The 57,671-nt window shown below is 46.8% G+C and carries 58 protein-coding genes; 41 read left to right on the top strand and 17 right to left on the bottom strand.

From position 1 onward, the window contains the following. Nucleotides 1–213 precede the first annotated feature (213 nt). The 10 genes from ACOJUR_RS00340 (at nucleotide 214) to atpC (ending at nucleotide 7,593) form a co-directional block, all read left to right on the top strand. Nucleotides 214–417, top strand: a complete 204-nt coding sequence (locus tag ACOJUR_RS00340) for a hypothetical protein (RefSeq protein ID WP_238413575.1) — start codon at nucleotides 214–216, stop codon at nucleotides 415–417. Further along, the gene (locus ACOJUR_RS00335; RefSeq protein ID WP_238413574.1) at nucleotides 414–818 is read left to right on the top strand and encodes a hypothetical protein; all 405 of its coding nucleotides are present in this window, start codon (nucleotides 414–416) and stop codon (nucleotides 816–818) included. Before ACOJUR_RS00340 ends, ACOJUR_RS00335 begins: the two co-directional genes overlap by 4 nt. 4 nt (nucleotides 819–822) lie before the next feature. Then, a complete protein-coding gene (atpB, locus tag ACOJUR_RS00330; RefSeq protein ID WP_072874483.1) occupies nucleotides 823–1,584 on the top strand; it encodes a F0F1 ATP synthase subunit A in 762 nt (253 codons plus the stop codon). Between the two features lie 133 nt (nucleotides 1,585–1,717). Continuing rightward, the gene (gene atpE, locus ACOJUR_RS00325) at nucleotides 1,718–1,954 is read left to right on the top strand and encodes an ATP synthase F0 subunit C (protein WP_072874435.1); all 237 of its coding nucleotides are present in this window, start codon (nucleotides 1,718–1,720) and stop codon (nucleotides 1,952–1,954) included. A gap of 105 nt (nucleotides 1,955–2,059) precedes the next feature. Further along, nucleotides 2,060–2,545, top strand: coding sequence for a F0F1 ATP synthase subunit B (gene atpF / locus ACOJUR_RS00320; protein WP_072874436.1), 486 nt, complete (start codon nucleotides 2,060–2,062; stop codon nucleotides 2,543–2,545). Further along, the gene (atpH, locus tag ACOJUR_RS00315) at nucleotides 2,539–3,087 is read left to right on the top strand and encodes an ATP synthase F1 subunit delta (RefSeq protein WP_072874437.1); all 549 of its coding nucleotides are present in this window, start codon (nucleotides 2,539–2,541) and stop codon (nucleotides 3,085–3,087) included. The genes atpF and atpH overlap by 7 nt, the downstream gene beginning before the upstream one ends. 34 nt (nucleotides 3,088–3,121) lie before the next feature. After that, complete coding sequence (atpA, locus tag ACOJUR_RS00310) at nucleotides 3,122–4,630, top strand: F0F1 ATP synthase subunit alpha (protein WP_072874438.1); 1,509 nt, start codon at nucleotides 3,122–3,124, stop codon at nucleotides 4,628–4,630. Nucleotides 4,631–4,672: 42 nt separating this feature from the next. Next, complete coding sequence (atpG, locus tag ACOJUR_RS00305) at nucleotides 4,673–5,557, top strand: ATP synthase F1 subunit gamma (RefSeq protein WP_420948962.1); 885 nt, start codon at nucleotides 4,673–4,675, stop codon at nucleotides 5,555–5,557. A gap of 108 nt (nucleotides 5,558–5,665) precedes the next feature. Next, nucleotides 5,666–7,072 (top strand): F0F1 ATP synthase subunit beta, encoded by a 1,407-nt coding sequence (gene atpD, locus ACOJUR_RS00300; protein ID WP_072874440.1) that lies wholly within the window; start codon nucleotides 5,666–5,668, stop codon nucleotides 7,070–7,072. 92 nt (nucleotides 7,073–7,164) lie between these two features. Beyond that, complete coding sequence (atpC, locus tag ACOJUR_RS00295) at nucleotides 7,165–7,593, top strand: ATP synthase F1 subunit epsilon (RefSeq protein ID WP_238413767.1); 429 nt, start codon at nucleotides 7,165–7,167, stop codon at nucleotides 7,591–7,593. Between the two features lie 67 nt (nucleotides 7,594–7,660). Here the strand turns inward: atpC and ACOJUR_RS00290 are convergent, their stop codons facing one another. Next, a complete protein-coding gene (locus tag ACOJUR_RS00290) occupies nucleotides 7,661–9,124 on the bottom strand; it encodes a class I SAM-dependent methyltransferase (RefSeq protein ID WP_420948961.1) in 1,464 nt (487 codons plus the stop codon). A 334-nt stretch (nucleotides 9,125–9,458) separates the two neighbouring features. Between ACOJUR_RS00290 and ACOJUR_RS00285 the strand changes: the two genes are divergently transcribed. From ACOJUR_RS00285 to murA, 14 genes are all read left to right on the top strand, one after another. Continuing rightward, nucleotides 9,459–9,827 carry an NADH-quinone oxidoreductase subunit A gene (locus ACOJUR_RS00285; RefSeq protein ID WP_072874443.1) on the top strand — a complete coding sequence of 123 codons (369 nt, stop codon included), beginning with the start codon at nucleotides 9,459–9,461 and terminating at the stop codon, nucleotides 9,825–9,827. Beyond that, nucleotides 9,818–10,360 carry a NuoB/complex I 20 kDa subunit family protein gene (locus ACOJUR_RS00280; RefSeq protein WP_238413573.1) on the top strand — a complete coding sequence of 181 codons (543 nt, stop codon included), beginning with the start codon at nucleotides 9,818–9,820 and terminating at the stop codon, nucleotides 10,358–10,360. Before ACOJUR_RS00285 ends, ACOJUR_RS00280 begins: the two co-directional genes overlap by 10 nt. Next, nucleotides 10,357–10,911, top strand: coding sequence for an NADH-quinone oxidoreductase subunit C (locus tag ACOJUR_RS00275; protein ID WP_203114815.1), 555 nt, complete (start codon nucleotides 10,357–10,359; stop codon nucleotides 10,909–10,911). The genes ACOJUR_RS00280 and ACOJUR_RS00275 overlap by 4 nt, the downstream gene beginning before the upstream one ends. Then, on the top strand, nucleotides 10,895–12,028 hold the full coding sequence (locus ACOJUR_RS00270) for an NADH-quinone oxidoreductase subunit D (protein ID WP_420948960.1): 1,134 nt from the start codon (nucleotides 10,895–10,897) through the stop codon (nucleotides 12,026–12,028). The genes ACOJUR_RS00275 and ACOJUR_RS00270 overlap by 17 nt, the downstream gene beginning before the upstream one ends. 56 nt (nucleotides 12,029–12,084) lie before the next feature. Further along, complete coding sequence (nuoH, locus tag ACOJUR_RS00265; RefSeq protein ID WP_203115641.1) at nucleotides 12,085–13,032, top strand: NADH-quinone oxidoreductase subunit NuoH; 948 nt, start codon at nucleotides 12,085–12,087, stop codon at nucleotides 13,030–13,032. Nucleotides 13,033–13,113: 81 nt separating this feature from the next. Next, nucleotides 13,114–13,572 (top strand): NuoI/complex I 23 kDa subunit family protein, encoded by a 459-nt coding sequence (locus tag ACOJUR_RS00260; RefSeq protein WP_072874445.1) that lies wholly within the window; start codon nucleotides 13,114–13,116, stop codon nucleotides 13,570–13,572. Further along, the gene (locus ACOJUR_RS00255) at nucleotides 13,572–14,102 is read left to right on the top strand and encodes an NADH-quinone oxidoreductase subunit J (protein ID WP_420948959.1); all 531 of its coding nucleotides are present in this window, start codon (nucleotides 13,572–13,574) and stop codon (nucleotides 14,100–14,102) included. The genes ACOJUR_RS00260 and ACOJUR_RS00255 overlap by 1 nt, the downstream gene beginning before the upstream one ends. A gap of 5 nt (nucleotides 14,103–14,107) precedes the next feature. After that, the gene (nuoK, locus tag ACOJUR_RS00250; protein ID WP_129583598.1) at nucleotides 14,108–14,419 is read left to right on the top strand and encodes an NADH-quinone oxidoreductase subunit NuoK; all 312 of its coding nucleotides are present in this window, start codon (nucleotides 14,108–14,110) and stop codon (nucleotides 14,417–14,419) included. 59 nt (nucleotides 14,420–14,478) lie between these two features. Beyond that, nucleotides 14,479–16,377, top strand: coding sequence for an NADH-quinone oxidoreductase subunit L (gene nuoL, locus ACOJUR_RS00245; RefSeq protein ID WP_306953293.1), 1,899 nt, complete (start codon nucleotides 14,479–14,481; stop codon nucleotides 16,375–16,377). 3 nt (nucleotides 16,378–16,380) lie between these two features. Continuing rightward, nucleotides 16,381–17,913 carry a complex I subunit 4 family protein gene (locus tag ACOJUR_RS00240; protein WP_420948958.1) on the top strand — a complete coding sequence of 511 codons (1,533 nt, stop codon included), beginning with the start codon at nucleotides 16,381–16,383 and terminating at the stop codon, nucleotides 17,911–17,913. Between the two features lie 3 nt (nucleotides 17,914–17,916). Next, nucleotides 17,917–19,398 (top strand): NADH-quinone oxidoreductase subunit N, encoded by a 1,482-nt coding sequence (locus ACOJUR_RS00235; protein WP_420948957.1) that lies wholly within the window; start codon nucleotides 17,917–17,919, stop codon nucleotides 19,396–19,398. Nucleotides 19,399–19,408: 10 nt separating this feature from the next. After that, nucleotides 19,409–19,669 carry a DUF1146 family protein gene (locus tag ACOJUR_RS00230; protein WP_072874451.1) on the top strand — a complete coding sequence of 87 codons (261 nt, stop codon included), beginning with the start codon at nucleotides 19,409–19,411 and terminating at the stop codon, nucleotides 19,667–19,669. Nucleotides 19,670–19,859: 190 nt separating this feature from the next. Then, the gene (locus ACOJUR_RS00225; RefSeq protein WP_420948956.1) at nucleotides 19,860–20,765 is read left to right on the top strand and encodes a YwmB family TATA-box binding protein; all 906 of its coding nucleotides are present in this window, start codon (nucleotides 19,860–19,862) and stop codon (nucleotides 20,763–20,765) included. Nucleotides 20,766–20,825: 60 nt separating this feature from the next. Beyond that, entirely contained in the window at nucleotides 20,826–22,124 is a 1,299-nt protein-coding gene (murA, locus tag ACOJUR_RS00220; protein ID WP_072874453.1) for a UDP-N-acetylglucosamine 1-carboxyvinyltransferase, read from the top strand. Between the two features lie 97 nt (nucleotides 22,125–22,221). Here murA and ACOJUR_RS00215 read toward each other — a convergent pair whose 3' ends face one another. Further along, on the bottom strand, nucleotides 22,222–23,340 hold the full coding sequence (locus ACOJUR_RS00215; protein WP_203114808.1) for a two-component system sensor histidine kinase NtrB: 1,119 nt from the start codon (nucleotides 23,338–23,340) through the stop codon (nucleotides 22,222–22,224). A gap of 5 nt (nucleotides 23,341–23,345) precedes the next feature. Next, on the bottom strand, nucleotides 23,346–24,065 hold the full coding sequence (locus ACOJUR_RS00210; RefSeq protein WP_072874455.1) for a cobalamin B12-binding domain-containing protein: 720 nt from the start codon (nucleotides 24,063–24,065) through the stop codon (nucleotides 23,346–23,348). A 205-nt stretch (nucleotides 24,066–24,270) separates the two neighbouring features. On the opposite strand from ACOJUR_RS00210, the gene ACOJUR_RS00205 reads away from it, so the two are divergent. The 7 genes from ACOJUR_RS00205 (at nucleotide 24,271) to ACOJUR_RS00175 (ending at nucleotide 30,790) form a co-directional block, all read left to right on the top strand. After that, nucleotides 24,271–25,320: a SpoIID/LytB domain-containing protein gene (locus ACOJUR_RS00205; RefSeq protein WP_420948955.1), complete on the top strand. Its 1,050-nt coding sequence runs from the start codon at nucleotides 24,271–24,273 to the stop codon at nucleotides 25,318–25,320. A 125-nt stretch (nucleotides 25,321–25,445) separates the two neighbouring features. Next, nucleotides 25,446–26,147, top strand: coding sequence for a M23 family metallopeptidase (locus ACOJUR_RS00200; RefSeq protein ID WP_072874457.1), 702 nt, complete (start codon nucleotides 25,446–25,448; stop codon nucleotides 26,145–26,147). A gap of 287 nt (nucleotides 26,148–26,434) precedes the next feature. Further along, on the top strand, nucleotides 26,435–26,746 hold the full coding sequence (gene spoIIID, locus ACOJUR_RS00195) for a sporulation transcriptional regulator SpoIIID (RefSeq protein ID WP_072874458.1): 312 nt from the start codon (nucleotides 26,435–26,437) through the stop codon (nucleotides 26,744–26,746). 96 nt (nucleotides 26,747–26,842) lie between these two features. Continuing rightward, nucleotides 26,843–27,877 carry a rod shape-determining protein gene (gene mreB, locus ACOJUR_RS00190; protein ID WP_072874459.1) on the top strand — a complete coding sequence of 345 codons (1,035 nt, stop codon included), beginning with the start codon at nucleotides 26,843–26,845 and terminating at the stop codon, nucleotides 27,875–27,877. 91 nt (nucleotides 27,878–27,968) lie between these two features. Then, the gene (locus tag ACOJUR_RS00185; protein WP_420948954.1) at nucleotides 27,969–29,171 is read left to right on the top strand and encodes a flagellar basal body rod C-terminal domain-containing protein; all 1,203 of its coding nucleotides are present in this window, start codon (nucleotides 27,969–27,971) and stop codon (nucleotides 29,169–29,171) included. A 46-nt stretch (nucleotides 29,172–29,217) separates the two neighbouring features. Beyond that, entirely contained in the window at nucleotides 29,218–29,994 is a 777-nt protein-coding gene (locus tag ACOJUR_RS00180; RefSeq protein ID WP_072874461.1) for a flagellar hook-basal body protein, read from the top strand. Nucleotides 29,995–30,250: 256 nt separating this feature from the next. Continuing rightward, nucleotides 30,251–30,790 (top strand): CDP-alcohol phosphatidyltransferase family protein, encoded by a 540-nt coding sequence (locus tag ACOJUR_RS00175; RefSeq protein ID WP_072874462.1) that lies wholly within the window; start codon nucleotides 30,251–30,253, stop codon nucleotides 30,788–30,790. On the opposite strand, the gene ACOJUR_RS00170 is transcribed toward ACOJUR_RS00175, so the two are convergent. From ACOJUR_RS00170 to ACOJUR_RS00140, 7 genes are all read right to left on the bottom strand, one after another. Then, nucleotides 30,765–30,908, bottom strand: coding sequence for a hypothetical protein (locus ACOJUR_RS00170; protein ID WP_165611989.1), 144 nt, complete (start codon nucleotides 30,906–30,908; stop codon nucleotides 30,765–30,767). The two genes, ACOJUR_RS00175 and ACOJUR_RS00170, sit on opposite strands and share 26 nt — an antisense overlap. Nucleotides 30,909–31,182: 274 nt before the next feature. After that, complete coding sequence (locus tag ACOJUR_RS00165; protein WP_072874463.1) at nucleotides 31,183–31,716, bottom strand: hypothetical protein; 534 nt, start codon at nucleotides 31,714–31,716, stop codon at nucleotides 31,183–31,185. Between the two features lie 36 nt (nucleotides 31,717–31,752). Beyond that, nucleotides 31,753–32,715: a hypothetical protein gene (locus ACOJUR_RS00160; RefSeq protein WP_420948953.1), complete on the bottom strand. Its 963-nt coding sequence runs from the start codon at nucleotides 32,713–32,715 to the stop codon at nucleotides 31,753–31,755. Nucleotides 32,716–32,731: 16 nt separating this feature from the next. After that, the gene (locus ACOJUR_RS00155) at nucleotides 32,732–33,250 is read right to left on the bottom strand and encodes a hypothetical protein (protein WP_420948952.1); all 519 of its coding nucleotides are present in this window, start codon (nucleotides 33,248–33,250) and stop codon (nucleotides 32,732–32,734) included. Beyond that, the gene (locus ACOJUR_RS00150; protein ID WP_072874466.1) at nucleotides 33,247–33,753 is read right to left on the bottom strand and encodes a hypothetical protein; all 507 of its coding nucleotides are present in this window, start codon (nucleotides 33,751–33,753) and stop codon (nucleotides 33,247–33,249) included. The genes ACOJUR_RS00155 and ACOJUR_RS00150 overlap by 4 nt, the downstream gene beginning before the upstream one ends. Nucleotides 33,754–33,774: 21 nt before the next feature. Further along, on the bottom strand, nucleotides 33,775–36,246 hold the full coding sequence (locus ACOJUR_RS00145) for an AMP-dependent synthetase/ligase (protein ID WP_420948951.1): 2,472 nt from the start codon (nucleotides 36,244–36,246) through the stop codon (nucleotides 33,775–33,777). A gap of 214 nt (nucleotides 36,247–36,460) precedes the next feature. After that, a complete protein-coding gene (locus ACOJUR_RS00140) occupies nucleotides 36,461–37,012 on the bottom strand; it encodes a sigma-70 family RNA polymerase sigma factor (RefSeq protein WP_420948950.1) in 552 nt (183 codons plus the stop codon). Nucleotides 37,013–37,302: 290 nt separating this feature from the next. Here ACOJUR_RS00140 and ACOJUR_RS00135 point away from each other — a divergent pair, with 290 nt between their 5' ends. Next, entirely contained in the window at nucleotides 37,303–37,875 is a 573-nt protein-coding gene (locus ACOJUR_RS00135) for a hypothetical protein (protein ID WP_420948949.1), read from the top strand. Nucleotides 37,876–37,892: 17 nt separating this feature from the next. Here ACOJUR_RS00135 and ACOJUR_RS00130 read toward each other — a convergent pair whose 3' ends face one another. Then, nucleotides 37,893–38,558 (bottom strand): IMPACT family protein, encoded by a 666-nt coding sequence (locus tag ACOJUR_RS00130; protein WP_420948948.1) that lies wholly within the window; start codon nucleotides 38,556–38,558, stop codon nucleotides 37,893–37,895. Between the two features lie 856 nt (nucleotides 38,559–39,414). Between ACOJUR_RS00130 and ACOJUR_RS00125 the strand changes: the two genes are divergently transcribed. Next, nucleotides 39,415–42,189: a beta strand repeat-containing protein gene (locus ACOJUR_RS00125; protein WP_420948947.1), complete on the top strand. Its 2,775-nt coding sequence runs from the start codon at nucleotides 39,415–39,417 to the stop codon at nucleotides 42,187–42,189. Between the two features lie 82 nt (nucleotides 42,190–42,271). Here the strand turns inward: ACOJUR_RS00125 and ACOJUR_RS00120 are convergent, their stop codons facing one another. From ACOJUR_RS00120 to ACOJUR_RS00110, 3 genes are all read right to left on the bottom strand, one after another. After that, on the bottom strand, nucleotides 42,272–43,495 hold the full coding sequence (locus ACOJUR_RS00120) for an FtsK/SpoIIIE domain-containing protein (protein WP_420948946.1): 1,224 nt from the start codon (nucleotides 43,493–43,495) through the stop codon (nucleotides 42,272–42,274). Between the two features lie 154 nt (nucleotides 43,496–43,649). Further along, nucleotides 43,650–44,879, bottom strand: coding sequence for a hypothetical protein (locus ACOJUR_RS00115; RefSeq protein WP_420948945.1), 1,230 nt, complete (start codon nucleotides 44,877–44,879; stop codon nucleotides 43,650–43,652). A 118-nt stretch (nucleotides 44,880–44,997) separates the two neighbouring features. Beyond that, complete coding sequence (locus ACOJUR_RS00110) at nucleotides 44,998–45,240, bottom strand: hypothetical protein (RefSeq protein ID WP_420948941.1); 243 nt, start codon at nucleotides 45,238–45,240, stop codon at nucleotides 44,998–45,000. A gap of 366 nt (nucleotides 45,241–45,606) precedes the next feature. Here ACOJUR_RS00110 and ACOJUR_RS00105 point away from each other — a divergent pair, with 366 nt between their 5' ends. The 4 genes from ACOJUR_RS00105 to ACOJUR_RS00090 all read left to right on the top strand — a co-directional run bounded on the left by ACOJUR_RS00105 (nucleotide 45,607) and on the right by ACOJUR_RS00090 (nucleotide 50,853). Continuing rightward, nucleotides 45,607–46,389 carry a helix-turn-helix domain-containing protein gene (locus tag ACOJUR_RS00105; RefSeq protein ID WP_420948940.1) on the top strand — a complete coding sequence of 261 codons (783 nt, stop codon included), beginning with the start codon at nucleotides 45,607–45,609 and terminating at the stop codon, nucleotides 46,387–46,389. 272 nt (nucleotides 46,390–46,661) lie between these two features. Further along, the gene (locus ACOJUR_RS00100) at nucleotides 46,662–47,531 is read left to right on the top strand and encodes a tyrosine-type recombinase/integrase (RefSeq protein WP_420948939.1); all 870 of its coding nucleotides are present in this window, start codon (nucleotides 46,662–46,664) and stop codon (nucleotides 47,529–47,531) included. Between the two features lie 12 nt (nucleotides 47,532–47,543). Then, nucleotides 47,544–48,248, top strand: coding sequence for a hypothetical protein (locus tag ACOJUR_RS00095; RefSeq protein WP_420948938.1), 705 nt, complete (start codon nucleotides 47,544–47,546; stop codon nucleotides 48,246–48,248). A 241-nt stretch (nucleotides 48,249–48,489) separates the two neighbouring features. Then, complete coding sequence (locus ACOJUR_RS00090; RefSeq protein WP_420948944.1) at nucleotides 48,490–50,853, top strand: beta strand repeat-containing protein; 2,364 nt, start codon at nucleotides 48,490–48,492, stop codon at nucleotides 50,851–50,853. Between the two features lie 92 nt (nucleotides 50,854–50,945). On the opposite strand, the gene ACOJUR_RS00085 is transcribed toward ACOJUR_RS00090, so the two are convergent. The 3 genes from ACOJUR_RS00085 to ACOJUR_RS00075 form a co-directional block, all read right to left on the bottom strand. Next, nucleotides 50,946–52,166, bottom strand: coding sequence for an FtsK/SpoIIIE domain-containing protein (locus tag ACOJUR_RS00085; protein ID WP_420948943.1), 1,221 nt, complete (start codon nucleotides 52,164–52,166; stop codon nucleotides 50,946–50,948). Between the two features lie 154 nt (nucleotides 52,167–52,320). Further along, nucleotides 52,321–53,544: a hypothetical protein gene (locus ACOJUR_RS00080; protein ID WP_420948942.1), complete on the bottom strand. Its 1,224-nt coding sequence runs from the start codon at nucleotides 53,542–53,544 to the stop codon at nucleotides 52,321–52,323. Nucleotides 53,545–53,662: 118 nt separating this feature from the next. After that, nucleotides 53,663–53,905, bottom strand: coding sequence for a hypothetical protein (locus ACOJUR_RS00075; protein WP_420948941.1), 243 nt, complete (start codon nucleotides 53,903–53,905; stop codon nucleotides 53,663–53,665). A gap of 366 nt (nucleotides 53,906–54,271) precedes the next feature. Here ACOJUR_RS00075 and ACOJUR_RS00070 point away from each other — a divergent pair, with 366 nt between their 5' ends. The 4 genes from ACOJUR_RS00070 to ACOJUR_RS00055 all read left to right on the top strand — a co-directional run. After that, entirely contained in the window at nucleotides 54,272–55,054 is a 783-nt protein-coding gene (locus tag ACOJUR_RS00070; protein ID WP_420948940.1) for a helix-turn-helix domain-containing protein, read from the top strand. A gap of 272 nt (nucleotides 55,055–55,326) precedes the next feature. Further along, entirely contained in the window at nucleotides 55,327–56,196 is an 870-nt protein-coding gene (locus ACOJUR_RS00065) for a tyrosine-type recombinase/integrase (protein ID WP_420948939.1), read from the top strand. Nucleotides 56,197–56,208: 12 nt separating this feature from the next. Then, a complete protein-coding gene (locus tag ACOJUR_RS00060) occupies nucleotides 56,209–56,913 on the top strand; it encodes a hypothetical protein (RefSeq protein WP_420948938.1) in 705 nt (234 codons plus the stop codon). Between the two features lie 241 nt (nucleotides 56,914–57,154). Beyond that, a partial coding sequence (locus ACOJUR_RS00055) for a hypothetical protein (protein ID WP_420948937.1) occupies nucleotides 57,155–57,671 on the top strand: 517 nt, incomplete at its 3' end.

Below are 57,671 nucleotides of genomic sequence, written 5' to 3'. Positions count from 1 at the left end.
GTAAGGTATTTTATCCCGTATTCGAGGTTACATCAGCTCCCTAATGGGCAGGATGGGAAAAGTATCACTATCTTCCTGGCCCGGACTAAACCGCGCTAGACTGCGATTCTTATCAGTTTCGCCTCTCTTTTCATATCTACGTGGGTGGTGTACAAATTCGAAAACGACCGGCGTTCTAATCGGCGGCGAGAAAAGTCAAGACGAGAGCCTAGCATGTGGAAAACGTTTGCAGTTTATTCCGGTGCTACCATGCAACTCGCGGTGAGCGTCATCGTTTTTGGTTACTTGGGCCATCGCCTGGCAGTTGAAATTCATCAGATGTGGTTGACGTTTGGCGGCGTGCTGCTTGGAGTGGCGGTTGGCGTTTCGGGACTGGCGTTCCTCATCAAAAAGTTGTTAGGGGATGAGTCGCCGTGAAGCGGGATGGATTGCAAGCGCGACTGAAGGCTATACAATGGACGGGTGTGGCGATTTTTGTCGTAACAGCGCTATTGTGGTTGGTCATTGCGCACTGGCGTGTCTGGATAAACGGCTTGTTGCTCGGAGAATTAGGAGGAGCAGTCGTTGTGCTATCCATGATACGCGGGGGGCAACCGGATGGTCGTTCGTCGGGTGCACCGCTTTTTTTGTCCGGTATGCTAGGCATGGTGATTCGCTTTGCCGCGCTTGTAGTGGTTATGGTGATAGCAGCTAAATGGCGCCATATCTTCAACCCCTACATGGCGTTGGTGGGATTTTTATTCGGATTCGTGCTCATCTTTGCAGGTCTCTACGGGTATGCCAAGAACCAAGATACCACTTCCAGTGAAAGCAGGTGATGAGGTGCCAGCTTTTCCGACGCTCTTTCGACACACGTTTCCAATCAATTTGACAACCATCGCCATGATTTTTCTGACAGGGCTAATTGTCATCATTGTGATGCGTGTTGGCTTGCGCCGGTTGGATATGCGAAATCCTCGCGGACTTCAAAATATGTTGGAATGGGCAGCTGAGTTTGCTGCCAATATGGCGCGTGATACGATGCCGACGGAACAAGCGGTGCGGTTTATTTTACCGCTTGCCTTTACCATGTTGTTCTTCTTATTTGTTGCAAACTGGCTCGGCCTGATTGCGATTGTTGCTGTGCATATTCACCATCCGATTCAGCATTGGGGTATAACGCCGCAGGATTTTGCTCAATCGAAGGGCATTGTAGAACTGTTTGATTCGCCAACAGCCAATATGAGTATGACGCTTGGTCTGGCAGTCATGGTTTGGCTTTTAGCACATGCGCGTGGTCTCAGGCATCCCAAACAATGGCTCATTCATTTTTACAAGCCATCTCCTTTGGCGATTATAGAAGAAATTACAAATCCGCTTACGCACGGCATGCGTCTTTATGGCAATATTTTTGCTGGAGAGGCATTGTTGAATGTGTTGGTTTCGGCGCCGAGACTCTTTGGCTGGGTACCTCTAACGTTGCCGTTAACCATTGTGTGGCTTTTGTATTCAGCGTTTGTTAGCACCATACAGGCATATGTCTTTTCTATTCTGATGTGTCTGTATGTTGGAAATAAATCATTTGAAGGTCATCAGCATCATTAAATCATTATTCAACAGCATCTTTGTACATGCTTCATTGAGTGAAAAACAGGAATCATCAATTACTTATTTCCGCAAAAGAACAGTCTTCTTCTATAGATTGTTTAAAGGACGCGGAGCGAGGAGGAACAAACGAATGGTAAAGGCGATTTTTGATATTGCGGTAGCATTGTTGCTGGGTTTGGCAGCCGTAGGTTCCGGTGTGGGCGACGGTCTGGTTATGAGCAAATATGTAGAAGGTGTATCGAGACAGCCAGAAGCGCGTGGAACAATTTTTGCCAGCGCATTGCTTGGTGTTGCCCTTGTTGAAGCTTTCCCGGTTATTGCGTTGGCTTTCGGTATCATCATGCTTTTCACTCAAGGCGCTCTGTAATCCTTGTGCGGCACAGTGTTCTTTGTGCCCGGTAAAAGATTTTCAAGGCGGCGGCGCAGAGCTTGCCGCCTGGCTGAAGGTCTCACCCAGAAGGGAGTGACGTAAGTGTTTGAATTAGGAACGTTTATAGTTTCCATCATTTCATTTTTAATCGTATTCTGGATTATTTCCAAAGTAGGCTTTAAACCTTTAGCAAATGTGATGGAACAGCGTCGTGTCTATGTAACCTCACAATTGGAAGATGCAGAGAAAAATCGTCATGAAGCAGAACGACTGCTGGAAGAGCAAAGAAAATTACTGGAGCAAACACGCCAAGAAGCTAAAAATATTCTTGATGCTGCTCGGCAGAGAGCGGATGAACAAGCTCGGCAGATGCTCAAAGAAGCTCAGGAAGAAGCTGCTCGCATTCTCGCTGAAGGCAGAGAGTTAATTGAACGCGAACGGGCAGAAGCGATGAATCAGGCGATGCAACGTATGACGGAACTATCAGTTCAGCTTACCAGCAAGTTGCTGCATAGTTACGCCAATGAGCAGGTTCATGCTGAAATGATCAAAGAGGCAGAACAGAAACTAGGTGAGCTCGTATGCTGAACACATCAATTGCCAGACGATACGCGCGAGCTCTTTTTAACCTGGCAATGAAACAACAGCAAGTACAAGCTGTACAAACAAGTTTGCAACAAGTTTCCCAGTTGCTACAAGATTTTAAAGACGCAAGGATACTGATTGAACATCCTTTGCTTTCTCCCGAACAAAAGAAAGCCTTTCTGAAATCCGTATTTGCAACAAATGTGGACGAACTGACCTATCGAGCTCTCTTCGTTCTCTTTGAACATAAACGTTCAGAATACGTTGATTTGTTCTATCAGGAATTTAAAAAAATGGCAGATGAGGCGCAAAATATTGTCGAGATTGAAATTCAGACAGCGCGTCCATTGAAAGAAGAAGAAAAAACCGAGATCGAACAAAAATTAGCTGTTTTGTTGGGAAAATCCGTACGTTCAACAATCTCAGTAATTCCAGATTTACTGGGTGGCTATCGCGCGCGCCTAGGCAATCGTCTTTTAGATGCTACTGTGACAGGGGCTCTTCAACAATTTGCCGCGCAAGCACAGGTGTTACAAAGGGCGTAACGAATTTCAGAGGTCTCGTGAAGGAGTGACCAAATTGAGCATTCGACCTGACGAAATTAGTCGGCTGATACAAAAACAAATTGAAGAATTTCAGTCGGACGTCAAGGTTTATGATACGGGCGTCGTATTGACGGTTGGTGACGGTATTGCCCGCCTTTATGGGTTGGACAACGTTATGGCTGGGGAATTGGTGGAATTTCAGAATGGCACTTACGGCATGGCATTTAACCTTGAAGAAGACAATGTGGGTATTATTGTTTTAGGGTCAGTTGATGGCATTAAAGAAGGCGACGAAGTCCGTAGAACAGGACGGATTGCACAAGTTCCAGTCGGTCCAGAGTTGCTTGGCAGGGTCGTCAATCCTTTAGGACAGCCTTTGGATAACCGCGGTCCAATTGAAGCCAAGCAATTTCGTAATATTGAGTCGCGTGCTCCAGGGGTTATAGATCGTAAATCAGTCCATGAACCGTTGCAGACGGGTATCAAGGCCATTGACGCAATGATACCTATTGGACGTGGTCAGCGCGAGTTGATTATTGGCGATAGACAAACGGGTAAAACGGCAATTGCACTTGATACCATCATTAATCAGAAAGACACAGGTGTGAAATGTATATATGTAGCCATTGGACAGAAACAGTCCACAGTTGCGCAAGTTGTAGAAACGTTGCGTCGACATGGAGCTATGGATTACACCATTGTGGTGGCAGCTAATGCGTCCGATCCCGCTCCGCTCTTGTTTATGGCTCCATATGCTGGTTGCGCCATGGGTGAGTACTTTATGTACAATGGCGAACACGCATTGATTATTTATGATGATCTGACGAAACAGGCAGCAGCCTATCGTGAAATGTCTTTGCTTTTGCGCCGTCCGCCTGGTCGTGAAGCCTACCCTGGTGACGTGTTTTATTTACATTCAAGATTATTGGAACGCGCCGCTAAGTTGAGTGACGAGAAAGGCGCTGGTTCACTGACCGCTCTACCGTTTATTGAAACGCAGGCGGGCGATATTTCAGCCTATATTCCTACGAATGTCATCTCCATTACGGATGGTCAAATATTTTTGGAATCTGATTTGTTCTTCGCAGGACAACGGCCAGCGGTGAATGTGGGAACCTCCGTATCACGTGTCGGCAGTTCAGCCCAAACCAAGGCGATGAAAAAAGTAGCAGGTACGTTGCGTTTGGATTTAGCACAATACCGAGAATTGCAGGCATTTACGCAATTTGGTTCAGATTTGGATAAAGCGACGCTCTCGCGATTGGTTCGTGGTGCCCGTACAACTGAAATTCTTAAACAAGCTCAATATCATCCGCTTTCATTTGAAAAGCAGGTTGTTTCCATTTGGTCTGCGGTCAATGGGTATTTGGATGAAATTGATGTGCAGGCCGTGGGTAAGTTTGAGCAAGAGTGGCTGTCCTTCGTTTCGTCTCAATATCCGCAAATCTACAGCTCAATAGTAGAAACGAAAGATTTGACAGAGGAAACAGTAAACTTGCTGAAAGAAGCGATTCAAAAGTTTAAAGCGACATTTGTTGCTTGATTATCCTGAAGGTGCATCGCTGGATAAAGGTGGTGATTTCGGTTGGCGGAAAATCCAAGAGAGATACGTCGGCGCATCAAAAGCGTGCGAAGTACCGCACAGATAACAAAAGCCTTGGAGATGGTAGCTGCTGCAAAGTTGCGGCGCGTTCAAAGCGCAGTTGCTAATGCGCGTCCATATTTGGCAAAAATGCAAGATATGTTGGAGGGCGTGGCAGCATCAGCAAGATTTGTAAAACATCCATTGCTGGTTTCTCGACCGGTCAAACGAACAGGATATCTTGTCATCACGTCAGACACAGGACGTGCAGGTCCGTATAATGCGCAAATTTTCCGACGTGCTCTGCAGGAGTTTGGACATCGGGATAAATCGACATACAGCATCTTTGCAGTTGGACGAAAGGGCAGAGATTTCTTTCGGAAAACGGGATATCCAATAGATGGCGAAATTACGGGATTGCCGGATTCCCCGGAATATCGTTCGATAGCCAGCTTGGCAGAAAAAGTAGTCCATGCTTACGCTGAAGGCAGATTTGATGAACTTTACTTTATTTATAACGAATTCATCAATCCTGTAACTCAACGACCTATTGTGAAAAAAGTTTTACCGCTAACAAATTTGCACGCGATTCAGGAAACATCACCGGGCAAAATGCAAACACAAAAGAAACCGCAGTATTTATTTGAGCCGGACGAACAGGAAGTATTGTCCAAATTGCTTCCACGTTATGCGGAAACGCTTGTTTATCAGGCGGTTCTTGATGCGAAAGCCTCAGAACATGCCGCCCGTATGGCTGCTATGAAAAATGCGACTGATAACGCGAAAGAAATGATCGAACAATTGACGCTCAGTCTAAATCGTGCTCGTCAGGCTGCGATTACTACCCAGATTGTCGAAGTGGTCAGCGGAGCGCAAGCACTTGAATAGTTCGTCTTGCAAAGTTGTGATAGGTTGGGTGAACTGAAAGGTTCCTCAATGAAGTCGGGTCCCGTCTTCAATGACATATTTAGACCCGCATAGCGAGGAGGGAATGACGTGAATAAAGGACAGGTTGTGCAGGTGCTTGGTCCTGTTGTCGATGTTAGATTTCCAGAAGGACAACTGCCAGCACTGAACAACGCTTTGCGCATAGAAACACAAGGGGAATATCCTATCCATCTAACACTTGAAGTAGCCCTTCACTTAGGCGATAACGTCGTACGTACAGTGGCTATGTCATCCACAGATGGTCTTGTGCGAGGTACAGAAGTAGAAGATACAGGTCGCGCCATTGCGGTTCCTGTAGGAAAAGCTACACTGGGAAGAATTTTCAACGTCTTGGGTGAGGCAATTGACGAAGCAGGCCCCGTAGAGATGAGCGAGACATGGCCGATTCATCGCAATGCGCCTTCCTTTAGTGAATTGAGTACACGTACAGAAATTTTTGAAACAGGTATTAAAGTTGTAGATTTGCTTGCCCCATACATCAAGGGTGGAAAAGTTGGACTCTTTGGCGGTGCCGGTGTTGGTAAAACCGTTTTGATTCAAGAGCTAATTCACAATATTGCTAAAGAGCACGGTGGCTATTCCGTGTTTGCAGGTGTCGGAGAGCGTACACGTGAAGGTAATGATTTGTATCATGAAATGAAAGACTCTGGAGTTATTGATAAAACTAGCATGGTTTTTGGTCAGATGAATGAACCACCAGGTGCTCGCTTGCGGGTAGCATTGGCAGGACTGACCATTGCGGAATATTTCCGCGATGTAGAGGAAAGAGACATTCTCTTCTTTGTGGATAATATTTTCCGTTTCACACAAGCAGGATCTGAAGTATCAGCATTACTTGGACGTATGCCTTCTGCAGTAGGTTACCAGCCAACTCTTGCAACAGAAATGGGACAATTGCAGGAGCGTATTGCTTCTACAGTAAAAGGTTCCATCACGTCAATTCAAGCCGTATATGTACCTGCTGACGACTACACCGATCCGGCGCCAGCTAATACATTTGCCCATCTTGACGCAACAACAAATCTAGATCGAAAAATTTCAGATATGGGTCTTTATCCTGCGGTCGATCCGCTTGCCTCAACATCCCGTGCTTTGACACCAGATATCGTGGGTGAAGAGCATTATCGAGTAGCTCGCGGCGTACAGCAAGTGTTGCAGAGATACAGAGAATTGCAGGACATCATCGCCATCCTTGGAATGGATGAGTTGACAGATGAAGACAAGCTGACCGTGGCCCGTGCGCGCAAGATTCAAAACTTCCTGTCGCAACCATTCTTTGTCGGTGAAGTATTCACGGGTATTCCTGGTAAATATGTGCCTGTGAAGGAGACGGTACGCTCCTTCGGTGAAATTCTCGATGGTAAGCATGATGATATTCCTGAGACTTATTTCCGGTATTGCGGCGTGATCGAAGAAGTTCGCGAAAAAGCGCGTAAAGACGGTGCAGTAGACTAAAATCGGCTAGCCGTAATTCGCGAAACGAGGGGTCTATTTCTCAGTGTTGACGATATAGATCCGCGGTGCGAGGAGGACTGACATTGAGTACGGTGCCGTTACAAATTATTACACCGGACAGGGTTCTTCTGGAACGGGAAGTTTCCATGGTTACAGTAAAAGGCGGTTATGGGGAATTGGGTATATTGCCTCGACATACCCCTTTAGCCACCACCGTCAAACCTTGTTTGGTGAAAATCAAATTAGAAAACGGCGAGGCTAAAATACCTGTCACAGGTGGTTTTTTGGAGGTATTGCCCAACGCTGTGACCATATTGGCTGACGCTGCTGAACTTCCTCATGAAATTGATCCAGATAGAGCTGAGGCATCCAAACAACGTGCATTGGCAAAATTGGCATCAAATCTTGAGACGGAAGAAGAGCGTAAACATGTTGAAGCAGCTCTGCTAAGAGCAGAGTTGCGCTTGGAAGCACTGGATTGGGCGCAAAAACACGGCAATCTTCTGCAAACAGAGAACTGAAATTACACTCGCATAGAAAGAAAAGCGGCTTGCCGGTGAAGGACTATTCTTCACCGGCAAGCCGCTTTTATTCCACTTTTTTGGCTAAGACAAATTGTACAGGATAGTCAACGGTTAATTCTTCTTTCGAATATTTCTCCAAAATTTCTTGCCCTCTGTCAATGAGGTGGTCAAATAGTTTTTGCCTTTCACCCCAGGGTAGCTGTAACATTCGATTAGCATATAAGTCGACAGATTGTATGAGAAACCGGACAACATATTCCGGGTGAGCATACACCGTAGGAGCCATTTGGATAAAGCTCTGCAGGTCAGAGAATCCGACTTGCAAAGCGTTGGGGATCTCCTTTTCTAAAGGCATTGAAGAACTATTCAACGTAGTGCCCGGCAATTTGAAAATCGGCTCAAACCATTCTGTAAAGAAAGGCAGGTCAACTTGGTGATGAATGGGATGGGCACTCGCAAATAGCCCACCCTTTTTAAGAACACGCCGCAACTCGCGAATAGCTTTGTTCCAATTTGTCAAATGAAGACTAGCAAAACCAATCACGAGATCGAACGTATTGTCTGCGTAAGGGAGATGTTCGGCAATTCCGTGAACAAATTGTACCCACGGTTTATGAGCGGTTTTTACTTTGTAATTCGCTTGTGCCAGCAGTCCTGGAGCGGGATCGATACCAAGAACTAATCCTTTCGGGCCTACTGTGTCTGCCAGCCCTGACTCCAAAGTAAAGGAACCACTGCCACAGCCAAACTCCAGTACCTTCATGCCTGGCTCGGGTATGGCCAAATCCAATAATTGTTTACGAATTTTCTTGCCCATTGGGAAAATGACATCAAAAATATTATCGTAATCATTTAATTCACTAAACGACGAAATTCTGAGTAAATTGCTTCGCAAGCTCAAAAAACCAACTTCATCAAGAAAATGTTGAATTTCAAAAAATCTCTGTTTACCCAAATCGGTCAATCGAATATAACGAGTGTTGTTTTTAATAAAAACTTCCACTACACCGAGAACATGCATAAACATTAATTCGTCACGTAAAGTGTAAGTAATCCAAGGACGGTGTAATTTTCCAAAAACAAAGTCAAGCTCTCGCATTTCGCCGTAATAATTGAGTGCTACATAGTTTTCGTAGGCAGTCACATAAGCGTAAGTAGAGACAAATTTATCAAATCCGTGCTGTTCAATAAAAGTAGTCAATGACCAAATCGCTTGTTTCGCAGCATCTTGATGAATAATCGTTGATTTTCCTTGATTGTAGGAATAGTAATACGCTGTGGAGATAGCCGTTTCGTAAAAAGCGTTTTCTGGTAGGCGCGGCGAAACTGGCAGAGTACCAAATACATTGATATCGTAGGATTCGTTCCAATGAAGTAGAGAAAATTCATGAGCTTCATCACGCATGGTTTCGTAAACATCGCTTTCAAAATCAACACCATAGCGTATATAGGCCAGCCAGGGACTGATGACAATGGGCGAGTCGCAAAGTGCGACAATTACATCGCGCAAGTCTTGCAGTGAATACACTTAAAATCCTCCTAGCTGAATGGTCAGCATCTGAAATTCAATCCGTCATGAGTAGATTCAAACAGCGCTGAGAGACAAAAAACAAATTAAGTTCTATATGTGCATACTCTAAAGGATAGTACAATGCAAAACAAGTAACACTATGAATTTATTGGAAGATCATCAGAGTGTTGCGATTAGAGCAAAAATTTTGTGATATTCATGTTATAATTGTGAGCAAATCAGATGTATTCAAGATTTTTGCAGGAGCAACATGGCATGATTATTTACATGATTCACGCAAGGATGGTTGGCTTTCTCAAAGAAAATGAATTCCATAAAGAGGAGGATTGGTGTGGCATCCATTTGGAACTCTGATTTATATTTTGTTATTTTTTTGCTTTTGGGAATCCTCTTGCCAGTTTCATCGCTTTGGGTACTGGGTCCACGCCTGCGGCCACATAAGCCGTCCCAAGCCAAACAAAGCAGTTATGAAAGTGGGGTGGAACCGTTTGGCGATGCGCATGTACGATACCATGCGCGTTACTACCTGTTTGCGCTTTTGTTTGTCGTATTTGATGTCGAGACCGTCTTTTTTTATCCCTGGGCAGTTGCCAGTCATCAGCTGGGTGTTTTTGGACTGATAGAAGCTGTTCTTTTTATTCTCTTCCTGGCTGTTGGTCTCATCTACGCTTGGCGAAAGAAGGTGCTGGAATGGAATTGAATCCACGCATGCAACCGCGTCGTGTTGAATTTGAAGGGTTTTCAGCAGAGGAAAATGCAGAACTCAACCGTGGCGGGATTCTGATAGGCGCTTTGGAGGAAATGAAGGCGTGGGCGCGCAGCAACTCTCTTTGGCCTATGACGTTTGGTTTAGCTTGCTGCGCCATTGAAATGATGGGGGCAGGCGCATCTCATTACGATCTCGATCGTTTTGGTATCATATTTCGAGCCTCGCCCCGTCAGTCGGATGTCATGATAGTGGCAGGTACGGTTACGAAAAAAATGGCGCCGCTGTTGCGCCGGCTTTACGATCAGATGCCAGAACCAAAATGGGTTGTTGCAATGGGTTCTTGTGCGACAGCAGGCGGTCCCTATGTGAAAAGTTACAGTGTGGTCAAAGGTGTCGATCAGGTTGTCCCCGTAGATATTTATATTCCAGGCTGTCCGCCTTCACCGCCCGCTCTCATCTATGGTTTGAATTTACTGCAAAAGAAAATTCGTCGCGATGCTAGAAGGAGTGTGGCGCGCGCGTGAGCGAGTCTAAGCCAGAAAACCAATTGGATAAAAAAGAATCGGCTTCAAAATCTCACGAGGCTGAGGTGGAAGCCAATCCGTTGGCAGATGATTTAGCAGGAGAGTTGGTTCGTCGCTTTGGCGAATCATGTGTCATAAAGTCAGGAATGGCACGGGGAGTGCCAAGCATACAGGTGGATGCTCAACAGTTTGTAACAGTCCACGCCTATCTCAAACAACATCCAGATTGGCAGTTAAACTATCAAAGCTGTTATACAGGTGTAGATTACGGAGAAGAGTTGGAAGTGGTCAGTTACGTGCGTTCTTCATCCCTGCTGCATATGGTTTGCCTTAAAACTCGTGTCTCTAAAGAAAGTCCTCGTTTACCAACATTGACCACCGTACATCCGGGAGCGAATTGGGAAGAACGAGAAATGTTCGATTTATTAGGAATTGAATTTGCAGGTCATCCAGATTTACGCCGCATTATGCTCTGGGAAGGGTACGCAGGTCATCCATTACGTAAAGATTTCGTAGAGCCGCAGGAGGAATCCTATGGTCCATCGACTTGAATCGGCCTTGCAAGCAGGCGAACGCATGGAAGAAATGCTGTTGAACGTAGGTCCGCAACATCCGAGTACGCATGGAGTGTTGCGAATGCTGGTTCGAGCGCGCGGCGAAACCATTGTGGACGCTGAACCGGTGATTGGTTATTTACATCGGGGCACGGAAAAATTAGCAGAAAATTTGCAGTATACACAAATTATTCCCTATACAGACAGACTTGATTATTTGGCTTCTATGCTCAACAATTACGCGTTTTGCCATACCGTAGAAACGGCGTTGGGACTGGAAGTTCCCGAAAGAGCAGAATACTTGCGCGTCATTGTCATGGAACTGCAACGTGTAGCTTCTCATTTGCTTTTTGTAGGTGCCTATTTGCTCGATCTCGGTGCACTTTCTCCCTTTCTTTACGTTTTTCAAGAGCGTGAACGGATCGTGCAGTTATTCAATCGTATTTGCGGTGCTCGTCTCACCTACAATTATATGCGAATTGGCGGTGTCAAGGCCGATGCTCCATCAGGTTGGTTGGAAGATGTCCGAGATTTTTTGCCCTTCATGCGCGAACGAATTGAAATGTACGACCGCCTGATTACTGGCAATGAGATTTTTCTCAATCGTGTACGAGGGATAGGAGTCTTTGATACCAAGACAGCACTTGAGTATGGAATCAGTGGCATCAATCTGCGTTCAACAGGGTTTCGTTGGGATTTGCGCAAGCAACAACCTTATAGCCTTTACGACAGATTTGATTTTCAAATTCCTGTTGGCCAGCATGGCGATTGTTTTGATCGCTATTACTTGCATTTGTTAGAAATGCGTGAATCGTTGCGTATTGTTGAGCAAGCTTTAGAACAAATGCCCAAAGACGGCCCGGTTATTGGTAAGGTTCCTAAAATGATTCGTGTTCCTGCTGGAGAGTATTACACCAGTATTGAAGGGGCGCGTGGCGAAATTGGTTTCTATATTGTGGCGGATGGCAAAGACAAGCCATATCGAATGAAAATCCGCAAGCCTTCCTTTGTGAATTTACAACTTATTCCAGAATTATTGCGCGGACAAAGTCTCTCCAATCTAATAGCGATTCTTGGTGCGGTTGATATCGTGCTTGGGGAGGTGGATGCGTGAGTCAGAATTTCTGGATATGGCAAAACAGTCCACTCAACGGGCAACATCTTTTAACTATGGTTATCGGTGCTGTGATTACACTGATGTTAACGCTAGGTGTAGTAACGTACACCATTTATGCCGAGCGTAAGGTATTAGGCTGGATGCAGGGACGAATAGGTCCCAATCGGGTAGGGCCACTTGGTTTACTTCAATCCATTGCAGATATTTTAAAACTTTTGGTGAAAGAGGACATAGTTCCAGAAAAGGCCGATAGAGCTCTGTTTTTGCTTGCTCCCATCATAGCCTTCGTTCCATCTTTTATGACCCTTGCGGTCATTCCATTTAGTATGCAACATGTTTTTACTGCCGATTTTGGGGCCGGATTATTGTACTACTTAGCGCTTTCCGCGTTGACCATTCATGGTGTCATGCTGGCTGGCTGGGCCTCTAACAACAAATATGCGCTACTCGGCGGTATGCGTAGCGCTGCTCAAATGCTCTCTTACGAAGTGCCGCTTGGTCTGTCGCTTGTCGGAGTAGCCCTTATGGGACATTCGCTGAACTTGAATTCCATCGTTATAGAACAATCGCATACGATTTGGAATATCATTCCTCAAATAGTGGGATTCCTAGTCTTCTTGATTGCCGCCACCGCTGAACTGAACCGTACACCTTTCGATTTGCCAGAAGCGGAATCAGAATTAGTGGCTGGATATCATGTAGAGTACTCCGGATTTCGCTTTGCATTCTTTATGTTAACGGAATATGTCTACGTGTTTGCCATGGGATGTCTGGCCGCCACGGTCTATCTAGGAGGATGGTCTGGACCCTGGTTGCCAGGTTGGCTGTGGTTTGCCATCAAAGTCACAGCGTTTATCTTCTTTCAATTTTGGCTGAGGGCCACTATGCCGCGTATTCGTGTGGATGGGCTGATGAGCTTTAGCTGGAAGTTTCTTCTTCCTGTGGCGATGCTTAATTTAGTAGGCACAGCCGTGATTCAAACCTTAGTTTCTTTGCGCTGATGATACATTTGGGTAGAAATCATCAGACAGCACAGTTTCCAACGAGATCGGACGGAATCCAACTAAAGGAGAGGAAGCGTCTTGTTAGGATTCGTCAAAGGTTTAGGTGTGACGCTTGGTCAATTGCCGAAAAAGAAAGTCACGCTGGAATATCCAGACGTTCAGCCTGAGTGGCCAGATCGTTTTCGAGGAGTACATCGATTTATTCCTGATCTTTGTATTGTCTGCAATCAATGTGCAAGAATCTGTCCCACAGATTGTATCACTCTTAGCGGATCGCGCGATGAAAACAGGAAGATGCACATTGAGACGTTCGACATTAACTTTGAAATTTGCATTCTATGTGATTTGTGTGTGGAAGTTTGTCCTACGGATGCGATTCTCATGTCGGATACTTTTGAATTGGCAGTAGAGTCGCGCAATCATTTGAAGCTTGACATGCAATGGTTGGTGGAGAGTGAAGAAGAATACGAAGAAAAATATCCTGATCGCGCTCCTAAGTTAGAGGCTGTTGATGTTGCAGAAAAGGGTGAGGGTTGATGGTTCATTTTTTTTCGCACGGAGATAGCCTGGCCTTCTATGTATTGGCACTTATCATTTTGCTTTCCGCAATGCTTTTCCTGCAATTTCGTAAAGTTATCTATATGGCTCTGGCTATGGGCGCTATCTTTGTGGGGTGTGCCGCGCTTTTCCTACTTCTTGGTGCAGTTTTTGTAGGTATAGCTCAAGTCATGATTTATGCTGGAGCCATTACGATTCTTATGATGTTTGCCATCATGTTGACCAATCATGAGGCTACTGAATCGGTATCAGCATTTGGCATTCGCAAAGGGCTAGCCGCGCTAGGATCTTTTCTCTTGGCAGTGATTTTGCTGTTCACCATTCGCGCTACGCACTGGCGTCAGTCGCTCGTAGTCAATACGGATACGCAGCACAATGTAGACAAAATAGGAATTATGCTTTTTCGACAATATACAATTCCTTTTGAACTTGTCTCTTTGTTGCTCTTGGCGGCGCTTGTAGGAGCGGTATGGATTGCAAGGCAGACAAAGGAGGAGAAGCAAGATTGACAACCGTGCATATTCCCTTGCCGTCCGTTTTGGCGCTTGCAGCCATTCTCTTTTGCATTGGACTTTATGGTGCCCTTAGCAAACGTAGTCTCATTATTGTGTTGGTTTCGTTGGAACTGATGCTAAGCAGTGTCAACATCAATCTCGTGGCATTTTCTCAACTTGGCGCTTTTCCAAATTTGCGCGGACAAGTGTTCTCTTTGTTTACCATTACGGTAGCGGCGGCAGAAATTGCTGTAGGATTCGCCATCGTGCTTGCATTTTTTCGTTTTCGCAAATCAGCAGACGCGGATGATGCAAACTCGCAAAAGCGTTGACGGCATGTACGCCGGATTTTCATTCTGATATATCAAGCGGATAGGAAGAAGGTGTTTAAATGATAGAACTAGCCCTCATCCTTTGTTTGCTGCCTTTAGTAGCTGCTGTATTCTCTTTTGTCCTGCGCAAGTCATCTGCGTGGTTGCATGCACTTGTGGCAACGTTAGCGATGCTGATTTCTGCGCTGCTTGCACTGATTGTTTTTTTTCATCCATACCATCGTCATGCTATGGAAGCTAGCATTCATTGGCTGGCGCTGAATCACGATTTTATGCTGACAGTCGGTGTGCGTCTCAATGCGCTCAACAATCTGATGCTTGTGATTGTTACACTGGTTTCACTCAACGTAATGCTTTTCTCTTACGGCTATTTAAAAACTGATGAACGAATCGGTATATATTACGCTTATCTCAATTTTTTTGCTTTTTCCATGCTGGCATTGGTCATGTCGGCAAATTTATTGCAACTATATATTTTTTGGGAAATGGTAGGTCTCTGTTCATACTTGTTGGTCGGTTTTTGGTTCTTTAAGAATGAAGCGGCACGTGCAGCCCGTAAATCGTTTGTTGTCACTCGCTTAGGAGATGCAGGTATGCTTGGTGGCATCCTTTTGCTGGCATTGGCTGCCCACTCCTTTAACGATTCAACGCAAGCCCTGCTCGCTGCCAGCGGCAATCTTCACCTTTCCTGGCTTAGCCAACCGCACCTCTTGACGTTGGCAATGTTGCTCATTTTTCTTGGCTGCGTCGGTAAATCAGCACAATTTCCGTTACACGTTTGGTTACCTGACGCCATGGAAGGTCCCACTCCAGTTTCGGCATTGATCCATGCTGCAACAATGGTGGCGGCTGGCGTCTATTTAGTAGCCCGGTTATATCCACTCTTTCAACTTGCTCCCGGTGTATTGGAAACTATAGCTTATATCGGCGCTGGCACAGCTTTACTTGCAGCTTGCATTGCCTTGTCGCAGCGGGATATCAAGCGAGTGATAGCCTATTCCACCATCTCTCAGCTAGGTTACATGATGGCTGCTTTAGGTATTGGCGCCTATGCGGATGGAGTTTTTCATTTATTGACCCACGCATTTTTTAAAGCGTTACTGTTTCTTGCGGCAGGGAGTGTCATACATGCTCTAGCAGGTACGCAGGACTTGTTCCAAATGGGCGGCTTGAGGAAAAAAATGCCCATCACTTTCTACACTTTTTTAGCCGGCGCTCTCGCTTTATCCGGTGTTGTACCGTTTGCTGGCTTTTGGTCAAAAGATGCAATTCTCAGCGCTGCGCTAGCCTCTCGTCACTACATAGTTTATGCGCTTTTGTTAATAGCCGCTTTTTGTACGGCAGTCTATATTTTTCGCCTGATTTTCCTGGCGTTTGCAGGTCAATCCAGACAGCCAGCCTTGACAGAGCATGCGCATGAAGGCGGTTGGGAAATGAAAGCTCCATTGCTTTTTCTGGCTATTTTTGCAACCTTTGCTGGTTTTCTCAATACGCCGCTCAATGATGATGCGCTAACCCGCTATTTAGAACCGGGTATGCCGATGTCTGAATACCAGAATTGGCCCATCTTGTCCATGTTGATCAGCACTCTTGTAGCTTTACTGGGCATTGCCGTAGCGTATCTCGCTTTTCAACGCTGGCAAGCTCAAGGTTCACCTGTACCGCCTGAAAGAGGACGTCCTTGGTGGATTCAAATATCCTATCGCAAATTTTATTTAGACGAAATTTACTATCATACCATTCAACGAGCCGGAAGATTTCTTTCCATGCTGATTGATTTGTTCGATCGCTATTTTCTCCAAGGTCTGGTTCGATTGATAGCGTTACTCTTCTACGGTATTGGCAATGCATTGCGAATGACGCAAGATGGATTGTTGCAATCGTATGGGACAATTGCGCTGGCTGCTCTAGTGGTTTGGTTTGCTATTGCGGTCTTTCGTGCTGGAGGTGTGTTTTAGTCTATGGCCTTCCTGCTTCTGGCGCTTATAACGCCGCTCGTAGCTTCTTTATTGGTCTGGCTTTTGCCGGCTTCATCTCCATCCAACAATGTGCAAGGTCTCAAACAGCCTCATCGCTCGCATGAAGACCATTTTATCTGGATTGGTCGGGTTGCAATGAGTATCAGTTTCCTATGTATGTTTGTTCTTTGGATAAAGATGCGCCTTCTGTCGGATGTCTACCAATTTGCTTTTTCTTTTCGTTGGTTTCAATTTTCGCTTGGATTTCATCAACACTGGACGTTGCGAATCGCTTATGGTTTGGACGGACTAAGTCTGCCACTATTTTCTTTGGCCGTCTTGCTCGGTTGGATCATCTTTTTTGCCGTACGTCCGCCTGGAGAACAAATTCGCGCCTATACAGGATGGATGTTGCTCGCTCTGTTTGCAGTCATGTCCAGTTTTGCGGCAATAGATTTACTCACGTTTATTCTATCCATGGAGTTGACACTGTTAGCAGGTTTTTTCCTGATTTTGCGACAGGGCAAGGAACAACACTGGGATGCCGCCCTGCAGTTTCTCCTTTATCGTGGCCTGGCCAGTGTTTTCATCATTCTGGCGCTCCTAGGTTTGGCTGCTGCAGCAAGTCGCGGAGGATTGTGGCCAGCTTCTTATGCTGTTTTATCGGCGGTGCTTTTTCATCATTCTGTGCCTCATATCGTCTTTTTGGCACTGTTTATAGGTGTTCTTCTGGAAGAGGCGTTTGTACCGCTGCATAGTTGGTTCCCCAATGCTATGCAGGATGCAGGTGCTGGCGTGGCGGTTTTATTAGCTGGCATTTTGACCAAAACAGGACTTTATGCGTTGATTCGATTTGGTGTCGGTATGATGCCGCAGGATGCTAACGATTATCGACTCTTGATAGCCACTGTTGGCATTATCAATTTACTCTATGCTGCGTTTGCTGCTTGGTCAGCCAAAGATTGGCGGCGACTCATCAGTTTTTCTTCCATTTCCCATATGGGGTTAGCGCTCTTTGCAGTGGCTACTTTGCGCCAAACCGGAATGCTCGGAGCATTGTTTCTGCTCGTTTCGTCCGGTCTTGTTAGCGCATTGTTCCTGCTCACTTCCGAGGGGATGTTTAAGCGCTTGCATTCTCTTGAATTCAGCCGTCTAGGGGGGCTTTCAAAATCGATGCCCATCGCTTCGGGGTTTCTCCTTTTTGCTGCTCTGGGAAGTTTGGGCCTGCCCTTGACCAGTAGCTTTGTGGGTGAATTCCAGTCGATTTTTTCCGGGTTTGCCGTTTTGCCAGGCTTTGCTTTTGTAGCTTTACTCGGTCTCTTGCTGAGCGCCATTTACAGCCTCAACGCGATACGCAAAACGACGTTTGGCCCGGTCTTAGACAGCACCCTGATGCAATTGGCTGACTTACGTTGGCTGGAAAGCTGGCCACTAGCTTTGCTTTCCTTATTTTTGCTCTTGCTCGGCATTCTACCCAATCCATTCGCGCAAGTGGCGCTTTCCGCGTTTCATCATCTGCGCGCGTTAGGGGGCTGAAAGATGAGCTTGTATTCACTTTTGCACGCCCATCTAGGTCTCACCATGGGGCCCTTGTCTATTGTAGCTATCTCTGCAGTTTTGGTGATGTTGATTGAACTCCTGCTTCCAACCCGTTTTTTGCAGCTTCCTGTCTGGCTCAGTTTATTGGGACTATTGGTTGCTTTAGTGGACGCGTTCATCCATCTTTCCCAGGTGCCTCAGTATTCGCTGGATACGCTTGTCTCCGACGGGCTGGCTAGCATACTGACTTGTCTCATTTTGCTCTTAAGTCTTTTGCTCTTGCTGTTTCATGTAGATGAACTAAAATCTCAGACTAACCAATTTCCCCGCGAAGGAGCCTATCTATTTCTCTTCGCGACTGCAGGCGCTTTAGCCATGGTCACTGCGGTCGATCTCGTTACGCTCTATGTTGGTCTGGAATTGCTTTCAGTCTCTTCTTATATATTGGTCGCTATGACGCGTAAGCGGTTAGCTCTTGAGGGCGGAATGAAGTATTTGGTGCTTGGTGGTGTCGGGTCGGCTCTGTTTTTATACGGCGCCTCGTTTATCTATGGCATGACAGGGCAAACCAATCTCTATACGATTGCTCGTATGAGCCATCAACTTTGGCTATTGAATCCAGCCATTGTAGTTTTGTCGTTCTTACTCATGCTTTGTGGACTGGGCGTCAAACTATCGCTTGTTCCTTTCCACTATTGGACTCCGGATGCATATGAAGGCGCATCGGCATCCGTGGCTGGCTTTTTGGCTTCCGTATCGAAGAGTGCAACGTTTGCCATGACCTTGCGTGTGCTGCTCTATCTGTTTCTTGGCAGTACGCATGATGTTTTTCCGTATGTAGCTGCTATGGCAGCGTTAACCATGGTGGCGGGAAATTTGTTGGCGTTGGGGCAGAATAAGCTGCGTCGATTGCTGGCTGTCTCCAGTGTAGCTCAAGCTGGCTATTTGCTCATTCCTATCGCTTTGTTAGCGCAAGCCACACCAAATACTTGGCCACTCGTATACAACAGTCTTGTGTTCTATCTCGTTTCGTACTCAATCGTGACCATTGGCGCGTTTGCAGTCTTGTCCATCTTAGAACAGCGTTACGAAGTTCAAGAGATTGCGGATTTATCACGTTTGCCGCGTCAATATCGTTGGCTGCGCGCCGCATTTGCCTGTTTTCTGCTCGGATTTGCTGGTATGCCGCTGACTTCGGGGTTTATGGGAAAACTCTATCTGCTGATTGCCGCTCTTCGTTTGCATGAGCTATGGCTTGGTGTTTTACTCTTTGCTGTAAGCGTGATTTCCTTCTATTATTATCTGAAACCGATTCGCACCATGTACCAGAAACAACTTTTTACAGACAATGGGGAAGGCCAGGCTGTGTCGCGTCAAACGGCTACGCAAACGGTCATTGCGTTCTGTGTTCTGGTGACATTGTTGCTCGGTGTCTGGCCAGGTATTTTATTGCAGGCCTTTAGCCACGTGCAGTGGTACTAGGAGGATTCACATGTATACCCAGTTCAATGAAAGTCATTTACCTTTTCAAATCTCCATAGTATTTCCGCTGATGATCACCCTCTTTTTTTTCTTTGGTCTACTTGTCTCATGGTGGGCGCTGGGCGCCTTGCCATGGGACAAAATTACCCGTCACCCCCTCTCATCGCGATCGCAAATGATTCGTTTTATGTTGGCCTTGGCTGGAGCGTTGCTATGGGACACGTTTGCCGCATTGTTACTCATCATGATGCAGTGGATGCGTACTTTGTAAAGAAGTTTTCCTGCACAATGAAGGCTGGTCATGTTCTGTTCCTCGAGTTATTGGCGTCTGGGATCTTAGCAACTTTTGGCTGACCCGCATAAATCTCGCAATCTGAGCGAATTTTACAGATAGAGTACGTATAAAATCCATTCCCCAAGACCAGACTAGAAACATCGGAAACAGATGGGGGATGGAGAACGTGGCTCGACAAGTGAAGCGAGGACGAAGCAGTAAAAAAAACCGCCGACGCAAACATTGGCTGTGGGGGACAGCGATTGTTTCTGTAGCTGCATTTCTTTGGACGCATCCTTTGATTGCAACCGGAAATAGTTTACAGGTTGCGGCAAAAAATCAAACACATCAGTTGCATATAAACCGTCAAGGTATGGAAGCCCATGATTGGGCAGCTGAAGAAAGCCATTTTTTATCACAGACGATGTCTGCCACTGGTGCTGAACCTGATGAATATTTGCTGAATAGTTGGGACAGCTTAAACCATCAATTTTTAAGCGAAAACGAGGATTTGTCCATTGCACGGGAAATGGTGCAGGAAATGAAACTGCGCAGAGCGAAATTGTATCATACGGCTACTTCTGTAGAACACTATGTATTGGTTGATGCGTTGAGTCCAACCGGAAGCCGAGTGGAATTGGTGGTCACTTCTTTTGCTCCTACGACTTCGGTGGAAGGTACTACAGCCGGAGAATTAGTTGATTCCTCCACCGTACTGGCAGTGACAGAAGAGCATCAAGGTTATACATCACAGGCATTGACTGCGGATGAAGAACAGTTGGCAGAAGCACTTTTGCAGATTGGTGCTAAACCGCAAATTAGCAGTTGTCTGATTGGTCATCTCGATGCTAAAATGGTCGGCGTTCAAGCGAATCAACTGGCTGAGCGAGCGCTGCATGCAGTAGATGCTAAATCTGTGCAGACGTTTCAAAGCGGCTTGGAAACGAGCATCTCAGGATATGCGCCGCGAAATTTGACTTACATTGTATCGCGCGGCCAGCCCATCAACCTGCAGGTAGCTGTTCATTACGATGGATATCAACACGACACGAACGTCCTGGTCGGAACACCCATCATTACGACAACGTATTGATGCAAAATCGTCCTCGTAACGCTTCGTAAGACAATCTTGTCGTGTAACGGGGGTTACGGTATGCCAAAATTAGTGATTGACGGAGGGTATCCGCTCTCAGGCTCCGTAAGGATTGGCGGCGCAAAAAATGCGGTATTGCCCATTTTGGCTGCCAGTCTGCTGGCAGAGTCCGGCGTGAGTCAGATTGAAGACGTACCTCATTTATTAGATGTACGCAATATGATTGAAGTTATCGCATCCCTGGGCGCTAGAGTGGAGAGAAGAGGAACCACTGTGCGCATTCAGGCCAGTCACATACATAGTGTGGAGCCGCCTCAGGATTTGGTCAGGCGTATGCGCGCTTCGTTTGTAGTGGCAGGACCGCTGTTGGCTCGTTTTAAAGAAGCGTCCATCTCACTGCCTGGGGGTTGTAAAATTGGCAACCGCCCAGTAGATTTGCATATTAAAGGTTTTGAAGCCATGGGTGCTACAGCACACACTGAAAATGGCTTTGTCCATCTCCAAGCGCCACGAGAAGGTTTGCGGGGAGCACGCATTTATTTAGACATTCCCAGTGTCGGGGCAACACAGAATATCATGATGGCAGCCGTGCTGGCTAAAGGACAGACGATTATTGAAAATGCCGCCAAAGAACCAGAAAACGTGGATTTGGCCAATTATTTAAACGCGATGGGCGCACGAGTGCGCGGTGCTGGAACAGATATGATTCGTATTGATGGTGTCGACAGCCTGCATGGCGCTGTGCATACCGTCATTCCCGACCGTATTGAGGCAGGTACATTCTTGGTGGCTGGTGCATTACTGGGTACAGGTGTATATGTGGAAAATGCTGTGTCTCAACACATGATGTCGGTGATTGCAAAGCTCGAAGAAGCGGGAGCCCGCTTTGAAGACAAGGTAGACGGTATTCAAGTATGGCCGGCAGAGCGTGGACGGCTTTCCTCTATTGATGTGAAAACGCATTTTTATCCTTCTTATCCCACAGATATGCAGGCGCAAATGGTGGCTGCCCTGTCTGTAGCAGCCGGAACAAGCACGGTGACAGAAACCGTTTTTGAAAACCGCTTTTTGCATGTGGGTGAATTGCAACGTATGGGCGCCAATATTCATGTAGAAGGCCGGACGGCAGTCATTGAAGGTGTAGACCGACTTTCTGGCGCGCTGGTCACTGCCACGGATTTACGGGCGGGAGCGGCCCTTGTGATTGCGGGGCTATTGGCAGAGGGCCAGACTGAAGTATTGGGATTGCATCATATCGATCGCGGCTATGACAATCTGGTCAGCAAATTCCAACAGCTTGGTGGACGTATCAAACGTCTGGAAACTCCTATGGAGGAGAGCGACGCAGAATCTGCGTAATGCCGTACAAGTGCGAGTTTCTACAGATACCTCTACATCGACATGAAATTTTCCGATGTAGAGGTTTTTTCATAGAGTGTATCCTGAGTGGTCTTATTTAGGATAATTCGGGTTTCTTATCTACGGTTGGCAAATAGATACGAAAAACGGTACCATGCCCTGGTGTGCTTTCCACATCAATCGTACCTCCATGCAGTTCGACAATATGATAGCAAGTCGAGAGTCCCAGTCCCGTTCCACTATTTTTGGTGGTGAAAAATGGGCTAAAGAGATGTGTCCTCGTCTGTTCATCCATACCAACGCCATTATCCTCAATGCGAATCTGCACATATCTGCCAAACCGTTCCGCCTCAAACTGAATCATTCCTGTACGCGAGTTTGGTAAGTCGGAAATGGCTTCCATCGCATTATGGAGCATATTCAGCAGGACTTGCTTCATTTGTAAGCGATCCGCATAAATCATCAGGGACGGATCGACCGGTAAAATCACCAGTTCAATCCCTTGCAAGAGCGACTCACTGTGGCATAAAAGTTCCAGCTCAGCGAATAAGTCAGTCACAGGAATGGCTTCTTTCAACGGTGGTGCAGGTTTGGCAGTTTTCAGAAATTCTGTGATGATGCTGTTGACGCGATTGATTTCGCTAATAATGATATCAATATAGGATAATTTGGCGGAGGAAGTCAGATTCGGCGCTAATAACTGCACCAAACCGCGGATGGAAGTTAACGGATTACGAATTTCATGCGCGATACTTGCCGCAATTCTGCCAAGTTCGGCCAATCTGTCATTTTGCGCGTTCGATTGCTGGAGGTTTGCTAAGAGTCGCTCCAATTCTTCTTTACGACGGAGAAGGTCGTAGTTGGTCATGCCCAAACGCTGTGTAAAACGTGTCAGAACCTCAGTGATTTGCTGATAACGTTGACTTTGTTCTATGCAGAGAATAGAGCAATGATTGTCTCGGTTCCACTTTAGATGAATATCAAACAGCATTGCAGGTGATTGAACTGTATTTAAAAGCAGTTCAAACTTTTGAGGTTCAAAGCGACGCTCGGCCAAACGCTGAAATTTCCTCCGACTCTCCACATCAATGAGTGAGAAAAAATTAGCATGCTCGCCAAAGATACGTTTCGCGTCCTCAGATTGATAGAGGATGTCGTAGAACGTGTTTACATAGAAAAATGGGGCTGGTATAGAAAAGTCAGGGCAAACAGCCATAGATATCACTCCGGTTTGATGGGCAAGTAATCCTGTTCCAACCATCCAGCGAGTTCGTGAAGATTTTGCATGAAAAAAAGACGCTGTTTGTTCGGTGCACCTTTCGAGCTTGTATAAGACAGGTGGTGAATCAGTCGGCCGCCCACAATGATTTCTGGTTGATAGGGCAGTCCCTGCAAGGCCTCCAAATAATCTTGTACCTTTTTCAAATGATGAGATTGGGTTACAGACAAAGCTACAATCGATGGCCGCCATTTGGAAATAAAGGCAAGAAAATGGTGTAGAGGACAATGAACGCCTAGATAGTGTGTCTGCAAGCCATGCCTATTAAGCAAAAGAACAGCCAATTTAGCACCCAGTTCATGCGGGTCACCATCCACGCAGGCTACAACCGCTTGACAGTTTTGTTGATCTGGAGGGGTGATGTACTGGGCTTGGTAGCGCATGATAAGATAGTCGCACACACAAGAAGCAATATGCTCATCTACTACAGAGATGGCATTTTCTATCCATAATTCCCCGATATACGTCATCGCTAAAGGGATATAGGTACAGAATATCTCCGTGCTGTGAATTCCGTTCACTAACTGCTGCTCAATAAATTCCCAACTTTTTCGTTCGTCCCCGCTGAGAAGGATATGAGCGAATTGGATAATTTTCATGCGAATACTGTCGGTTAAATCCAGTGATGCTTGAAAAAAACGGTTGTTATGCGTTGCATTCACAATAATTTCTTTCCTTCCAAAACGGGATCGTAGGTGGGATGGGCCAATTCACTCAAAATTCTATGAAAATTATAACGGAGGAAAGAAAGGTTTTGCATATTCTATTAAAAAAAATCATAGATTTCGGAATAGCAAAGTTGAATGCATGAAGTCTAGAAGGTGGGTCTTATCGAGATCGGCCGAAAGAAAGGAATCGATTGCCTTCATGAAGTCGTCTGCGCATACTTCGAGTCATTCCAGCGGCATGCTTACCCAGTTGTTCTCTGGTCTGGCTATAGGGTCGGCTGTTATAGCGGTCATTTTGGGACTGCCCACACTAGCAGCAGAACTGGCTGGAGGGCGCGTTGTGAACGCCAATCATGTGGGGAATCCATTGGACAATCGCGTGCAGGTAAAGTTACAATCTCCTGCTCAACAAAATACTTCCAGCACTATGACTTTAACACAGTATGAAATTGAGGTGCTTTCTGCTGAATTGTCGCCCAATACTCCGCAAGCGGCTGTAGAAGCGGCAGCCATTGCGACACGAACCATGGTGATTCGCGCTCTCATGCCTCTTGGCGGCGGACAATCTAATACCGGTCATGGCCCGTGGGTAGCGCAACTGGAAGACAACGATTTGCCATTGTGGACGCGTCATCAGGTAGAAAATGCATACGGAGAGCAGAGTAGCCTCTTTTTGGCACAGATAAAAGCAGCCATTGAAACGACGGACGGACAAATACTTACTTATCGAGGTCAACCCATTCTGTCCTTTCAAACGCCTGTTACTACTGGCGCCACAGTTCCAGCCAGTCAAGTGCTTGGCCGCTCCATTCCATATCTCGTTCGTGTCAATTGTCCGAGTGATGCGTCTTATCCAGTTCAAAATCGACGTATCAGTATCGCTGGCAGCACTTGGCGGCAGGTTTTCCCTTCAGAACAACCACCTTCAGACATAGCATCGTGGAATGATTGGATTAGAGTGGTCGATCGCGCTCCGTCAGGAGACGTCTTAGAAGTCATGGTAGGCAACAAGCGCCTTACAGGTTCGCAATTTGCGGCGAATCTGGGTATTCCTTCCTGGAACTATGATATTCTGGGCGGTTCCATACGCCAACCCTTGCAAATTGAGGTCAATGGTACAGGTACAGGCATGGGAATGAGTCTACACCAGGCTGCGGTTTGGGCGGCTTCTGGAATGACGGATACACAAATACTCAGTCGTTTTTATCCGGGCAGCCATTTGCAATTGGATAGTACCTGGCTCTCTTGACAGCACCACGGATTCTCATTGAATCCCTTGAAGCAGTTGAATAAGAAAAATTTCTCATTCTGTCAGTTTATCAAGGTATAGAATCAAGAGACTGTGGCGACACTCGTTAAAGAGGTGAGCGCTACATGGATGAGAAAAAACATCCAAATTCATCAGAAAGCAAACGTGACCAGTCTACTGCAGAATCGGAAAATCCTAATATGACTCGTCCGATTCTCAAACGCAGCAAAACACGTCGTTGGATTTACCCAGCTCTCTATTTGGGAGCAGCAGCCGTCATCATTGGCGTTGTCTACGCCAAGACACAATCAGGCGGTGGGGCAACTGCGCCTGTTGTGTCTCCGTCGGTTACGGATACTGGCAATCCGTCTCCGGATACTACTCAAGCAGATACGTTTATCTGGCCAGTAAATGTCGCGCATAAGGTTACGCTGGGCTTTTTCTCTGCTGACGGCACGGCGAAACAACAAGCAGCGGCGCTAGTGCAATATGGCGGATCGTACTATGCGCACAAGGGTGTGGATATTCAGAGTGACACGGGGACTAGTTTTGATGTTTTAGCCGCTCTTGCTGGCAAAGTCACTCTGGTAGAAAACAACCCTCTCTACGGATGGACGGTAGAAGTCACAAGTAATGATGGTTACGTAGAGAAGTATGAATCGTTAGGCAATGTCACCGTGAAAACGGGCGACAATGTGTCGCAAGGAGAAACCATTGGCACAAGCGGAACCTGCCGGTTCGAAGAGAATCAGGGCAACCATCTCTACTTCCAAGTCAATCAAGATGGGAAATTGTTGAATCCGCTCGATTTGTTGCCGAAAGAATAAAATATTAGTCTTCTATCTCTTTCTTCTCCGCCTGCATGTAGGCGGTTTTTTTCTGTCTATTTTTAAGGAAAGAGAGGAGAGGTAAGCAACTGAAGGACAAAAACTATCGTATTTTCGGAAATAATAAATTGATTATTTCCCGTAGAGATATTTTGAGATAGACAGAATAAATAGCGGCATAGATTGAATAATCACAAAAAAGCGAGGAATACGGTGTACATCTCCTCATATAGTGTATCAGACCAGGCACCAAACCAGTCGATCACGGAGGATGGGGAGGCGAGGATGTGCACGATTACATCAAGGAGCGCACGCTCAAAATTGGTGAATACATTCTGGAGACGCGTAACACGGTGCGCACCATTGCTCGTGAATTTGGAGTCTCAAAAAGTACAGTGCACAAAGATTTGACGGAACGTTTGCCGGAAATCAATCCCGACCTCGCAAATCGTGTCAAAGAGATTCTTGAGTATCATAAAGCGATTCGCCATTTGCGCGGGGGTGAAGCCACTAAGCTCAAATACCACAAAGATGACGATCTCGATGAATCTGACGAAAAAGATTACGAAATGCAAAAAGGAGTTCCCGGTGGATTGTAGAAATTAGACCTGAATAATCTAGGATATGCGGGCGCACCATTTGATTAGAATATTAGATTGCGTACGCTCAGTCGAGCCGGGGAGGAAAAGTGCCAGATGCTTTCCAAGGATATTGGGGTTGATTTGGGTACGGCCAATGTGCTGGTACATGTGAAAGGGCAGGGGGTCGTACTGAATGAACCGTCTGTCGTAGCTATCGATCAAGTCACAAAACAGGTGGTGGCTGTTGGCGAAGAGGCGCGTCAGATGCTGGGTCGCACTCCTGGAAACATAGTGGCCATCCGTCCGTTGCGCGAGGGCGTGATTGCTGATTTTGATGTCACTGAAATCATGCTGCGCCATTTTTTGCGAAAGACAATTGGGAAGAGTTCCATGTTGCGTCCCCGATTGATGATATGTGTGCCTGCTGGCATCACTTCCGTAGAGCAGAAGGCTGTGCGGGAGGCTGCGGAAGCGAGTGGAGCCAAGCAGGTAGATTTAATTGAAGAACCGAAAGCTGCTGCTATTGGTGCTGGTCTAAATATTTTTGAACCAAGCGGCAGCATGGTGGTGGATATTGGCGGCGGGACAACGGACGTCGCGGTGCTCTCCCTCGGAGATGTGGTTACTTCCACGTCTCTGCGTGTGGCGGGGGACAAGCTCGATGAAGCCATCATTAAATTTATTCGTCGTGAATTTAATCTTATGATTGGCGAGAGAACTGCCGAAGAATTGAAAAAGGAATTGGCTCACGTCTATCCGGGTTCGGGCAACGAGTCTCGAGAGGTACGCGGTCGCGATATGATGACGGGACTGCCAAAGACGATTGAAGTACATGCGGAACAAATGGAGCAGGCTTTGGCAGAACCAGTTTCGGCTATTATTGCAGCCACTAAATCTGTTTTGGAACGCACGCCGCCTGAATTAGCTGCTGACATTTTTGACAAAGGCATTGTGTTGACCGGTGGCGGAGCGCTGGTCAACGGATTGGACAAGCTCATGAAGAAAGAATTAGAAGTACCCGTGCATATTGCGGAAGATCCTATGCAGTGCGTGGTTTTGGGAACCGGTAAGTATTTGGAGATGCGAGACAATTTGCGTGTCAATAAAGCTGTGTCAGGAGGAAAATCTCGGCGCAGGTCGCGTTGGTAAAAGAAGCTTTGTAAGGCGTCACTCCACTTTGCGTGAATGGTGGCTAGCCTGTAAGAACTGCCGCTTGAGGTTCAGGAAAGCGAGGGATAGCATGATTCGGGCATTGACCACAGCTGCAGCTGGAATGTTGACTGAAGAACGGCTGCAAGCCGCTCTGGCGAATGATTTGGCTAACTTAAACACACCAGGATTTAAAGAAATTTTAGGGTCGGCTCGCGAATATCCAGTAGAAAATCTGTATCAGTCCCAAGATGGGCAATTGATTCAGCCGATTGGGCAGATGGGAACGGGTGTGCTTTTTCAGGAAGGCGTACCGCTCTGGTCGGAAGGTCAATTGAGCAAAACTGACCGTTCGCTGGATGTAGCCATTCAAGACAATACGCCGCCTGGACCTTATGCGGCTGTAAATTCACCTGGTGGACAGGCGGTTTCTGTAGCTGGGCCGGTAACTGTAGGGCCGGGGGGACGGCTGACGGTCAATCAGCAACCCTTGGCGGTTCTTAATGCTAGCGGTAAACCTGTTCCTGGCTGGTACGCCATTAAGAACCCTCAATATACGGGAACGTCGCTCTATGCCGCAGACGGCATGCCAAACTACGATGCTGCTGGTCAACCTTCCTATTTGTTTGCAAACGCTCAAGGTCAGGTTCTGGCTGTTCCTGGAACTTTGCAGGCCGCTGGTTTGGCACTCAGAATAGGTACGAGCAACGATATGGGGCAACATTCGTTTTATGCGGTTGCCTATACTTCGGCAGATGGTCAATCAGGTGTGGTACTGACCCGAGACGGCCATTTCAGTGTCAATACGCAACACGAGTTGGTGGATGCTGCCGGGCATCCTATTTTGCCTGTTGGAAGCAATGGAATGCCGATTGTGGGGGCGCGTATCATCATCAATCCAAACTACACAGGTCAGGCACTGTTTGCTTCGGATGGACAAGCTGTACGGGATGCTGCAGGTCAGTTGTCTTACACAGTCGTCGGACAAAAAGGTCAGTCCGTGACAGGTGCCAAGTTGGGCACAGTCAATGCGGACGTGACTCAGGTCACGCCGCTCGGAGCGACTGAGTTTGAAGTGGGGGGTAGCTTTGCCACAAACACAGCACTTTCCCATTTGCAGCCCGGTACAGGAACCTTGATGCCTGGGTATTTGGAAGGCAGCAATGTCAATGCAACTAACGCGCTCGTACAGATGCAGCAAATTCTCAATCTTTATCAAGCGAATCAGCAAGTTCTCTCTACAGAGAATTCAACACTTGGTGTAGCGGCTGAGGATATCGGTAAGATTCCATAATTCTATCCATTCTTCGATAAAATGTTTGAGAAAGAGGGCTACTTACATGCAATCCATGTGGACGGGTTTAGATGGTGTCAATGCGGCATCCCAATGGTTAAATGCCATTTCAGGCAACATAGCCAATCTGGATTCTGTAGGTTATGCCAGCCAGAACGGTTCTTTCGCCGATACATTGACCCGTCAATTGAGTAGTGCGGCTACGGCTCCTTCGGTTGCCAGCCGGTATACATTGCCTGGATATTGGGGAGGTAGTGGCGCGTACTTTACTCAGCCGGAAATTGATTTTTCCCAAATGCCGCTACAAGCAACGGGGAATACCATGGATGCTGCCATTTCAGGGCCGGGTTTCTTTACCGTTCAGTCATTGAGCGGCCAAACTTTACTCACGAAAGCAGGCAATTTCATCTGGAGTAAACAGCCAAACGGTTCTTTTGCCTTATCGCTACCCGATGGGAGTTTGTTGTTGGACACTCAGCATCAACCCATTATTCAACCGAATTCCGCTGCAAGCATGAGTATAGGTAAAGATGGACAAATCTTTTTCAACGGTAAACCGGGACCCAAGCTCAACATTGTCCAAGTGGCGGTTCCCAGTCAAAGTTTGATTCCGCAAAGCAATGACACATACGCCATTGCGCAAGGCTGGAAAGCCATACCTTCTCCTCAATCGACGGTTCTACAAGGGTATCTAAGCCAGAGTAATGTCAACATTACAAATGAATTGGTCAAGTTGATGCAAGCTCAAGAGCTTTACAGTCTAAACGCTCAAAGTTTAAAGATGTCCAATCAAATGATGGGGATTGCGAATACGATTTTGTAAGCGCCAGATTCACAACCGTTTCATGATGCATCTCCCACATCTGGCGCGTGGTAATCCTTCGTGAGATCGACTCTGCACTGCACAGTGTTCCTAAAGACGCTGTGCAGATTTTTCTTTTGCCATCCATGCTCATTTAAATTGGAGCTGGTAGTCCAGTATAATAAACATTATGGGTAGGGGTTTTGGGGTGGCAGCGTGGGTTGACTGAAGGAATCTATACACTCATAAAATGGCCCAGAAAGCAGGGGGCGAAACATTGTATTTTCCGAATCTATTAACCATCTTGCGGCTTGTTTTAATTCCGGTTTATCTATGGGCGTTCTATGCAACGCCAAGTTCACATAAAGTAGGCGCATTGTGCATTTTGCTTTTGGCTGGTCTCACAGACATACTGGACGGTTATCTGGCACGCAGGTTCCACTGGCAAACCCAAGCAGGACAATTGCTCGATCCGCTTGCAGATAAGCTGATGATGTTGGCTGTGCTGTTCTCGTTGCTGGATACGAATCGTATACCCTGGCTTGTAGCTGGGTTACTCATCTTACGCGATGCCGTCATGATTCTGGGTGCCGCCTACTTTTATTTTCAAGGGAAACGTGCGGTTCCCAGAGCCAACGTGGGTGGGAAAGCGACTACCTTGTTTTATTACATCACCATTTGTTCCGTCATTCTTGCTTGGCCCACCCACGCTGTCACCTATGTCTTGCTCTGGCTAACCGTAATGCTGTCTTACGCGGCCATGTTGGTCTATTTACTGAGAATGGAAATCATCAACGTGAGGCGCCGGGTTTTTTAAGGTTGCGCAAATATCCCATGGCTGCAGCAAAAGCTGCTGCTCGCTCAGGTACACCTTGATGGATCAATTGGTGAGCGGTTTCTTGAATCACTTTGCCCATGTCAGGACGTTGTTGCATGACCCAGTCCCCCGTTTCTCGGCGTTTTCTGCGCTGTTTTCCTTCTCTTCTTGGAAACTGTGACGCATCGCTTAAAAAGGTAGTGAGCGTGCATCTAAAGCCGCCGTAAAACAGTCAGCAACCTGCAGTTATACAACTGGCACTGCCCAAGCGCTGTAGTCTGCATATGCAACAGAACAGACGTCTTGAGGCAGTGCCTATTGCTAAGCCCAAACTACAGGCGCTGATTTTATAGTGCCCATCGTTTTACAAATTATGTTTCATTCACTCAGAATTAGGGCAATAAACTCAAAGCTTGCAGGCGTCGATTGATATTCTGCAAATGTGCCACAGACTGTGCGGTGATTCTGTTCAACATCAAAACCGATCCATCTTCGTTGTCAGCAGTGGCAGCTGACGCTGAAGATACGGAGAGTAAGTTTTGATTTAGACTGCCAATCGTGTTCAAATGTTGACCCACTTCCAGTGTGACGTTATTTAAGGTTCCGAAATTACCCAAAATAGAGAGTTCCTCTTGGCCGATGATAGACAAATGCTGGTTCATGCCATCAATATTCAGCACAGTTTGCTGTTCCGATTGCTCAATTTGTTGCAAAGAAGTCGAGATATTTACCAGTGGAGTCAATGCGTCTGCAGTTTTTTCCACAACCGGAATGGTTGCAGCTATAGATTGGCGTATAGTGGCCATGGTCGTATTCATTTGTCCTTGAATTTGCGTTTGCTCGGCTAAGCTAGCACCAAGCATTCCCAATCCGCAGAGTGCAGCGGCAAACTTGATGATAAACGCCGCATGCCATCCTTTTACCATCGCCTTTCACTCCTCTCTTCGGTTTCTACTCGCGTCTTAACCTAACAGTCCTGAGAGTAGACCGCTTAGACCCGAACCTGTACTTGAACTTGAAGATGCAGATGACCCTGTCGTCTGATTTTCTTGCGAACTTGCTCCTGATGGGCTGCTATTCTGACTGTTGTTGTTTAAACTGCTCATACCCTTACCAAGGCTGCTCAGTAGTCCGCCTGCGCCCTTGCCAAGGCCACCTGTGGAAGCAAGGGATTGACCCAGTGAGGATGTAGCGTTACCGAGTGATGAAACCGTGCCACCCAATGCTTTGCTGACGGGCGCAGTCACTCCGCCAAGGGGTGATTTTTGCAACAGGTTAGGGAGTTGGCTAAGCAATGTATGAAGTTGACCAAACAGGCGAAATTCCGTCAGTGATTGTTGCAGGGCAGCCAGCAGGGTGTTTAACTGCTGATTTAATTCGGCCGATCCGTTCGTAGCAGTTTGCAAAGCTCCTAGTAGTTGTTGCAAACTGTTGGCGTTTTGAGTGAGCGTACCAATCATGCTTCCGCTTGCAAGAGATAAATGTTCAGTCAATTGGTCATTCGTACGTTCTTTGGAGAGAATTTGTTGCATCAGTTGGACACCGTGTTGAGTCAGTTGTTGTTGTGTATTTAAAGCAGCGCTCAATTGTTGTCCGGTGTTCGTTTGTTCCTGGAGAATTTCAACTTGTGTGGGCAAAAGAGACAGTCGCTGATCGACCACACCCACGCGTGATTTTAAATCAGCAGAACGATTCACAATCTGACCTGTGGTTCCATCCAGTTGATGGACAAGTGTAATCAAATTCTTTTGCGCCGCGTCTTTCACTTGGCCGCCGCCGTAAGCAAATCCACCTGCGAAGGTGGCTAAGCAGGCCAGACCAACAGCGCCTTTAAGCAACAACGGTTTGAATGCGGCCAATGCGCCTTTTGTGGGCGTTGCTTCGGAAACACCCTGTGGCAGCAGAGGGGCGGGCTGTGTGCTCATAGAAAAACCTCCTCTATCAAGGAATCATCGATGTTTTAGCGTCCATTTGTTGCAGGTTTTGATTAATCGCCTGTTCACTCGCTGTCATGCTTTGCAGCCGTGCGTTAGCGTCTTCATTCGTAGTTTGTAGTTGCTGCAATACACCAAGTAATAAAGCGGCATTTTTCGAAATCTGTGCTGTCTCTCCATTCGCGCTGCCTACACGGTTAGAAATTTGCTCAATGCTGGTATCAATTTGGCCGACAGTGTTAGCCAACTGGTTGAGCCCAGCATTCATGCTGCCAGTCAAGCTGACAATCGGAGCAAGTTGTTGCTGGAGTGCAGCAGTACTCGTTTCCAACGTCTGCAAGCCGCCAAGTCCTCCTTTTAATTGCACTGACAACGATTTCGCCTTGGCCACTCGTTCTTTCAAGACTATCGCTTTATGAGCCATCTCTTTTTGTAAATGCACATCATAAAAACCATTGACACCGAGCGCCAACAAACCTAAAGGAGCAATAATGCTAGCCAGTTTCGTAATGACAGCACTTTTCATGGCGACACCTCCGGCACTTTTTGGTTCATCGTCTGAGTAGCCGTTTCTATTTGTGATAAATTGCTGGCGTCTTGACCCAGTACTTGGTCGAGTGATGCAACAGATTGTTGCATTTGTTGGGCTGCCTCAGTAATGGCCAACAGATTCGCGTTGACTTTTGCAAGTGTGGCAGCGCTCTCTCCCGTTGGACTCATCATGGCCTGGTTAATCGCGAGTACATCGCTGTTCAGTTGATTAATGCGTACAATATTGTCGTGAATCGCACCCGTTTCAGTGACAGTTGCTTCAATACGCTGTGTCATTTTCTCCGCCGTTTGTACGAGCAGCGGCAAACTTTTGTTTTTGGTCACAATTTCCTGCTCGGCAATTACCAATTGTTGAGTAGAGCGCAAACTGGAATTGAGTCCAAGGTTTAAACGAGTCAGTTGGACAGTGGTCGGCAACATCACGCCAAGCACTGCCAGAATAGCCACTGTCCCACTACCAGCAAGCCATGTTTTCATCAGCGAATCCCTCGCTTTCTCTTAAGGCATTTCGTTCGCCAATTGTTGGCTGTCAGCTTTGGCTGTATTCAACTTGCCGCCCATTTCTTGATTGATCTCGTTCAAACGGGCGGCCGTTTGACTGAGCTCCTGCGTCAATTCGTTCATTTGCGAAAGTGCATGGTTCTGGCTGGAACTGTTAGCAGCTATATTCAGCAAATTGCCGTGAATGGAGTTGGCGTATTGTCCAAAGCTGTTGCTTAAATTGACTTCCTGCAAACTCAGCCCATTCAGACGCTGTAAAGTTTTGTCTTCTTCTCCAATGCCTTGATACAATCCACCGAGTTGCTGATTCATCACTGCAGAAGCTCCCGATAACGTTCCTGCTTTATCCATCTCTTTGACAATCTGCGCGTTGTTCTGGCTGATCCCGTTGTTATGTGTTTGTATTTGAGAGAGCGTGTGGCCAATGTTCAGTTCATCCGACAATTTCTTGACGTTTTGCGGATGCGTAGCAGCTAGCGCAATTCCACTCGCTACAACGAGTGCTCCGAGCGTCCCGCCTCCTATGAAAAGTGCGCGTCGCAATCGGCTTCGAGTGGCTGGTTTGGAGTTTTCTTGCGCCGGCTCTTTATCTTCAATGGCATCTGTTTCTATCCAATGGGCAGTACCGTCAGTTGTGTCGTGATGCTCACTGTCGTCACCGTCCCCCGTCTGGCCGCCGCTGCCAATCAGTAAGACATCTTTGCTGGGGGAATGGTACATTCGTTCAATTTCTTGTTCGTAGCGCATAGTCAAGAGACGTGACTTGACTTTCAAAGTAGGAGTTAATTCTCCGCTTTCCATGGAGAAGGGTTGACGCAATAACAATGCTCGTTTGGGACGCTCGAAGGCGGCAAATGGAGCAACCGCTTTCACAATCTCCGCGTCCAGCCATGCCAGTACATCGGGGCGTTGAAGAAGTGCTGTTGTGTTGCCGTCAGAAACATCGTCAAAACGAGTTTTCAATACCTCAAAGTCTGGTACCAGCAGGCAGGTAACATAAGGCTTGCCGTCGCCAATCAGAACTGCGTCCGAAACTGCTGGACTAAGTGTCAGAGCGTTTTCAATGGGAAACGGAGCGACATTTTTGCCCGTTGCCAGTACCAAGATATTTTTTTTGCGATCCACTATGCGAATATAGCCGTCTATGATTTCGGCGAGATCGCCCGTATGGAGCCATCCTTCTTCGTCAATCGTCTCTTCAGTGGCTTCTGGCTGGCGATAATAGCCCTGCATTACGTTTGGACCGCGCACTAAAAGCTCACCGTCTTCAGCCAATCTTACTTCTACGCCGGGAATAGGTTTGCCCACAAAACCTGGCCGTGCATCTTCAAGCGGATTGACGGCAATAACGGGCGCAGTTTCTGTCATACCGTAACCTTCTACAATAGGAATACCAGCGCGGCTAAAAAATTTCGCAATGTTGCTGGCTAAGCCAGCACCACCAGACACTACAAGGCGAATTTGCCCGCCTAAAGCGCTGCGAATTTTGCTGTAGACCAGTTTATCAACTACTTTATGAGCCAAAGGTGAAGGACGCTCACCCATTCCTTTTTCCAGTAACGGACGCACCGCTTTAGGAGCATGTTCGAGATTTTCCAGAATGCCTGCATACACTTTCTCCAAAAGGCGCGGTACAGTAACCAGAATAGAAGGGCGAATTTCGAGCAAGTTATCACGAATGGTGTCAATGGATTCCGCGTAGGCTATGGATGCACCAAACAGTAACGGCGTAAACAAACCGACTGTTCGTTCGAATATGTGGGACAAAGGGAGATAAGAAAGAGCTTTATCCTCTGGATAGACTGGCACCACACGTGTAATCGCTTTCACATTGCTGATCAAATTTTGGTGAGTCAGCATCACGCCTTTCGGCTGGCCAGATGTGCCTGATGTGTGGACAATGGTGGCCAGCGCGCTGGAGGGGATGTTGGGGAAAATTTCTTGCGGTGGACGTGGTTGCGCAATAGGGCTTTGTGATGCAGCTAAACGTTGTTGACCATGGTTTTGTAACGCTTTTAGAGCGTAGAGTGGAAAGCTTGATGGAAAACGGGTGAGTCCGAGATCTTCCAGCAGTACCGTACCTTCCAGACCTTCAGGAAGATGATTTTCTTCATCCATCAGTTTCTCTAAAAGTTTCCAATGTCCAACGAGCAGAAAACGTGCTTCAGCGTTTTGTAAAATGTACGTCACGGCATCGCGAGGCAACGTAGGATAAATGGGAGCCACAACTGCGCCAATGGCCATGCAGGCGAAATCACAGATAGCCCAATCTGGACTGCTTTCCGCCCAAAGTGCCACTTTATCGCCTTCGCGTACTCCGATTTCCTGCAAGCCGGCAGCGGTAGCAAGAATTTTCTCCCACAACTGCTCATAGGTCAGCGCTACGTATTGGCCGTTAACTTTATGCTGCATGGCTACTCGTTCTCTGTGTGTCTCTACGGATGCTTCCAACATTTCTACCAGATTCAAAACCAATCCCCCCCAGAATGGCAGATGCTGAACTTGGTATAGATATGAAGTCAGGCAAAGATAGTGACAATTCGTCAATAAACGGATTCGCTGTAGATCTTTCTTTTACGGGGGTTATCCACTAAATTTTCAAAACATTTTATCGCATCTTTCAGTGGACGTCTAAACTTGTTGTTTACCGTATGCAAAGTTTCTTTTATTCATATCTGCCTTCTTACAGATTATAAGTTTTCCTTAATTTTTGTACGGCTCTTTTGCGCCATATTTTGCACGTTTCTTTGGAAACTCCATGTTGGCGAGCCAAATCCTGCAAGGACTGATCTTCAAATACAGCGCGCATCGCCTCTTTCTCGCGGGGGCTGAGTCGGGCGTTGTGAATCCATTGTTCCATATCATGGCGAAGTAAAAAACGTTCTGTCGTTTGCTCAGCACTGGGGTCGATTGTCCAATGGAATAGCCATTCTTCGGTCGATCTCGGTTGGCAATGAGCTTCATGTTTCCATTCGCGGCGCATGATGTTGCGCAAATGTCCGTGAATCGAACGATACAGATACGTCAGGAGACTTGCCCCGCCTGTAGACCTGTAGGCTTTAGCCGCCACAAGCAGCGCGTAGCGTGCCTCCTGTACAGCGTCTTCGAGCGAGGTATGGCGATATTTGTTAGCCAATTTCCAGACGAGTTTTTCATACTTTTGCAAGAGAAATTCGGCGCCAGTAGAATCTCCTGCCTGCCAGGCGATTAGTGCGGTTTGTTCGTTATCATCCATACGTTTCTCTCCCATTCCTTGGGAGACCGGTCTCAAGGTGTCTAACGCGTTATCCGTAGCTTAAAACGGCAGTGGCGGAGAGAGCGAATCAGGAGTTGTGTGAAAGTCAGCAAAATATGTTAATCATATTGAAATTTATCCAAATTCAAGATAGCATAATTATATATATATTTATTTAAATTTAATTGTAATTTATTAAGTTTAAAAATGTTTTTTTGGACAAGTCCTGAGTGAAAAGGAAGTCTGACAAGACAGACGCGAATTCAGGGGACATAAGGGGATGATTCCAATTGAATGAGAACAATCATTTGCAGGCACATTCATGGAAGGAAAAGGAAAACACAGAATCGCTTTGTATCTATCATTCCAAGCAAAATGTACCTCATTTAGAAGACTGGATTGACGATGTCATGGGTTTTGTACCTGTTGATGTAGCCAATGTGGGACGTATGACGCGACTGATTCGGCGGATGGAGGAGGATATGTATGTACCTTGGTCCATCCCTTATGCATACCGAAGGGTGGCTGCGTATTACGGTTTGCATTGGCAATCTCTGCGTGAGATTCAAAGAGAAGTCATGCAAAAATCACAGTATGTGCCACTTGTAGCGCGAGCTGGGAAATCAACATTTTGTGCCGTTAAAACCATAGCCAGACCTCTGACGCGCCATGAGGGAGCTACTGGCTATATCGTAGGAAAAGAAGTGAAGACCATCCATAATGTTGAGGAGAAAACAAAAATGTTGGAGTTTACGAATGGGAAAAATTTATTGGTCTATATGAGCCGTGAACAGATTCAACAAAGATTTATGGATGGAAATCTATTTGCAGCTGTATGGCGGGACAGGCAGTTTCGTGAATAAAGGGTGGTACAGGCGAATTACAACCCTTGTGGCAAGTTTTTTAGGCGCAATTCACCGTGATCGACACGGCCAGCCCAAACAGGCGGTGAGAGATGGATGGTGGCCCGGCCGGCCGTCCATTCCTGAATCGCCGCTTGCCAGTGGCTGGTGTCTTGAAGAGAAAGAAGCAGCCGTAAACGGACGTTGTCTGTAAAATCGCTTTCCAGAATGTGTACGCCCTCGTTGTGCAGGGCGTACTCCAAACGCCCGTAGTCACTGTAAGGAAGTGTAACTTCTAAAACGGTCGCCTGAAACAAGGCCATTTTTACAGCAGCTTGCAAGGCGCCGGCTGCTGCCTCTGTATACGCCCGCACCAGTCCGTTTGCTCCCAGAAGTGTTCCGCCAAAATAGCGAGTGACAACAACGAGCAGACAATCGAGCTGTTGCCTGCGAATCACGTCTAAAATCGGTCGTCCTGCCGTACCGCTTGGTTCACCGTCATCCGAGTATCGTTCCTGCACTCTGTCCAGACCAAAACGCCAGGCAAAACAATGATGCGCCGCGCCACGTTCTTCAGTTCGAATTTTCTCTAGCCAGAAATCGCTGTCTTTCTCACACAAAAGAGGGATGGCCCGACCAATAAATTTGGATTTTTTAATTTCCATGCTGAACATGCTGGATTCTGCAAGAGTTGTTGAGTTCATAGAGAAATCTCCTTTTTTGCAGGGCTTCTGGCTCGATCTCGATGATTTTCTAATCCATTGCTTTTCATCTGCGCCATTCGACAAAAATTGACACCGGGTTAGGCTTGACCCACAAAAAGAAAAAATATTTATCGATAGTCTGTAACATCAAGAACGTTTGTTACGTCTAAGTAAACGCTGAAAACTTATAGTATAGCAACTTGTCTTTCGAAATCAGCGCAGAGGAGTCAGGAAAATCAAGCCAAAAGTGTTCTGTTCAACGAACTTTCCGCGTAACATAGCATTGTTGGACCGCATTCGGCGTACAAATCGGCAATGGTGAATGGGAAATGAAAAAAGTTTCCGAAAGAGGAATTCTAATCGATTAGAGCGAAAACAATGGAAATTATTAATTCTAGCTTTACTCGCAAGCAAGCTAACAGTATAATCAGCCGTGGGAGTAGGAAAAGGCAACAGCATTTGGCTGACCTGTTCCTTACATAATAAAGGGTTCAGTAGACTATCTGCCTATTCTCACATAGCTACTAAATTTTCTACTCATGGCTTAATTGCTCTGATAAAAGAGGATTTTTGCGAATTGTGTCGTAAAAAGTCTCTTAATGCCATGAATCGAGAGACAATCGCGAGTTTTCCGGATATGGGGCTCCGTGAATATCTCTACTGAAGGGAGGGATGCCTACCTGCGCGGCGCATCGTGCATCGGCTAAGTCATAGCTTAGTCTGACATGGTCTACTCCGTTCAAGACCGCCGTTGAATAGCGTAGGGGCATAACTACTGTAAAAGTTCTAGGATGGGGTGCAATCACCCTCTCTCAGTAAGTTGTAAAAAGAAGTTTTTTAAGGAGGAGAAATTCACTTGAAACGAGCACTTACAGGTATCGCTGCAGCCTCTGTCGTTCTCGGTATGTCCGTTCCGACAGTTTTCGCTGCCAATTACAGCAATGCTACATGGCACCAGGAAACCATTCAGGTTGGTTCCACCACGCTTGGTTTTAAAGGTTTTGACGCATTGTATGCGGGCATAGAAACCAACTATATGCCGATTTATTATTTGATTGAAATGCTGCAAAAGGATGGTTACCAAGCTTCCTGGAACGGCATTAACAAAGTGTTCTCCATCACCACCCCATCTGGTGTGAATGTGGACACAAGCGTATTCACCAACCCTGGTCAAGGTACAGCTTCCATCTATCTGAACGGTCAGCTCGTGCAGATGACGGATTCTATTGTCAAGAAAGACCCGGCTTCTGGTGGGAACACCACCTACATGCCGGTTTACTTCTTGCTAAAGGTATTGCATGCCATTGGTGCAGCCAGCCAGAGCAACTGGGATGGCAACACTGAAACCTTGACACTGCAGGCTCCAACACCGGCTAGTATGAGTACAAGTTTAAGTGCAATTAGTGTTGGAGACGCTTCTGTAGGTACAGGCTCAGCTTCTTCACCTGCAGTTACAACGGGTGCTAACTTGACACTTTCCACAACCTTGACAGATGCTATGGGTAATCCGATTCCTGGTGTGAATACAACGCTCGTGTTAATGGGGTCTGTAGCGCCTAGCGTAACAGTTAATGGACAATCGGTGGCTGCAACTTCCGTGAGTGGTGGATGGTCATATCAGGTTCCAACAAATTCGAATGGTGTGGCTGAGGCGCAGATTTCGGTTGCAACAGGTATAACAGCATCATATGTTGCGCAATATCAAGCACCTTACAACAATAATGGTGTGCAAGTTTCTTCTGCTAAATCATACGTAGAATTTGTTCCTGCCGGAGGAGCAGCGATTTCTCCGATTGGAACAGCAAATTCTCCATACACTTCCACAGTGTCTACTCCGTCCAACGAGACCACTGGTCTTGTGCCTGTAACAGTAACAATTCCAAGTGCTGGTTCTGGAGTTGAGGTTACCTTTACTCTATCTGGTGGTAGTGCGTACTTTGCAAATGCACAAGGTGGAGAGGTATCTGCACAAAATGCTGGCTCTGCACAAACAATCGTCTACACGAATTCTAATGGTCAAGCAACTGTTTATGTTAATGACAATAGTACAGATTCGGGTGTAGTTGTTTCTGCACAAGCTACAGGATATTCAATACCTGATACCTATCTCAGTTGGGGTCAAGCTGGAGTTGTTACACAGCTTGCAAATGTAACTGCCTCTAATGTATCAAGTGGAAGTGGCACAAATTCTTCTCCATACGAAGCGAATGCTGGAAGTGATGTGGTAATTAGTGGTCAGGCACAAGACGCTAGTGGCAACCCGGTTTCTAATGCCCAGTTACTTCTCGTTAATTCGGGTACAACAGGGAATCCTGCAAGTTATGTAGATAGTAACTCTGGTGCAGGTGACTATGTAAATGGTACTACATCAACGGCATTTCCGAATGTAGATGCAGGATCTATAGGAGGCTATACCAATCCATCCCAATACGGAGAATTGGTAACTACTGATGCGAACGGCAACTTCTCATTTACAGTAACAGATTCTGCTATCGAAGCGGATCATTACTATCTATACAGTGTAAATAATAATACAGTTAGTAAGTCTCCGCTTGGAAATTGGTATGTAAATTGGCAGGCTGGTACAACACTGAATTCCATAGGTGTTGCAACAACGATTTCGCCGCTTCAAACAAACTATAATGGAAGTTCAGTTCCAACAAGTTTGTCAGGGATTCAAGTTTTACAAGGAAGTACCGCACAGATTGAGTTTGCTGGTTATAGTGGATTACAACAACTTGGAGCAAACTCCAATGAAACATACGATGCAAGTTTGAATTCTGGAACCATTGCAAGTGTTACAGCAGGTGGAAAAACAGTATCGTTGAATGGAACAAACGGTTTGAGTTCCGTTTCAATTAATGTGGTTAGTGATGGTAATAATCAATACACCGTAACTGCAAATGGTCAACCCGTTACTACAAGTGCAACTTCGCCGGTAGTTACACTAAATGTAACTGATTCATCTGCGGAAACAGATACGCTAACCATTTCCAGTGGATCTGTTAAGTCGACAGCATCCATACAATTCACTTCAAGTGGTCCTGTGCAAGCAGCTTCCTTAACACCATCTCTGTTCCAACTTGCACCTGGACAAAGTGGAACTATTACGTATACAGTTGAAGATGCTGGAGGTAATCCAGTTCCAGATGCGGCAGCTACGCTTCAATTACCAACTAGCCCAACAGATGGAACAAACTTATGGCTGACGACTGTAAACGGAACGATGCTTCAGCAGACGGAGAGTTTAGGGGCCAATTTAGGAAATGCCACTGAACCTACACCCATACCTGTTGGTTCTTTCACCTATAATCATGGAACTCCTGGTAGCGTAGCATATTCAGTCTCTATTCCAGGTGTTGTGAGCTGGATGAACGGTTCGCCTTACGTGCAAGTGTTTACAAACTCGAAGGGTCAAGTTACTCTTACCTTCGCGGCGGGCGGAATCGGATATTGGAACACAACGACCACTAGTGTTTATACATCCGATCCAGCTGATAGTGGATTAACAACTTCTGTGTACACGTATTCAAACTCTGGAACAAATAGTGACACGGCTTCGCAATTGTATGTTGGAAAGACCTCTCCATGGGGTTCATCTACAACAACATTAGGCCAGATTGGCTGGTAATATTTAAACGATAAGTAAATTTAGTTCAGATTTTGTAAAATGAATTTACAAAACAAAGGACACCCGTTCAGGTGTCCTTTGTTTACGAAAGTTCATCATATTGGAAGGTTTGGAAGGTCTGGAGTTTACCGCCTCTGGATAATACAGCCCTGCCCTTGATAGCCGGCAATCGGAACGCTGCGTCTTCTCCAGCTCCCAAAATCACACCCGATTGAACGGCGCTTGTCACATGGAAAGCCACCATACAATCAATATTGGCGCGTAAGATACCTGGAATCGTTTCTGCGTCAGGACGTTGGGTTGCTATGGCTAAGTGAATACCTAAGCTTCGGCCTTTTTGAAGGATCGTTTGTATCAAACTTAGGATTTCTTTCGCCTGTTCAGCGCTTGTTTTATCGTGTTTCATGGTCGCTGCCGTCGTGATGGTGGCAAATTCATCGATGAGAGTTACATGAGGCTCAAAGTTCACGGTTCCTTGTTCCCAGGCTTCTTGTTCGCGTTGGCGCAAAAGCAAAATTTCTTGTGTCAAATGGGCATGGAGTGCCTCCACATCGCGGAGGATTGCCGAGACTTTGGAGCGAAGCGGGCGGTAATCGGCGCCGCCCTTCAAATCCACCAGGGTGACTTGGCAGGGAAAAGGCTGTGCGTACAACGATTCTGCCAGCACTTTCATTAAATTAGTTTTTCCTCCACCGGTGGTGCCAGCTATCAGAAGGTGGGGATATTCACTTAAAGAGGTATAGACCCACCCCCGATTTCCTTTCCCTAACCACCATTGAGGCGATGATGTACGAGATATCTCCTCATACGCCGAGCTTAAGAAGACTTGCGATGGCAGAGATTTCACGATTTCAATCCAGACATCACCGGGGTTGTCCGCGGCAGATACGAACACATTTTTTCGAGACTGACTGGACAACACATCGGTCATGTTTTGCAGGGAAGCGAATGATTCGCCAGGCGGCAGGCGATAGAGACCGACTAAGGAGTCCCCTTCCCAATGTAGTGGCCCTAGACGTTCCAGAGGTCGAAAAGCCTCTTTTTGAATAGGCTTTTGGATCGCTTCGTAAGCTTGGATCATCGCATCCTTTTGGCGAAACCAAGACCAGAGCGTGAGAATCCAAGGATTTTCTTCCCGTGTCCAGTCCCAATACGTAGGACCGAATCGAAAGAGAAGGATCCAAAAGTCACTGAAAAGCATCCAGAGCGGAGCTTGGGGTAGGAACAGCCGATTGAGCGCGTATAAGGTAAACAGCAGGAAAGCATCAGCGAGAATGTAATGTTTTCGCGTGGGACGTTGGAGCATGAAGAAGCATCTCCTTTCGGTTGTTGTGAAAGAATTGCAAATCGTGGGCGATGGGTGGGATATGCAGGATTGCGTAAGAAAGGCTTAAAGCCAAGGCAATGAAGAACAGATTTTTGAGATATGGGCGTATCGATGACATGGTTGACTTGCCTCCTTATAGCCAACATCCTGTGAGAGCGGCTTTACGCCGGATCTCTGTGTCCAGCATGCTGTATAACTCCTCTTGAGATAGAGAGAGTGTGTGGGCAAGAAGTGCAGGTAAAGTTTCCAAAAGCTCGGCACTGGTCGATATCTGTGAAGCCACTGCAAAGGCACTCAAATACCCCCGAAGCGTTTTGGCCAGTAAGGTGGCATCGTATTGAGGAGGCAACGGTTTTCGCTCACTAGGAGGCATGTACCCCGTCAGTGTCTGTGCCATGTGTAGCCAGATCGTATCCATAGGCCATTTGGAGCGATTTTGGTTACCGTTGGGCTCTCGATAGGTTATCCATTCCAGTAACAGATAGGGAAGCAAAGAAAAAATATGTTGGACTCCTGTAGGGACATCTGTGTGTGCAAAGCTTATCTCTGTGTCGGGAATTTTGAATTGATGGAGTGCCGCTCGGCGCAGTTGAAACTCAATGCGCCAGACATCCCGCGTTTTGTCCCATCCGGCTTCCTGCCAGAGATCCGCAAAAAAACGTTTAGCGTTTTTGTAAGAATGGTTTTGGCTGATTTCAAACCATTTATTGTAGATGCGACAAAGAATGTTCCCTTTTCCGAAGGTAAACCCAGTAAATTGTTCACCCACATGATAACTTGCGGTGTTGAGGGTGGAGGTAGCCGTTTCAAAGTCTACGTCGTCCTCATCGGGTTGCGCTTGAAGGATAAATTGGGCATTGGTTTTGGCTCGGGTGACAAATTTGATTCGATCCTCAGCGTGCCATTGAAATTGGTCGGTATCGATTGCTAGATCAATCCGTGAAATGCGAGAGAGAAAAGTTTCTTTGGCGATAGAAATATCTCCTATCGTCTGTAGGACCGATAAGGTGAATGCCCAAAGTTCTGGAAAGGGTATCGTCCAACAGGCGGTGCTTCGATAAATCACTTCGACAGGCCACTGATGGCTGTCTTCTTTTTGTTCTTGATCATAGATGCGAAATTCCAGTAAGACGGTTTGTGTACACTCTGGTAAAGGTGGAAAAGGTGTTTGAAAAGCATGCCAATGACCATGAGTTCTTTCAGGATAGGTCAATATCTCTAAATCTCGAAACTGACCGTTCATCGATTCGTAAGGAGAAAGGCGTTCCCATTCTTCCAGACATCGAAGAAAGGAGGCGAAATATTGTGTTGCTGTAGGGATATAGACATGAGCGACTAGGGTATCGATTTGGGAGAGATACAAGGCTCATTCCCCCTTGTTGCATCGGAATCGGAATTTTTAGAGGGGGTGTTACTAGAACCCCCCTCCGGGACGCTTGTGCTTCGTCTGGCGCTTCGCACGTCGCGTCCCGGAACATTTCTTAGGCTTTAACACCTTGTGGGACGGCTTTTTTCGACAACCGGCCTTCCATACTGAGCGAACTGTTATAGGAACGAATCCTCACAATTTCCAATTCAACAATTTCCCCCTTTTCCAACGGGGTATCCATGGGGACTTGAACGCGATATGTGACGAATTGTTCTCGATCGGCGAACTCCAGATACTTTTTGCTGCCATCTTTACTCACTTGAACGTCTTGAACCAATCCTGTGAACAAAATCATAATCTGGGTCATCCTTTCTTTTACGGAGTCGATCTGTCGACATCATTTTACGCTCGAATACAAAAAGAATCAATATACTTTAAAAATAGATCTAACTCTGAAAAAGCCTAATCCTAGGAAGGAGTGAGGGGCAAGAGAAGCCTCTGGAGGGTTTCTATTGAAAAAACAAGAGCGCGTATTTTCCTTTGAAATCGGATGAATTTCGCGACTCTCGAAAAGTTCCCCTCATCATTTATTTTCTTTACAAAAGGGGTCAAAGATACCATGTCTACGTATTTTTTTGTTCCATAGGGCAAAGAAATGGGTATGATAGAGATATATTGGGCTCGATGCTGAAAGCGAGGCTACAAGGGAGGTTCGGCGCATATGCCGAGATTGAGTGCAGAGGCCAAACTTACGCCGGAGATGGAAGAGGCGTTTTTGAGTTTTCTCAAGGATCACATCGTTCAAGGGCGTTTGAGTCAGGAGGATATGGCACGCAAGGCAGGCATTTCAGCCTCCTATCTGAATGCGGTCGTGCATGGGCGCAAACACGCTACGAGAAAAACGGCGGCCAAGGTGGTTTTTGTGATCGGGGGCAGGGAAGCTCTTCAGGAGGTGTTTCCGAAGCAAATCGAGCTTTGGAAAGAAGTCGAAAAAGAGATGGAAGCGAGAGAAGTGGAGGAGTGGCCGTCTTTTTGGGAACCGGGAGAACACCTGTTGCCTGAACCTGCACCGGAACTTTTGTACTGGTTTGGCATTGCTCCCGATTCGACGGTGCTGGGGAAAAAGGTAGAAGATTTCGAGGAACTGCAAGAAGGGACGCTCGTCTATCTGGAGGAAGACGGGCGGGGCACGTTTTGGTTGGTACATGAGGAAAAGGAAGAATTTTGGCTGGAGCCGCCCGATGCGTTTATTGTGCGCTCGTTGCGTCTGGAAAATCATCGGGCGTATTGGAAAAGTTGGGGACTGGATGCCAAGCGCGTGTATGAGCAGAAGATGCCGGAAAAAAGCGGCTCGTCGGTGTTGTATCGGGTAAGTGGCGTGTATACGCCGGTTGTCAAAGGTATTCGACCCTTTATGATTCCGCATATGGAGTATCTTTCCAGAAATGACTGGGTAGGGATAGCGGTTTTGACGGCCCAGCTTTCGACGGGCGATGAACTTTAGATAGAACGAATAGGGTTCCAGAGGGCCGTTTTATTCCCGAACGAGAGCTTATGCCCCTTCCCGCCCAGGAAGTATAGGACAGGAGAACAGGCGATCTCCAGTGCAAGCCGCTTCGCGGCGCTTCGCACACTGGACATCGCCTGTCCCCTGTCCTTCGTTGTCCTTAGGGCAAGGGGCCTGTGTGCGCAAAATTGCGCCAAGAGAGGAGGTCAGCGGCTGGGGGGAACGGGGCATGCTCACGCAGGTTTGCACCTTGAAAGGAGGATAAGCGTTTGGAAGGTGAACAGGCGATTCATGCGTTTTTAGCCTATCTGCATACGCTGGAGCGCAGTTTAAAAACGGTGATTGGATATCAGAGTGATGTCAAACGGTTTCGCGCGTTTTATGAACACAAGCACCAGGCGGCTTGGTATGTGGAGGATACGACGCACGAAGATATTTTGGCGTTTCTGCACACTCTGAAAACGGAAGAAGGATTACAACCTGCCACACGTAATCGCATTCTATTTGGACTACGCACGTTCTTTGACTTTTGTAAACGTCAGCATTGGATCGAGTATTCTCCAATGGAAGATATTCCACCAGTCACGACTCCTAAAGTGGAACGAAAGGTGATTCCGTTACCTGCCTTGGAAATTTACTTACAGCAGGTGGATCACCCGATTGTCGCTGCAGCCGCCTGGACGATGCTCTATAGCGGGCTTCGAATTAGTGAATGTATGGCATTGACATTCCACGATGTGGAATGGGAACCGGAAGCGCGTATCATCGTGCGGCATGGCAAAGGAAACAAATCCCGGATTGTCCCGATTTCCCATAAACTACGAGAGATTCTTCAAACGTATGAGACGCATCATCGGCCGAGAGTCAACGTAGAAGAACGTTATTTTGCAACCGAACGCACGGGGCAACTCTCGCCCTCCCAGTTTACGCGTGTTCTACACCAGATCGCGGAACAACGGCATTGGCCTATGCCGATTACAGCGCACATGTTGCGCCATGCATTTGCTACGGAATTGGTGCGTAAGGGTGTCAATCTGGTGCAAATTCAGAAATTACTTGGGCATAGTTCACTCTCTGTCACTTCCGTATATACGCATGCTCAAATGACGGAACTGCAAGATGCCGTGGATCGTCTGTAAGGGAGGAAGCGAATGGGTCATCGAGTACAAGAAATTCTTCAGAGGATCGCTGAGGGTGAGACGCGTGAAGCGTTAATGAAACGTTATGGGTATCAAGCCATGGATAGTTTGAATCAGTATATGCGTCGACATGGTTACCGATGGGATCGGCGAGAGCAACGGTATCTTCTAAGAGCAACGTCGATTCATACTCCGAATGTCCGGGCGCTGGATGTCATGGCGGCGTTTGAGCAACCCGAAGCCGACGCCAAAGAAATTGCCAAGAGGTTACGGTTTTCGAGTCATCAGGCCATGGCTCAGTACATGGTGGCTCGGGGTTACGTTTGGTCGAGTGAGCAGCGAAACTATGTAGCTGAGCATGGACAAGCCCTTGAACTATCCCAGGGGGTTCGAAAACAGGAGAAGGGGAAAGGAAAGAAAGCGGCAGATAGCTATCGTCATGAAGAATTGCTCGCATGGCTTCAGGAAAATCGGGAAGCCCTGGAACAGTTGTTGGAAGGTAGCGCAGATTTGCCTAGATATCGGGTGCCTGGTGTGTACCTGGTGAAGACCTTACAAATTTCCTCGGAACTTAACCAGCTTTTGCGCCAGTGTAGCGAGTCGTGGCATATGAGTCAGCGGGAAATTGTGGAGGCAGCGCTCATTCAATTTTTCCGTACCCATGGATATCAGCAAACGATTCAATCTCTTCTCGGGAGACTTGCCCAAGGTTCATAACATGCAAAAAATGGATGATTTGATCTGCAAAAAGCTTGACGGCGGATACTTGTAACCGTCAAGCTTTTTTCTTGCTTTCAAGTTCCTTGCTTGAAGGGGAAGCACTTGAAAACAAGCAAGAAAGCGACAAGATGTAGAACAAGGGCATGGCATACCGTGAATCAATCGTAGGACATTTCAGCGTTTTTAGAGGGATGAAAGGGGAGGGAAAACGAGAGGGGAATCCGGGTTTCAAATTCACTTGAAACGAGCACTTACAGGTATCGCTGCAGCCTCTGTCGTTCTCGGTATGTCCGTTCCGACAGTTTTCGCTGCCAATTACAGCAATGCTACATGGCACCAGGAAACCATTCAGATTGGTTCCACCACGCTTGGTTTTAAAGGTTTTGACGCATTGTATGCGGGCATAGAAACCAACTATATGCCGATTTATTATTTGATTGAAATGCTGCAAAAGGATGGCTACCAAGCTTCCTGGAACGGCATTAACAAAGTGTTCTCCATCACCACCCCATCTGGTGTGAATGTGGACACAAGCGTATTCACCAACCCTGGTCAAGGTACAGCTTCCATCTATCTGAACGGTCAGCTCGTGCAGATGACGGATTCTATTGTCAAGAAAGACCCGGCTTCTGGTGGGAACACCACCTACATGCCGGTTTACTTCTTGCTAAAGGTATTGCATGCCATTGGTGCAGCCAGTCCGAGCAACTGGGATGGCAACACTGAAACCTTGACGCTGCAGGCTCCAACACCGGCTAGTAGCAGTGTAACGTTGTCCACACCTACAGTAACAGGTGCAACGGTTGGAACAGGTTCTCAAACCTCACCTGCAGTTAGTGAATCTGGTTCTGCAATTACAGTATCTACGACATTAACAGATGCAATGGGAAATCCAATTCCGAATGCAACGCTGTCTCTATCCTTCTCAGGAAGTGGTGTACAGCCAACAGTACAACAAGGAAACACATTTGAAACAGTAAGTGGAAGTGCTACAAATGGATATACGGCTTCCGTAACAACCAATTCAAATGGCGTTGCTACATTTGTGGTGGATGGAATAAATTCCTACGATTTAACAATTACCGCTCCATACCTGAATAATGGTAGTGCTGTATCACAAAATGTTTATCTTGGATTTGTAAATAATCAAGCAATCATGAGTCCAAGTTCCGGGTATAGCGCAACAACATCCACTGCTTCCAGTGGTACGGCTGGATTGGTACCAGTTACACTTACATTGCCAGAGAGCAATGGAGCTCCGCAGGCAAATCAGGAAGTAACGTTTGTAATTAACAGTACTGGAACAATCTCTGGTCCATCTGCACCTTATATGAATACAAATTCTACATCCGCTTACTTTGCGAATAGTAATGGTGCAAACATCAGTAGCAACTATTACACAACCTATACTAATAGTCAGGGCCAAGCTACGGTATGGGTCAATGACTATAATCCGGAAAATGTGTATGTCTCGGTATACACAGGAAGTTATCCTCTAGCTAGCGATACAGCTCTAGCATCAACAGAACTTGAGTATTCTGTTGCAAATGCACCTGCAACTACCCTATCTTCAATTGGAGTTAGTGCGTTTGCTCCGAGTGCCAACTATACACCAAGTGAAACTTCCTTAAGCGGATTAGAAGGGAATCAGACGGTATATTTTGTTCCATTGTCCTCCAGTGGCTCAGAATTAACTGGAAGTAATGCGGAGGTTACCTACAACATTTCTGTAAGTAATGGAGCAGAAATTAATAAAATTAATGGACAGCCACTTCCGAATGGAATTGGTACTCCGTCATCGTTACAACTTGAACTTACAAATGTAACATCAACAACCAGTGGAAGCACTACAACCTATACTTATGATTGGTCAGTAGACGGAGAATCCTTGTCAACAACATCATCGAATCCATATTTCTCCTTATCGCTGACAAATGTAAGTGGCCCATCTACTGTTACTGTTACCAGTGGTAATATTAAATCCACTGCAAGCTTTAACGCATCTGTTAATGCTTCATATGTAACAACTTTGAACCCTACGCTGGTTACATTAAATAGTTTTAGTGGGCAAAGCGCTCCTGTAACTTTCACAGTTGAAGATGCAAGCGGAAATCCTGTTGCAGATGGGTCAGCTGTTGTGAAATATGACAACACATCAACCAATGTCTGGGTTACGGAAGTCAATAATACACCCCTGACACAAGCTATCGGTTCTAATGGAGCAACATTAGCTACCCCAATTCCGCTGTATAGTGTTTCAACTGCATATTCTTCAGGTTTCTCAATTCCAGGTGTGGTATCTTGGAATGGTAACAATGAATTTACTGTATTTACAAATTCAAATGGCCAAGTTACTTTGACCCTACAATCCGGTGATGTATCGTATGCAACTGGTATGATAGGATCGGCAACAAGTGCAAATTCGGGTTCACAAACTGCTCCTACTACTAGCTATACCTATGCATTTACGTACGGTAATGGAAATACTGGTAGCCATTCTGTGTTATATTTAGGTGCTCCAAGTAGTGTTTCAGGTACTAATCCAACTGGAAACAGTAATTGGAATGGCAATGGTTATCAAGTAGGAAGCATTAACTGGTAATCCGTGATTTTTACTAATTTAATGAGAAATTGAATAAACAAGGGCTGTCCCAAATGTTATCGTAAGATAACGGGAGGGATAGCCCTTTCTGCTTATAGCTCTTCGTAATGAAACGTTTGGAAGGTCTGGAGTTTACCGCCTCTGGATAATACAGCCCTGCCCTTGATAGCCGGCAATCGGAACGCTGCGTCTTCTCCAGCTCCCAAAATCACACCCGATTGAACGGCGCTTGTCACATGGAAAGCCACCATACAATCGATATTGGCGCGTAAGATACCTGGAATCGTTTCTGCGTCAGGACGTTGGGTTGCTATGGCTAAGTGAATACCTAAGCTCCGGCCTTTTTGAAGGATCGTTTGTATCAAACTTAGGATTTCTTTCGCCTGTTCAGCGCTTGTTTTATCGTGTTTCATGGTCGCTGCCGTCGTGATGGTGGCAAATTCATCGATGAGGGTTACATGAGGCTCAAAGTTCACAGTTCCTTGTTCCCAAGCCTCTTGTTCGCGTTGGCGCAAAAGCAAAATTTCTTGTGTCAAATGGGCATGAAGTGCCTCCACATCGCGGAGAATTGCCGAGACTTTGGAGCGAAGCGGGCGGTAATCGGCGCCGCCCTTCAAATCCACCAGGGTGACTTGGCAGGGAAAAGGCTGTGCGTACAACGATTCTGCCAGCACTTTCATTAAATTAGTTTTCCCTCCACCAGTGGTTCCAGCTATCAGAAGGTGGGGATATTCACTTAAAGAGGTATAGACCCACCCCCGATTTCCTTTCCCTAACCACCATTGAGGCGATGATGTACGAGATATCTCCTCATACGCCGAGCTTAAGAAGACTTGCGATGGCAGAGATTTCACGATTTCAATCCAGACATCACCGGGATTGTCCGCAGCAGATACGAACACATTTTTTCGAGACTGACTGGACAACACATCGGTCATGTTTTGAAGGGAAGTGAATGATTCGCCAGGCGGCAGGCGATAGAGACCGACTAAGGAGTCCCCTTCCCAATGTAGAGGCCCTAGACGTTCCAGAGGTCGAAAAGCCTCTTTTTGAATAGGCTTTTGGATCGCTTCGTAAGCTTGGATCATCGCATCCTTTTGGCGAAACCAAGACCAGAGCGCGAGGAACCAGGGATTTTCTTCTCGTGTCCAGTCCCAATACGTAGGACCGAATCGAAAGAGAAGGATCCAAAAGTCACTGAAAAGTATCCAGAGCGGAGCTTGGGGTAGGAACAGCCGATTGAGCGCGTATAAGGTAAACAGCAGGAAAGCATCAGCGAGAATGTAATGTTTTCGCGTGGGACGTTGGAGCATGAAGAAGCATCTCCTTTCGGTTGTTGTGAAAGAATTGCAAATCGTGGGCGATGGGTGGGATATGCAGGATTGCGTAAGAAAGGCTTAAAGCCAAGGCAATGAAGAACAGATTTTTGAGATATGGGCGTATCGACGACATGGTTAACTTGCCTCCTTATAGCCAACATCCTGTGAGAGCGGCTTTACGCCGGATCTCTGTGTCCAGCATGCTGTATAACTCCTCTTGAGATAGAGAGAGTGTGTGGGCAAGAAGCGCAGGTAAAGTTTCCAAAAGCTCGGCACTGGTCGATATCTGTGAAGCCACTGCAAAGGCACTCAAATACCCCCGAAGCGTTTTGGCCAGTAAGGTGGCATCGTATTGAGGAGGCAACGGTTTTCGCTCACTAGGAGGCATGTACCCCGTCAGTGTCTGTGCCATGTGTAGCCAGATCGTATCCATAGGCCATTTGGAGCGATTTTGGTTACCGTTGGGCTCTCGATAGGTTATCCATTCCAGTAACAGATAGGGAAGCAAAGAAAAAATATGTTGGACTCCTGTAGGGACATCTGCGTGTGCAAAGGTTATTTCTGTGTCGGGAATTTTGAATTGATGGAGTGCCGCTCGGCGCAGTTGAAACTCAATGCGCCAGACATCCCGCGTTTTGTCCCATCCGGCTTCCTGCCAGAGATCCGCAAAAAAACGTTTAGCGTTTTTGTAGGAATGGTTTTGGCTGATTTCAAGCCATTTATTGTAGATGCGACAAAGAATGTTCCCTTTTCCGAAGGTAAACCCGGTAAATTGTTCACCCACATGATAACTTGTGGTGTTGAGGGTGGAGGTAGTCGTGTCTACGTCGTCCTCATCGGGTTGCGCTTGAAGGATAAATTGGGCATTGGTTTTGGCTCGGGTGACAAATTTGATTCGATCCTCAGCGTGCCATTGAAATTGGTCGGTATCGATTGCTAGATCAATCCGTGAAATGCGAGAGAGAAAAGTTTCTTTGGCGATAGAAATATCTCCTATCGTCTGTAGGACCGATAAGGTAAATGCCCAAAGTTCTGGAAAGGGTATCGTCCAACAGGCGGTGCTTCGATAAATCACTTCGACAGGCCACTGATGGCTGTCTTCTTTTTGTTCTTGATCATAGATGCGAAATTCCAGTAAGACGGTTTGTGTACACTCTGGTAAAGGTGGAAAAGGTGTTTGAAAAGCATGCCAATGACCATGGGTTCGTTCAGGATAGGTCAGTATCTCTAAGTCTCGAAACTGACCGTTCATCGATTCGTAAGGAGAAAGGCGTTCCCATTCTTCCAGACATCGAAGAAAGGAGGCGAAATATTGTGTTGCTGTAGGGATATAGACATGAGCGACTAGGGTATCGATTTGGGAGAGATACAAGACTCATTCCCCCTTGTTGCATCGGAATCGGAATTTTTAGAGGGGGTGTTACTAGAACCCCCCTCCGGGACGCTTGTGCTTCGTCTGGCGCTTCGCACGTCGCGTCCCGGAACATTTCTTAGGCTTTAACACCTTGTGGGACGGCTTTTTTCGACAACCGGCCTTCCATACTGAGCGAACTGTTATAGGAACGAATCCTCACAATTTCCAATTCAACAATTTCCCCCTTTTCCAACGGGGTATCCATGGGGACTTGAACGCGATATGTGACGAATTGTTCTCGATCGGCGAACTCCAGATACTTTTTGCTGCCATCTTTACTCACTTGAACGTCTTGAACCAATCCTGTGAACAAAATCATAATCTGGGTCATCCTTTCTTTTACGGAGTCGATCTGTCGACATCATTTTACGCTCGAATACAAAAAGAATCAATATACTTTAAAAATAGATCTAACTCTGAAAAAGCCTAATCCTAGGAAGGAGTGAGGGGCAAGAGAAGCCTCTGGAGGGTTTCTATTGAAAAAACAAGAGCGCGTATTTTCCTTTGAAATCGGATGAATTTCGCGACTCTCGAAAAGTTCCCCTCATCATTTATTTTCTTTACAAAAGGGGTCAAAGATACCATGTCTACGTATTTTTTTGTTCCATAGGGCAAAGAAATGGGTATGATAGAGATATATTGGGCTCGATGCTGAAAGCGAGGCTACAAGGGAGGTTCGGCGCATATGCCGAGATTGAGTGCAGAGGCCAAACTTACGCCGGAGATGGAAGAGGCGTTTTTGAGTTTTCTCAAGGATCACATCGTTCAAGGGCGTTTGAGTCAGGAGGATATGGCACGCAAGGCAGGCATTTCAGCCTCCTATCTGAATGCGGTCGTGCATGGGCGCAAACACGCTACGAGAAAAACGGCGGCCAAGGTGGTTTTTGTGATCGGGGGCAGGGAAGCTCTTCAGGAGGTGTTTCCGAAGCAAATCGAGCTTTGGAAAGAAGTCGAAAAAGAGATGGAAGCGAGAGAAGTGGAGGAGTGGCCGTCTTTTTGGGAACCGGGAGAACACCTGTTGCCTGAACCTGCACCGGAACTTTTGTACTGGTTTGGCATTGCTCCCGATTCGACGGTGCTGGGGAAAAAGGTAGAAGATTTCGAGGAACTGCAAGAAGGGACGCTCGTCTATCTGGAGGAAGACGGGCGGGGCACGTTTTGGTTGGTACATGAGGAAAAGGAAGAATTTTGGCTGGAGCCGCCCGATGCGTTTATTGTGCGCTCGTTGCGTCTGGAAAATCATCGGGCGTATTGGAAAAGTTGGGGACTGGATGCCAAGCGCGTGTATGAGCAGAAGATGCCGGAAAAAAGCGGCTCGTCGGTGTTGTATCGGGTAAGTGGCGTGTATACGCCGGTTGTCAAAGGTATTCGACCCTTTATGATTCCGCATATGGAGTATCTTTCCAGAAATGACTGGGTAGGGATAGCGGTTTTGACGGCCCAGCTTTCGACGGGCGATGAACTTTAGATAGAACGAATAGGGTTCCAGAGGGCCGTTTTATTCCCGAACGAGAGCTTATGCCCCTTCCCGCCCAGGAAGTATAGGACAGGAGAACAGGCGATCTCCAGTGCAAGCCGCTTCGCGGCGCTTCGCACACTGGACATCGCCTGTCCCCTGTCCTTCGTTGTCCTTAGGGCAAGGGGCCTGTGTGCGCAAAATTGCGCCAAGAGAGGAGGTCAGCGGCTGGGGGGAACGGGGCATGCTCACGCAGGTTTGCACCTTGAAAGGAGGATAAGCGTTTGGAAGGTGAACAGGCGATTCATGCGTTTTTAGCCTATCTGCATACGCTGGAGCGCAGTTTAAAAACGGTGATTGGATATCAGAGTGATGTCAAACGGTTTCGCGCGTTTTATGAACACAAGCACCAGGCGGCTTGGTATGTGGAGGATACGACGCACGAAGATATTTTGGCGTTTCTGCACACTCTGAAAACGGAAGAAGGATTACAACCTGCCACACGTAATCGCATTCTATTTGGACTACGCACGTTCTTTGACTTTTGTAAACGTCAGCATTGGATCGAGTATTCTCCAATGGAAGATATTCCACCAGTCACGACTCCTAAAGTGGAACGAAAGGTGATTCCGTTACCTGCCTTGGAAATTTACTTACAGCAGGTGGATCACCCGATTGTCGCTGCAGCCGCCTGGACGATGCTCTATAGCGGGCTTCGAATTAGTGAATGTATGGCATTGACATTCCACGATGTGGAATGGGAACCGGAAGCGCGTATCATCGTGCGGCATGGCAAAGGAAACAAATCCCGGATTGTCCCGATTTCCCATAAACTACGAGAGATTCTTCAAACGTATGAGACGCATCATCGGCCGAGAGTCAACGTAGAAGAACGTTATTTTGCAACCGAACGCACGGGGCAACTCTCGCCCTCCCAGTTTACGCGTGTTCTACACCAGATCGCGGAACAACGGCATTGGCCTATGCCGATTACAGCGCACATGTTGCGCCATGCATTTGCTACGGAATTGGTGCGTAAGGGTGTCAATCTGGTGCAAATTCAGAAATTACTTGGGCATAGTTCACTCTCTGTCACTTCCGTATATACGCATGCTCAAATGACGGAACTGCAAGATGCCGTGGATCGTCTGTAAGGGAGGAAGCGAATGGGTCATCGAGTACAAGAAATTCTTCAGAGGATCGCTGAGGGTGAGACGCGTGAAGCGTTAATGAAACGTTATGGGTATCAAGCCATGGATAGTTTGAATCAGTATATGCGTCGACATGGTTACCGATGGGATCGGCGAGAGCAACGGTATCTTCTAAGAGCAACGTCGATTCATACTCCGAATGTCCGGGCGCTGGATGTCATGGCGGCGTTTGAGCAACCCGAAGCCGACGCCAAAGAAATTGCCAAGAGGTTACGGTTTTCGAGTCATCAGGCCATGGCTCAGTACATGGTGGCTCGGGGTTACGTTTGGTCGAGTGAGCAGCGAAACTATGTAGCTGAGCATGGACAAGCCCTTGAACTATCCCAGGGGGTTCGAAAACAGGAGAAGGGGAAAGGAAAGAAAGCGGCAGATAGCTATCGTCATGAAGAATTGCTCGCATGGCTTCAGGAAAATCGGGAAGCCCTGGAACAGTTGTTGGAAGGTAGCGCAGATTTGCCTAGATATCGGGTGCCTGGTGTGTACCTGGTGAAGACCTTACAAATTTCCTCGGAACTTAACCAGCTTTTGCGCCAGTGTAGCGAGTCGTGGCATATGAGTCAGCGGGAAATTGTGGAGGCAGCGCTCATTCAATTTTTCCGTACCCATGGATATCAGCAAACGATTCAATCTCTTCTCGGGAGACTTGCCCAAGGTTCATAACATGCAAAAAATGGATGATTTGATCTGCAAAAAGCTTGACGGCGGATACTTGTAACCGTCAAGCTTTTTTCTTGCTTTCAAGTTCCTTGCTTGAAGGGGAAGCACTTGAAAACAAGCAAGAAAGCGACAAGATGTAGAACAAGGGCATGGCATACCGTGAATCAATCGTAGGACATTTCAGCGTTTTTAGAGGGATGAAAGGGGAGGGAAAACGAGAGGGGAATCCGGGTTTCAAATTCACTTGAAACGAGCTCTTACGGGTATCGCTGCAGCCTCTGTCGTTCTCGGTATGTCCGTTCCGACAGTTTTCGCTGCCAATTACAGCAATGCTACATGGCACCAGGAAACCATTCAGATTGGTTCCACCACGCTTGGTTTTAAAGGTTTTGACGCATTGTATGCGGGCATAGAAACCAACTATATGCCGATTTATTATTTGATTGAAATGCTGCAAAAGGATGGCTACCAAGCTTCCTGGAACGGCATTAACAAAGTGTTCTCCATCACCACCCCATCTGGTGTGAATGTGGACACAAGCGTATTCACCAACCCTGGTCAAGGTACAGCTTCCATCTATCTGAACGGTCAGCTCGTGCAGATGACGGATTCTATTGTCAAGAAAGACCCGGCTTCTGGTGGGAACACCACCTACATGCCGGTTTACTTCTTGCTAAAGGTATTGCATGCCATTGGTGCAGCCAGTCCGAGCAACTGGGATGGCAACACTGAAACCTTGACACTGCAGGCTCCAACACCGG

This window comes from Alicyclobacillus tolerans, assembly GCF_048984885.1.
Taxonomy (GTDB): Bacteria; Bacillota; Bacilli; order Alicyclobacillales; family Alicyclobacillaceae; genus Alicyclobacillus_I; species Alicyclobacillus_I tolerans.
Note: the sequence above shows the minus strand (reverse complement) of the source record. Positions and strands in the feature narration are given on the sequence as shown.

What these genes read in the sequence shown, in the direction of transcription:
- ACOJUR_RS00340 (WP_238413575.1), top strand. Translation starts at nt 214, where the DNA reads ATGTGGAAAACGTTTGCAGTTTATTCCGGTGCTACCATGCAACTCGCG.
- atpE (WP_072874435.1), top strand. Translation starts at nt 1,718, where the DNA reads ATGGTAAAGGCGATTTTTGATATTGCGGTAGCATTGTTGCTGGGTTTG.
- atpH (WP_072874437.1), top strand. Translation starts at nt 2,539, where the DNA reads ATGCTGAACACATCAATTGCCAGACGATACGCGCGAGCTCTTTTTAAC.
- ACOJUR_RS00280 (WP_238413573.1), top strand. Translation starts at nt 9,818, where the DNA reads ATGGAATTGAATCCACGCATGCAACCGCGTCGTGTTGAATTTGAAGGG.
- ACOJUR_RS00270 (WP_420948960.1), top strand. Translation starts at nt 10,895, where the DNA reads ATGGTCCATCGACTTGAATCGGCCTTGCAAGCAGGCGAACGCATGGAA.
- nuoH (WP_203115641.1), top strand. Translation starts at nt 12,085, where the DNA reads ATGGTTATCGGTGCTGTGATTACACTGATGTTAACGCTAGGTGTAGTA.
- ACOJUR_RS00255 (WP_420948959.1), top strand. Translation starts at nt 13,572, where the DNA reads ATGGTTCATTTTTTTTCGCACGGAGATAGCCTGGCCTTCTATGTATTG.
- nuoL (WP_306953293.1), top strand. Translation starts at nt 14,479, where the DNA reads ATGATAGAACTAGCCCTCATCCTTTGTTTGCTGCCTTTAGTAGCTGCT.
- ACOJUR_RS00240 (WP_420948958.1), top strand. Translation starts at nt 16,381, where the DNA reads ATGGCCTTCCTGCTTCTGGCGCTTATAACGCCGCTCGTAGCTTCTTTA.
- ACOJUR_RS00235 (WP_420948957.1), top strand. Translation starts at nt 17,917, where the DNA reads ATGAGCTTGTATTCACTTTTGCACGCCCATCTAGGTCTCACCATGGGG.
- ACOJUR_RS00230 (WP_072874451.1), top strand. Translation starts at nt 19,409, where the DNA reads ATGTATACCCAGTTCAATGAAAGTCATTTACCTTTTCAAATCTCCATA.
- murA (WP_072874453.1), top strand. Translation starts at nt 20,826, where the DNA reads ATGCCAAAATTAGTGATTGACGGAGGGTATCCGCTCTCAGGCTCCGTA.
- ACOJUR_RS00215 (WP_203114808.1), bottom strand. Translation starts at nt 23,340, where the DNA reads ATGGCTGTTTGCCCTGACTTTTCTATACCAGCCCCATTTTTCTATGTA.
- ACOJUR_RS00205 (WP_420948955.1), top strand. Translation starts at nt 24,271, where the DNA reads ATGAAGTCGTCTGCGCATACTTCGAGTCATTCCAGCGGCATGCTTACC.
- ACOJUR_RS00200 (WP_072874457.1), top strand. Translation starts at nt 25,446, where the DNA reads ATGGATGAGAAAAAACATCCAAATTCATCAGAAAGCAAACGTGACCAG.
- mreB (WP_072874459.1), top strand. Translation starts at nt 26,843, where the DNA reads ATGCTTTCCAAGGATATTGGGGTTGATTTGGGTACGGCCAATGTGCTG.
- ACOJUR_RS00185 (WP_420948954.1), top strand. Translation starts at nt 27,969, where the DNA reads ATGATTCGGGCATTGACCACAGCTGCAGCTGGAATGTTGACTGAAGAA.
- ACOJUR_RS00180 (WP_072874461.1), top strand. Translation starts at nt 29,218, where the DNA reads ATGCAATCCATGTGGACGGGTTTAGATGGTGTCAATGCGGCATCCCAA.
- ACOJUR_RS00170 (WP_165611989.1), bottom strand. Translation starts at nt 30,908, where the DNA reads ATGCAACAACGTCCTGACATGGGCAAAGTGATTCAAGAAACCGCTCAC.
- ACOJUR_RS00165 (WP_072874463.1), bottom strand. Translation starts at nt 31,716, where the DNA reads ATGGTAAAAGGATGGCATGCGGCGTTTATCATCAAGTTTGCCGCTGCA.
- ACOJUR_RS00160 (WP_420948953.1), bottom strand. Translation starts at nt 32,715, where the DNA reads ATGAGCACACAGCCCGCCCCTCTGCTGCCACAGGGTGTTTCCGAAGCA.
- ACOJUR_RS00155 (WP_420948952.1), bottom strand. Translation starts at nt 33,250, where the DNA reads ATGAAAAGTGCTGTCATTACGAAACTGGCTAGCATTATTGCTCCTTTA.
- ACOJUR_RS00150 (WP_072874466.1), bottom strand. Translation starts at nt 33,753, where the DNA reads ATGAAAACATGGCTTGCTGGTAGTGGGACAGTGGCTATTCTGGCAGTG.
- ACOJUR_RS00140 (WP_420948950.1), bottom strand. Translation starts at nt 37,012, where the DNA reads ATGGATGATAACGAACAAACCGCACTAATCGCCTGGCAGGCAGGAGAT.
- ACOJUR_RS00130 (WP_420948948.1), bottom strand. Translation starts at nt 38,558, where the DNA reads ATGAACTCAACAACTCTTGCAGAATCCAGCATGTTCAGCATGGAAATT.
- ACOJUR_RS00120 (WP_420948946.1), bottom strand. Translation starts at nt 43,495, where the DNA reads ATGCTCCAACGTCCCACGCGAAAACATTACATTCTCGCTGATGCTTTC.
- ACOJUR_RS00110 (WP_420948941.1), bottom strand. Translation starts at nt 45,240, where the DNA reads ATGATTTTGTTCACAGGATTGGTTCAAGACGTTCAAGTGAGTAAAGAT.
- ACOJUR_RS00105 (WP_420948940.1), top strand. Translation starts at nt 45,607, where the DNA reads ATGCCGAGATTGAGTGCAGAGGCCAAACTTACGCCGGAGATGGAAGAG.
- ACOJUR_RS00095 (WP_420948938.1), top strand. Translation starts at nt 47,544, where the DNA reads ATGGGTCATCGAGTACAAGAAATTCTTCAGAGGATCGCTGAGGGTGAG.
- ACOJUR_RS00085 (WP_420948943.1), bottom strand. Translation starts at nt 52,166, where the DNA reads ATGCTCCAACGTCCCACGCGAAAACATTACATTCTCGCTGATGCTTTC.
- ACOJUR_RS00075 (WP_420948941.1), bottom strand. Translation starts at nt 53,905, where the DNA reads ATGATTTTGTTCACAGGATTGGTTCAAGACGTTCAAGTGAGTAAAGAT.
- ACOJUR_RS00070 (WP_420948940.1), top strand. Translation starts at nt 54,272, where the DNA reads ATGCCGAGATTGAGTGCAGAGGCCAAACTTACGCCGGAGATGGAAGAG.
- ACOJUR_RS00060 (WP_420948938.1), top strand. Translation starts at nt 56,209, where the DNA reads ATGGGTCATCGAGTACAAGAAATTCTTCAGAGGATCGCTGAGGGTGAG.